This window comes from Christensenella intestinihominis (assembly GCF_001678845.1).
GTDB lineage: Bacteria > Bacillota > Clostridia > Christensenellales > Christensenellaceae > Christensenella > Christensenella intestinihominis.
Window position 1 is genome coordinate 403,701 of the sequence record NZ_MAIQ01000002.1, and the last position, 55,766, is coordinate 459,466.

Sequence of the window (55,766 nt, forward strand, 5' to 3'; positions counted from 1 at the left end):
TCCAGCAGGGTGTTTCCGATTCCCTGCAAATTTGTTTCCACATCCGTTTTTTCAGCGGGGCGCACCATGCTTCCCCCGTCCATGAAAAAGTCCTGGTTTTTGCCCAGGCCCGCGTAACCGATGTTGCAGGTGAGCACGCGCACATGCCCGTCCGGGAGTTTTCCGGACGTTCCCGTGACGGCCACCTCTTCCACCGGCCCGGGCTTATATTCCGTTACGGTCAGGAAAATGAGCAGGACCGCGATCAGGGCCACGATCACCGCAAGAATAATGCCGATTACACGCAGGACACGTTTTGCTTTTGTCACTTGAAACCCACCCCTTTTCATTGCGCCCCGGACAGGGCGCGGAAAGCCGAATCCCTACGGCCGCCGCTGCGGGCAAAAGCCCTTGCTTCGGGCGTATCGTTTGGTGTGCCGTATGCTAACCCCAGTATACCATAAAATGCAAAAGGTTTTTTCAATTTTTCACAGGCACAATCCGCAACGAATTCAATGTGATATTATATGTATTCCAATTGATTCCGGTATCATTTCCATTTATAATAATGCTATCAGTATTAAAAAAAGGGTGGTAAATTATTATGAAACTTCAGGTAGCGTTTGACTGCAACTGCAATACGCAAATTATTTGCGACTGCGTGGACCGTATCTCCGGATATATCGATTTTATCGAGGTGGGCACGCCCCTCATCATTGAAAAGGGGCTCCTTACCATACAGGAGCTTCGGCCGCGGTATCCGCATCTTAAAATCCTGGCCGACCTCAAAATTATGGATGGCGGCTTTTACGAGGCGAACGCCGCGTTTGAAGCGGGCGCGGACATTGTGACGGCGCTTGCCGCCGCGGAGGACGCGACGCTTAAAGGGGCAATCGACGCTGCGGCAAAGCACGGCGGTGAAATTATGGTCGACATGATCGCGTACCCCGATCTTCCCCGGCGCATCGGTGAATTGGGTGCCATGGGCGCGGATTATATTTGCCTGCATACCGCCAAGGATACGCAGGCAAGCGGCAAGGATTTTTCCACGTTCATGCGCGAAATGAAGGGCTTTGTGAAATATGCGAAGCTTGCGCTTGCAGGCGGCATCAACCCCGCGAACATCGAAAGCTATACGTCCATGGACCCGGACGTTATTATTATCGGCGAGGGCATTACCGGGGCGTCCGACCCGGCGGAGGCCGCGCGCATTGTACGCGAAAAAATGGATGCGCACCAGGCTTAAGGCAGCCGCACCCGGCGGGAATACATAAGGACGCCGTACGGCCGTTTTTTGCGGCAGGAGACCTTTTATTTTTTCCTGTCAAAAGGGGCGGCCTGTGGTATACTGGGAAAAAACGAACTTTGGGGAGGAATTATTATGAAAAGCTTTGTTGCGGATATACCGGAAAAAATTGTGTTCGGCGCAGGTTGCGTGGACACGGTTGGGAAATATGCAAAACAACTCGGCAAACGCGCCGCTGTGGTTGCCGGGAAAGGCGTGCGCCCGGAAAAAACGGCGCTGCTGGACAAAATACAGGCGCTGCTGAAAGAGCAGGGCGTGGAATCCTTCGTATTCGCCAAAATCAATGAAAATCCGCTGATGTCCGTGGTGGACGAGGGCGCGGATTTCGCGCGTGCGAACAAGTGTGATTTTGTCATCGGCGTGGGCGGGGGCAGCTCGCTCGATTCGGCAAAGATTATCGCCATGCTGTGCGCATCGGGCGGCAGCGTGCGCGACTATGTGCTGGATGGGAAATATGCCGGGAAAACCGCGGAGGAAATTAAAACGCTGCCCATGATTGCCGTTACGACCACGGCGGGCACCGGCAGCGAAGCAACCCCGTGGGCGGTGGTGACCGATCCGGAAACGGGAAAGAAACCGGGGTTTGGCTGGTCGCCCGTGATGTATCCCGCTATTTCCATCGTGGACCCCGAGCTTACGCTTTCCATGCCAAAAAGCGTTACCGCCAATACGGGAATCGACGTGTTTTTCCATGCATATGAATCGTATGTTTCCACCATTGCCAACGATTTCACGGACCTTTTCGCGGTACGGGCGATGGAGTTGGTTGCGGAGAACCTCAAAAAATGCCTCGACAACCCGCAGGATATCGAGGCGCGCAGCGCAATGTCTTTTGCCAACACAATCGCGGGACCCGCAATCAGCATTTCGGGAACGCACATTATCCACGGCATGGGCCACAGCATCAGCGGCCACTATAACACCCCGCACGGCCTTGCCCTTTCCTCCATCGCGGTGGCGGTGACGGAATACACCTGGAAAAGCGATATTAAAAAATTCGCGAAGGTGGCGGTGATTATGGGCGCGGACCCCGCGCAGGATGAGGAAACCCTCGCAAAAAACTGCGGAAAAACCATGAAGGGCTTCCTCGCGCAGTTCGGGCAGGACGTTTCCCTCTCTTCCTTCGGCGTAACCGAAGATATGCTGCCCACAATGGCGGCGGATTCGTTTGAAGCAATGGGCGGCAACATGAACGTATGCCCCGTGCCGGTCACGGTGGAGGATGTAATTAACATTTATAAGGCGTCGATGTAAAAAGGGACGCGGACGCGGCGGGAGGAACCTCCCGCCGTATTTTTTTGTGCGGAAGGTTTTCCGTTTTCCGGCGGGTGCGGGTTTGTATTGTAAAAACGGCTTTTTCATATTATAATGAAGTCTATTCGATTTTTAGGAGAACGTTGCATTGGACATTTTATCATTTATCCTGCTCGGCGTGAGCCTTTCGATGGATGCGCTTGCGGTTTCGGTGTCCACGGGCATTTGCGTGCCCGACCTCAAAAAGCGCGAGGCCGTTAAAATCGCCCTGTATTTCGGTGGTTTCCAGGCGCTTATGCCCACGCTCGGCTGGCTGCTCGGCATTTCGGTCATCGATTATATCCGGGCGTTCGACCACTGGATCGCCTTTGGCCTTCTGGCGTTTATCGGCATTAAGATGGTGGTGGACGCCGTACGCGGCAAGGAAGAAAAGCAGGCGTGCGATGTGCGCGACAACATGCTTTCTCATAAAACATTATTTTTTATGGCCGTCGCCACGAGCATCGACGCGCTTGCCGTGGGGGTAAGCCTCGCCATCGTGAAAGCCAATATTGCCGCAGGGGCGGCGGTTATCGGCGTTACCACCTTCCTGATAAGCTTTGCGGGGGCGGTCGCGGGGAAACGCCTTGGCAGCACCTTTGAGAAAAAAGCCATGATCGTCGGCGGGCTGGTCCTCGTAGCCATCGGTACAAAAATCCTCATCGAGCATTTAACGGGAGTATGAGCGGCCTGTATGCGGCCGTTTTTTATTGGAAACAGCACTTTAGGCAATTATTAAAAATTAATTAATTCATGTGAAACTCATTGACAGTCACTTGACCACGTGATATGATGGGGCCATAACCGGGCGGCGGAAAGGAACGGCGCGCCCGGGGGTTTTGTTGGAGGGAAAAGAAATGCTCAAAATCAAACATTTTACCAAGAGCTACAAAGGCGGAACAAAGGCGGTCGACGACCTGTCGCTCACCGTGGAAGACGGGGATATCTACGGTTTCATCGGGCACAACGGCGCGGGCAAAACCACGACGATCAAGGCGGTGGTCGGGATTATGGATTTTGACAGCGGCGAAATTGAAATTGACGGCATGTCCATCAAGGAACATCCCATCGAATGCAAACGGATTACCGCATATATCCCGGACAATCCGGACCTGTACGACAGCATGACGGGCATCCAGTACCTCAACTTCATCGGCGATATTTTCACGATCCCGAAGGCGGAGCGCGAGGCGTTGATTAAGCAGTATGCCGATCTTTTCGAGATTACGGCGAACCTCGGCGACCTTATTTCGTCGTATTCGCACGGCATGAAGCAAAAGCTGGCGCTGATTTCCGCGCTGATCCACAAACCGAAGCTGCTGGTGCTGGACGAGCCGTTCGTGGGGCTCGACCCGAAGGCGGCGCACACGGTCAAGCAGCTGATGCACGAAATGTGCGAAAACGGCAGCGCGATTTTCTTTTCCACGCATGTGCTTGAGGTGGCGGAAAAGCTGTGTAATAAGATTGCCATCATCAAGGGCGGGAAGCTGCTGCGCGCGGGGAATCTTGAGGAAGTCAAGGGCGACGAAAGCCTGGAAGACGTATTTTTGGAGTTAATCGATGAATAATCTTGGTTTATTACTGAAAACATATATGCGTACCTCGTTCGGCTTCAACAAGGCGAGGTATACGCACGAAAAGCGTTCCAAATCCACAGGCATGACGGTCTTGCTGGTCTTTTGCTATATCATGATTATATTTGCCGTATTCGGCATGAGCATGGGCATGATGGCGAGCCTGCAGCCTTTGGGCGCGGAATATATTGTGCTTAACATCATGATGATGGCCGCGTCCGTCATGGTGCTGTTTACCACGATCTACAAGGTGAACGGCACGCTGTTCGGGTTCCGCGATTACGATTTGCAGATGGCGCTTCCCATTAAGACAAGCACGCTGATTGCAAGCCGCGTTCTGATCCTGTATTTTTTGAACATCCTCTTCGTTTTGGGTGTGATGGTGCCGGCGGGCGTGGCCTACGCGATTATTGCACAGCCGGCCGCGGCGTTTTACCCGTTCTTTATCATAACGCTGTTCGCGATTCCCATGCTGCCCATTATTATTGCGACGGTGATCGGTACGCTGATTGCCATGGCGGCTTCCCGCTTCAAACGCAAAAACGGCATGAGCGTGATCCTGACGGTGGTGGCATTTGTGGCGTTTATGGTCGTGTGGCTTGGATTCTGGACCAACTCCGGCGACATCATGATGAATTTCGCGGATGTGGGCGGCATGGTCAACAACGTGCTCACAAGCATTTATCCGATGACCGCGCTTTACGGTAACGCCGTCGGCGGCTTCGACATCCTTGCGCTGGTCCTGTTCCTTGTAATCTCCTTCGGCGCGTTCGCGGTGTTTACGGCGGTGGTGGCCAAGCTGTTCAAAAAGCTCAACACGTCCATCACGACGACCCGTGCGGCGGCGAACTATAAAATGACGGAGCTCAAGGAAACGTCGCCGAAAAAAGCGCTGTTCAAAAAGGAAATGAAACGGTACTTCTCTTCCTCGCAGTACGTACTCAATACGGCGGTGGGGCCGCTGCTCCTGGTGGTGGTGTCCGTTATCCTGCTGGTTTCGGGCGTGGACGGGTTCGGGGTATATTCCGATATTCCCGGGTTCGCGCACCTGTTGTCGGCGGCCGCGCCCCTCGGCATCGCGTTCTTCATTGTTATCGCGAGCACGACGGCATCGGCCATTTCCCTCGAGGGGAAAAACCTCTGGATTGTGAAATCGCTTCCGGTGGATACGCGCCTGATCTTAAAGGCCAAGCTGAACGTAGCGCTGACGATTTATATTCCCACGGTCATCGTCTGCGGGACGCTCTTTAACCTTGCGCTTTCGCCCGACCCGCTGTTTATTGTGCTGATGTATGCGCTTCCGCTCGCGTACAGTTATTTTTCCGCCCTGTTCGGGCTGAAATCAAACCTTGGCAGCCCGAATTTCGACTGGACGAACGAGGTGACGGTTGTCAAGCAGAGCAAGCCCGTGCTTGTAACCATGCTGGTGGGGATGCTGCTCTCCATTGTCCCGGCGATCCTTGCGGTATTTGTCGGCACATGGGTGGTGCTCGTTGCGTTTGTGCTTGTGACTATCCTGGATATTGTGCTTTACCGCGATCTCATGACCAGGGGCGTTGCACAGTTCGAGAGCTTTTAAGATACAAGCTTATGCGGGATACGGGGATCGTTATCAAACGATCCCCGTTTTTTTCTTCCGGCGCACCGTGTGTGTGGCTCACGGCAAAAGGCGCGGGGCTCCCCACAGGCCGCATCGCGCGGCGCGTTTATATTGACGCAGGGGCGCGCAGGCGGTACACTGGAACCAGAACGAACGCACCGGAGGAATCTCATGAAAAAAGCAGGAATCATTGGCGGGATGGGGCCCGTATCTACGCTCGACTATTACAGTGGAATCGTGGACGGGTATCGTACCGCAAAAAATGACGGCAGCTATCCCGCCCTTACGCTCGAGAGCGTGGACATGACGGAAATGCTTGGATTTGTGGCCCAGGAGGCGTGGAGCCCCCTTGTTTCCATGCTGCTTGCCGCCGTGCGCAACCTGAAAAGCGCGGGCGCGGAATTTGCGGCCATCGCTTCCAATACCCCGCACATTGTATTCCGCTCGCTCGAGGAAAAGTCTCCCCTGCCCCTTGTGAGTATTGTGGAGGCGACCTGCCGCCACGCCGCGGACGCCGGATGCGCGCGGGTCATTATACTGGGTACGAAATTCACCATGACAAGCGGCCTTTATACGGAAATGTTCCCGCAGTACGGAATCGAGGCGCTGATTCCCGACTGGGAAGGCCGGGAGTTCGTACACAGCATCATTTTTCCAAAGCTTGAGGAAGGGGTAATCGACCCGGAGGACAAGGAAGATTTGATTGAATTTACGGAGGAGCTGATCCGCAATTCGCATGCCGATGCGGTTGTGCTCGGCTGTACGGAGCTTCCGCTGATCATTCGTCCGGGCGACCTTTCGGTCCCCGCGCTCGACACGGCCCAAATCCATATCGCGGCCATTGTGCGGGAGATGCTTAAATAACCGCTTCCCGGTACGGCGATTTTACATGCTTAGGCTGGCGGCAATGCGCCTGAAGCAACAAGCGGGAAGCGCGTGGGCCTGCCCCCCGCACCCGGGGCGATCCTTCATCAGGAAAACCAATATCCGGCGAGGTAAACGATGTATTTTGGAGATATGGGCGGCAACCTTGATATAATGCTGCAAACAGGGCTTTGGGGGCTGCTTTTGGCCGCGCCGTCGTATGCCCTGATATGGCTCCTGACCCGCAAACGGTTTCCCGCCAGGGCCGGGGCGCACGCGCTGCGTTACCTCTTTTTGGTTTACCTCGTTTGCGTGGGGATGCTGACCCTTGTCCCCAGCGGGTTTGACATGCAGGGCGGCGTGAACCTCGTTCCGTTTTCGGGCATTGCAGACGCCCTTCTTACCACATCGGAGGTTGCGTTACAGCTTATTTTCCTTAACATACTGATGTTTGTGCCCATGGGGGTGTTCCTGCCGTGGGTATTTCCCAAGGTGGACAGGCTTTACAAGGCGGTTCTCATCTCCTTTGGCGCGACGCTTATCATCGAGGTGTTGCAGGTAGTCCTGCCGGGCGGCCGGGCGTTCGACATTGACGACATCATACTAAACACCCTGGGCGGGGCCATCGGATATTCGCTCTTTGCCCTTATTTCCTTATTTGCAAAAAAGAAAGCATACCCTTTGCGCGAAAAAATTGCGTGGGCCGCCGTGTTGGCGGTAATCCCCGTGGTGCTGGCCTGCGCAGCCGCCGCGGAAAACGGGCGGGAATTCAAATATGGGTTTTCCTATACCCTCATGACGCCGGAGGAGGCCGAGTTTGTGGGGCGGGAGGAATATCCCCGGACGGCCATGACCTATTTGCGCGCCGCATCCCAGGAGGACCGTATGACGGAGCTTGCCGGAAAACTCGCCCTCGGGGGACAGCCCCGAAAGGATGGGGCGCATTTGGTTCTCGCGGCCGCGGGCGGGGAATCCCTGACCGTATTTCCGGACGGGGACTGGATGCTCCACCTGCGCAACCCGGGCGGATTTCCGCCCCGTGGAACAGACGGTGAAATTGCCGCGCAAGCGGAGGCGTTCCTGCGGGAACGCGGCTTGTGGACAGACGGCCTTTCCGGGGCGGAGGTACAGGATTCGCTCGGCGTGAACACAGACGGCTCGGAGCGTGTGAGCGGCAAACATGTTTCTTTCCGCGCGCCGGAAAACAATCCCGCATTCTCGGGCGGGATTGATGTGATGCTTGACAGCGATGGAATTTACGAGGTTTATTCCGGCCTGTACCAATACGCGCCCTACCGCGAGGCGGAGCTGGCGCCGCCGGACGAGGCGCTTGCGGAAATCTTGAAAACGCACCGGTGTTATGTGGCCGTTGAATTTGATACGGTTACCACGCACCCGCAAAAGGCCGTTTTAAACAGTGCCGAACTGGTTTACGATTGGGGTATGTCCGCCGCCGGTCAAAACCTGCCCGTATGGAAGCTTTCAGGAACATTTTACGATCACGGCAGGCAGGCGCGGGGATATATCATGGCTCCCGCCATTCGCGGGTAGAAAGAAGGAAGCGCTATGTTAAAGGAACTGGATTTAAAAGCATGCCTGCCGAAGGAAGAATATGAACCGCTGATGGAGGAGCTGAAGCCCCGGCTGGTGACGCTCCAACAGGAAATTATCAGGGAGAAAATTCCCGTCATAATCATGTTTGAGGGGCTTTCCGCCGCAGGCAAGGGAGAGATCACCAATTTCCTGATCCTGAACTTCGACGCGCGCGGTTTTACCGTATACAACACGCGCCCGCCGGAGCCCTCCGAGCTGCGCCTGCCGTGGCTCGCGCGGTTTATGGAAAAAATCCCTTCCTATGGACGCATGGCAATTTTCGACCGTGCATGGTACAGCGCCCTCCCCATCGGGGCGCAGTCAAAAAAAGAACTGAAACAGCGCCTCCGGGAAGTGAACACATTTGAGCGCCAGCTTGCGGACGACGGTTACCTGATCCTGAAATATTTTTTGTACATCGGGAAAAAGGAACAGAAAAAACGCCTCGAGGCCTTGCGGAAGGTTAAAAATACGGCATGGCGGGTGACCGGCGGGGATTTTAAAAACCTGAAGCGCCACGGCGAGATTACGGATTTTTCCGAGACGCTGATCGAAAAGACCGATACGCCGTATGCGCCCTGGCATGTGGTCGCCGCAACGGATAAGCGGTATGTGCGGGGCGCGGTGTTCTCTTCCATTGTGGAGGGCCTTGAAAAAGCGCTCGCCCGGAAGCGGGAAAAGGTGCGCGGGGAAGCCTTCGCGCCAAAGGTCAATCCGCATATTCGCCCGCTTCCCCACGGTACCATCGGGCAGCTGGAGCTTAATAAAAGCGTGAAAGAAGCGGAATACCGCGAACGCCTTGCCGAATGCCAAAATCGGCTTTTTAGGCTGCAGAACAAATTATACCTTAAAAAAATCCCTGTGATCGTAGCCTACGAGGGCAACGACGCCGCCGGGAAGGGCGGCAACATCAAGCGCGTGGCCGCCGCCCTGGACGCGCGCGGATATGCGGTTACGCCTATAGCCGCGCCTTCGCCGGACGAGCTGAACCATCAATACCTGTGGCGGTTTTGGCGCGCGCTGCCCCGCACCGGACATTTTGCGATCTTTGACCGCACATGGTATGGCCGTGTGCTGGTGGAACGCGTGGAGGGCCTTACGCCCATCGCGCGGATTAACCAGGCATACAATGAAATCAATGAATTTGAAGCCCTGCTGGCAAGGTGGGGCGCGGTCATTTTCAAATTCTGGCTGGCCATCGACAAGGACGAACAGCTGAGGCGTTTTGAAGACAGGCAAAACACACCCGAAAAGCAATGGAAAATCACGGAGGAGGATTGGCGTAACCGCGGCAAATGGGACGCGTATACGCAGGCTGTGGACGACATGTTCCGCTATACGAATACCGATTACGCGCCGTGGACGGCTGTGGAATCGAACTGCAAATATTATGCGCGCTTAAAGACGCTGGAAACGATGATTGAAACCCTGAAAAACCGGTTATAAATAGGCATCGCCGCAGGGCGTATGCGCAGGTACGGGCCGCGGCGCGGCCCGTTTTTGATGAAGGGATGGAATATTTTTCCGCCGTGTGGAACGGATTTTCACATGATGGAACGCGTTATCCTTTTGTTTGAAACGTATTTACTGCCATTTTAGGAACATGGTATCATGAAAGCGCTTATTTATGTTGCCACTTCCACGTCAAACCCTGAACCGGGAGAAAGCTATGGCCAAAAGAAAACTCCGTCTATTCGACGCCATCCTGGCGGCAGTATGCGTCGTGCTTACCATCGACGCGGTGGCGCCCGCGGCGGCGATCGGCAACTCGCAGTATTTCTGGTGGATTCTTTTATTGCTTGGTTTCTTTGTGCCTTACGGCCTTGTGAACGCCGAGCTCGGCACCACATATGAAGATGAAGGCGGCCTGTGCGACTGGGTGAAACGAGCGTTCGGCATCCGCACCGGGTCGCGGGCGGCGTTTTATTACTGGATTAATTTTCCGATCTGGATTACTTCTACGCTTGTGATGTTTACGCAGGTATTTACGGCGACGACGGGAATTTCCGTCCCGCCGCTGACCGGACTCGCCGTCCAGCTGGCCATCGTATGGCTGGTGGTCCTGCTGTCCAATTACCACATCAGCGAAAGCAAATGGCTGGTAAACATCGGTGCCCTGATTAAAGCCGGGTTGATCCTGATCCTCGGCGGCCTCGGGGTGTACGCAGCCGTGACGCGCGGAGTCGCCAACCCGGCGGATTCCTTCGCGGATTTCCTGCCAAACGCGGCGGGGCTCCCTTTTATTTCCATCATTATTTTCAATTTTATCGGCTTTGAAGTCGTGACCACCTATGCGGGCGATATGCAGAACCCCAAAAAGGAGCTGCCGCGCGCCATCATCTGGGGCGGAATCCTGATTACCGCGTTTTACCTGTTTGCAACCTTTGGCATCGGGGTGGCCATTCCCACGGCCGAGCTTTCCAAGGCAAGCGGCTTTATCGACAGCCTGCGCATCCTCGCCGGGTCTTCGGGCGGAATCCTGATCCTTACATGCGGTTTCCTGTTCCTCTTCACGCTTATCACGAACATGCTTACGTGGTCGCTCGGGGTGAACTATGTGACCCAGCACGCCGCGCAATACGGCACCCTGCCCCATTTCCTTGCATCCAAGAGCAAAAAGGAAGGTATGCCGCTGGGCGCGAACCTCACGAACGGCGTGGTGATTTCCGTACTCCTGATTACTGCCGCCGTAATGGAAGTGACCGGGAGCGGCACGGACGTATTCTGGATGTTTTTCGCGCTTAACGTGGACCTTTTGCTCGCATGCTATCTATTTCTGTTTCCCTCTTTTTGGCGGCTGCGCAAGGTGGACCCGGACCGCGAGCGTCCTTACCGCGTGAAAGGCGGGAAAGCACGTATTTTCCTCGTTGCCGCGGTTCCGTTCGCGCTGCTGTGCATGACGCTGTTTTTCACCTTCTTTGAAGAAGCGCCGGATGGAACAAATATGGTCAACGTTCCCTTGATTATCGGCGTCGCCTGCGCGGTCGCCGTGGGGGAGGTTGTCGCGGCGCACAGCGTAAAAAAGCACAAAGCGGCGCTTGCGGCGCAGGAAAGCGCCGGGAAGGCACAGACCTGACCCGCAGATTCACACACGGTAAAACGGCGGCTGTGAAAATCATAGCCGCCGTTTTTTGTTTCCGCCGCTATCATTTCGCCGCCCGCCTGCGCTTCCTTTTCCCGCCCGGGCTTTTATTTTGCGACCGCCGGTTTTTCCCGCATAAGCGTTTCAATATTGTTTTCCTTCCCGTAGACATCGCGGATGGTAAAATGCCGGAGGTCCTCCGCCTCTTTTTCGTGGATATGCTTCATGAATTGGTTGAAGGGGTCCTTCGCCAGTTCTTCCCGCTCTTTTTCCCTGTCTGCGGAACGGTTATATTCGAACAGCTCGAGTACGTCGTACAGACTGACGTCTTCCTGTGTTGCTTTCAGTCGGTAGCCGCCTTTGCAGCCTTGTTCCGAGACCAATATTCCCGCACGTTTCATTTCGTTCATTACCTTCAGGCAATACTGATAAGAAATTCCCACGTTTTCCACAATTTCCCCCGCAGTGGTCAACGAATTTCCGTTTTGTGTGATATAGCCCAGTATTTTCGCCGCGTAAATTGTAGTAATCTTCATTGTCTCGCTCCTCATTTTTTATTCACATTGTCTTTTGTTGTGCATGTTTTCAAAATTATATTTTATGTTTAATATGCGCATTGTCTTTTTATTATTGACTATTCACTTTATATAAACTATAATTCAATCGTAATTTATCGCACCGTCATGAATAATGCTTTTATTTCCCGGTACTGTTTTTATCGCACTGTCTTTTGTTCGACGAATCTGCCCATTTCCCGCAAATTTCGGGGAACCCGCCTGCTTTATTGCGATAATACGCATTACTGCATACCGAAAAATTCACTCTAAATGATACTTTTCGAGAATAATATACCATTCGGGCATAGTATTGTCAATTATCGGCGGGAAAATCCTGCGAATATTTCAAATAAACCCTGGAAAAAGGCGGCCGGATTAAAACCCGGCCCCACGGAATATGCAAAAATCCCGCGTGAATCACGCGGGATTTATTTTGTTAATGCGTATTATCGCAACAGGACGGGTATGGTTTCCATATCTGTTTTTCTTTTACCGGCAGTTTCCCCATCGTAACACGTTTTCCTTTTCCCCGCAACCCGGCGGGCCGTTTTATGCTATAATGGGCGTATGGAGATTGTAACTACAAAATTAAACAGCGATTGCGGGGCATGCAGCGGCCTGTGCTGCGCGGCCCTCTTTTTTGCGAAAGCGGACGGCTTTCCCGAGGACAAAAACATGGGAACGCCGTGCGTGAACCTGCAAAGGGATTTCCGCTGCGCCGTGCACGGCAGCCTCGCGGAACGCGGCCTCCACGGCTGCATGGCGTACGACTGTTTTGGCGCGGGACAAAAGGTGACGGCGCTGTTTGGCGGCGATACCTGGCGGAACCGGCCTTCCCGCGCGGGAGAAATCTTTGAAGCGTTCCTCACGGTGCGAATGATGAACCAGATGCTCTGGTACCTGTGCGAAGCCTGGAGGATCGAGCCGTCGGCAGAAATACGCGCTTTGATCGCGGAAAATGAAGAAGCGGCGCGCGGGCCGGAGGTGGCGGCCTTTGATGTTTACGGCTACAAGGCGCGTGTGGACCGGGTTTTGAAGCGGATTACCGGAGAAGTACGGAAAACCGCGAACGGGAAACGCGCGGACGCGGACTGCATTGGCAAGAGCTTCCGCGGCCGGAATTTATATGGAACGGATTTCAGCATGTCGCTGCTCATTGCCGCGGATTTCGAAGGCTGCGCCCTTGGGAAAGCAAATTTTTTGGGCGCGGATATGCGCGGCGCGAACATCAGGGGCGCGGATTTAAGCCAAAGCCTTTTCCTCACGCAAATACAGGTGAACGCGGCGGACGGCGACCACGCCACAAAACTGCCGCCCGGGCTCTCCGTGCCCACAGGCTGGGCAGGCGCATCCCCCGCATACCGATAAAAATGCCGGAAACCATTCCGGCATTTTTATTTCCATCCAACTATTATAAATAAATTATTCCGCTTTCGCTTTGGCCGCCGCCTCGTCGACGCATGCGTCATCCGGCAGGATCGATGTGCAGTGGGGGCAGCGCGTTGCATCGTCCGCAATTTCCGTCCTGCAATACGGGCACAGGCGGGCCGCCTTTTCTTCCGGCTCCGGCTCCGGCTTCTTCAGGTGGATGCTGTTGAGCGCTTTAATCATTATGAAGATGACCAAGGCGATCAGCAGGAAGCTGATGACCGCGTTGAGGAAATTCCCCACCATGATTTTGGAATCCCCAAACAGCGGAATATACCAGTCCGAGAAATTGAGGCCGCCCGTCAGGAGCGTGATAACCGGCATGATAATATCGCTCACCAGCGAATTGACGATCGCCGTGAACGCAGTACCAATGATTACGCCGACCGCGAGGTCCATCACGCTTCCGCGCGAGATAAATTCCTTAAATTCCTGTATGAATCCCTTTTTCTTCTTTTCCGCCATATTTCTTCTCCTTTATATTATTTTTATTCTATCGTACGTAGTTTCTTTCCCGCCGTTCCAGCGGTACTTTTCCAAATCCACATATCCTTCCGCGCTTACGCGCACGCCCTCCGCTTCGAGCAGGCCTCTCTGCGCGTCCGTCCCGCCGAAGGCAGGCGCCGGGGCGAGCCGTCCTTCCCGGTTTACCACGCGGTGGCATGGAATTCCGCCGCAGTCGGGACTCGTATGCAGCGCGCAGCCCACAATACGCGCCGCGCGGGGATTGCCCGCCAGCCGCGCGATTTGCCCATAGGTCGCGACCTTTCCCCGCGGTATCCTGCTTACCATTGTATACACAGTCTCGAAAAAATTCAAACCATTATATCCCTTTCGCCGGTTTACTTCATTATACCCCAAAAGAACGGTTTACAAAAGCGCGGGACGGGGTATCTTTATTAAAACAACCGGGAAAGAGGGTGTAAGGCCATGGCGAAACACGTAAAGATGATGGTGCTTGACGGGTGCCCGCACTGCAGACACGCATTTGAATTGATGGACGAGCTGAAGAAAGAGCATCCCGAATATAACCAGGTAGATATTGAAGTGATTGAAGAAAACCGCGAGGCCGGAAAGACGCAGGGGTACGATTATTGGTATGTCCCTACCTTCTTTGTGGGCGACGAGAAGGTTCACGAGGGAGTTCCCACCAAGGAAAAGATCGAGCGTGTGTTCACCGAGGCCTTGAAGTGATCCGCATGCGCCGCCTTCTGCGGCACGATCCCGTTTCATTCAATATTTCGTGACAGCAAAGGCTTTCCCGGCATGGGAAAGGCCTTTTTTTTTAATGTTAGAAAAAGCCCTTGTGGTTATGTAAAAAGCATCAGCTTTCATGAAATATTCTTATGGGGTGAACGGTTATGAATTTAAAAATCAGTGTGTTTTTCCGCGGGATTCCTCTTATTATGGGCGCGATCTGCCTCGGCTTTGGCCTTTATGTCCGGGAGATGGGGATTGGCGACGGTTATGTGATTGCGGGCAACGTACTCATTTCGCTGACGGCGATCTGCATTGCGCTGTTTTCCACCGCGGCGACGATTATCCGGCAGATTATCAAACGCTTCAACCGCGCCGACCGTATTTTTTATCCTCTGCTCGGCTATGCGGCGGGGATTTTTACGGCGTGCTGCGGCATCGCACTCTTTACATCCGGCGGCACGTCTGCGGATTACGTATCCGGGAACGTCGCGTTCGGGGTCGGGCTGATTGCCTGCTGCGTGGCGACGGTCGCCGTCTCTTCGGGTAAATTCTCAATGATTCCCCAAAATTCCGCAAAGCTTACGGACGGACAGCCCGTTTCCGGCGGATACTCCAAGGGAACCTACGGCGTATATTTCGCCGTGCCCGTCGTTTGCGCGGCCATCGCGCTCGTGCGCGGGGCGATCCTTCTTTCGGGCGACACCACGCCCGATTTCGTGGCGGGGCATGTTATGGTCGGACTTGGCCTCGTATGCGCGAGCCTCATTGCCCTTGTGGCGACGATACTCCGGCAGATTGAAAACCAATTCGGCAGCCGCGAGCGCTGGAAATGGAGCGTTATGGTGGCCGTACTCGGCACCGTATGCATTGTGTGGGGCATCCTTATTATGAACCCCTACAGCGCGGCGGCCGTCGCCCCCGGGTTTGTGCTCATCGGCCTCGGGCTCATCTGCTACAGCATTTCGAGCAAGGTGCTGCTGCTCGCATCCGTATGGCGGCGGGACGCGCCCCTCGGGAAGCGCATTCCCCTGATTCCCGTGATGACCGCGCTTTCCTGCCTGTTCCTCGCGGGGTTCCTTTTTGAAGCGTCGTATGCGAACACCAATTTCTTTGTTCCCGCCCACATTATGGTGGGGCTGGGCGCGGTCTGCTTCACACTCTTTGCCATCGTTTCGATCCTCGAATCGGGCACAACGAAATCCCCGGCGTGATTTTTGCACCGTCCTGTGTTAAAATATGGATATCAGGAGTGTATGGGCATGCGTTATATAATCGACCGGTTTGAAGATGATATGGCCGCCGTTGAGCTTGGGGACGGCAGCATGGTTTCCCTGCCCAGGGCCGCCCTGCCCCCCGAGGCCCGGGAAGGCGACGTGGTTTCCGTATCCGTCGATTCCCATGAAACGGCGCGGCGCAAAGGCGAACTGAAAAGCAGGGTGGAAAAATTATTCCGGCAGGGACAAACGAACGAATAGCAGGCAAGGCCCGCGTACCGCGGGCTTTTTTTATGCCGGAATTTTCTATTTGCTTTTTCGGGAGCGAGATGTATAATATTATAGGTTGATAGCAAGGGTGAACCGGCCTTGGGCCGTTCGATAAATTTTTAATTTGGAAGTGGACTTATGGACTATAAATATTTGCTTGACCTGGCGCTTATCCTGCTCAGCACCAAACTGCTCGGGCTCGTGACCCGAAAGTTTAAAATGCCGCAGGTTGTGGGCGCATTGCTCGCGGGTATCATCCTCGGCCCCGCCTGTCTCGGAATTATCGACAACACAAATTTCATCAAGGCGCTTTCCGAAATCGGCGTAATCGTATTGATGTTCTCCGCGGGTATGGAATCCGACATCCACCAGCTTAAAAAGGCGGGCAAGGCTTCGTTTATCATTGCGGCGCTCGGCGTGGCGGTGCCCCTTGTCGTCGGCTTTGCGGTTGCGGGCGTGTTTAACAACCCTTCCGTAATCCAGACCGACCTTGACACCAACCGCTTTTTGCAGAACGTATTCATCGGCGTTATCCTTACGGCAACGTCCGTCAGCATTACGGTGGAAACCCTGAAGGAAATGGGCAAGCTGAACAGCCAGGTCGGCATTACGATCCTCGGCGCCGCGGTAATCGACGATATCCTCGGCATTATCGCCCTCACGGTGATTACCAGCCTTGCCGACCCGTCTGTGGCGGTGGGGATTGTGCTCCTTAAGATCGTCGGCTTTTTCGCGTTCGCCATCGGGGTCGGGTTCGTTACCTACCTCGCTTTCAAAAAATGGTCCGACCGGCATATCGACGACCACCGCCGTTTTGTGGTGATGGCGTTTGTGATCTGCCTGCTGATGTCCTTTTGCGCGGAGGAATGGTTCGGCGTCGCGGATATTACGGGCGCGTTCATCGCGGGCCTGATTCTTTCCAACACCAGCCACGCGAAATATATGGCGTCGCGGTTCGAGACGCTGTCCTATACGCTGCTTTCGCCCATCTTCTTCGCGAGCGTGGGCCTGTCCGTGGTGCTTACGGATATGAGTATGATGATCGTGATATTTGCGCTTGTGCTGCTCGGCGTCGCGATCATCACCAAAATCGTGGGCTGCGGGCTGGGCGCGAAAATCGCGGGTTTTAACAACAAGGAATCCATGCAAATCGGCTGCGGCATGGTGTCGCGCGGCGAGGTTGCGCTGATTGTGGCCAACAAGGGCGCGGCCGTGGGCCTGATGTCGCCGATCCTTTTTGGCCCGGTAGTCATCGTGGTTGTGGTAACGACGATTCTCTCCCCCATCCTTTTAAAGCTTTCCTTCGGGAAAAAGAAGAAAAAAGGCGGCGGCGCGGGAATTGAAGACCCTGTCCTTTCCCCGCCCAAACCGGCAGGCGAGGCGCAGAGCCAATAATGTGATCTTTCGCCCTTCGGCCATGCTGCCGGAGGGCTTTTTTTTCACGGAAATTTAACAAACCCGGCTCTGCCGCCCGCTTTACATTGGTGTTTCAGTCGTTTATACTGGACAGTAAATAATACGTTATGCAGAGGGTATTTTTTGATGAAGCGTCGGCACATCCATATTAAAAGCATAGCCGCAGCGGTGCTGATGATTGCGGTTGTTGTTTTTTCCGCATGCAGCGGCGCGCCGGGCGCGCATGCTTCCGGAAGCCAGACAGCCGAAGAAGCTGCCTCTGCCGGGCAGCCGCAGCAGGATACCCGCAGCAGCGAGCCGTCCGTACTGGTTCCCGAAGCGCCGGGCACGCAGGTGATCGGCGCGGACAGTGCCGTAATCGATATATCGAACGTATCCCGCGGCTATGTCTGCGCGATGTATACGGGGGACGGCGAAAAGGTAAAGTTCCAGATTTCCTGCGGCGAGGCGACCTATAATTACGACCTTTGCGCGGGCCGGCAGGAGGCGTTTCCCTTGAACTGCGGGGACGGTTCCTATAAATTCTCCATCCTCAGGAACACGGAGGGGGACCAATATGTGGCTGTGTGTGCGGGAACGGCGGACGTGGCGCTGGAAAACGAATTCCTTCCTTACCTTTACCCCAGCCAATATGTGGATTTCACGCCGGAAAGCGCGGCGGTGGCGCAAGGGGAGAGCCTTGCGCAGGGGGCGGCGGACGACCTCGACGTTGTTGCGCGGGTATATGACTACGTGATTGACAACATTGCCTATGACGGCGGCAAGGCAAACGCCGTGGCAAATGAAACCGGCTACCTGCCGGATATTGACGAAACCCTCCACACCAAAAAGGGAATTTGTTTCGATTATGCTTCCCTGATGACGGCCATGCTCCGTTCGCAGCGCATCCCGACCCGCCTTGTGGTCGGCTATGTGACCACGGGCGGCGAGGAAATTTACCACGCATGGATCAGCGTATATACCGAGGGCACGGGCTGGATCGACAATATTATTTATTTCGACGGGACGGACTGGGTGCGCATGGACCCTACGCTTGTGGCGTCGAGCGGGCAAAAGGAAAACTATACGGGCGAAGGCGACCAATATAACGCGATGTATTACTACTGAGGCGAGCCTGTCGCCGCCTTTAAAGAAGCTTGGAATAGAACCGGGAGGAACGGTTATGGCAGGAAGCGGAAAACTGACAAACGGAGAGATCACTGTTTTTTGTGAACAGCTCGCCTATACGCTGAAAGCGGGAATTTCCCTCGAGGAAGGGCTCCTTGTCATCGGCGAAGACCTCGGAGACGCCGAAGGTTCGCGGATCATCGGGGAACTGACGGAGGCGGTGGGCGAGGGCGGCACGCTTGCGGGCGCGCTGCGCGCATCCGGGAAATTCCCCCATTATATGGTGCAGATGGTAGAAATCGGCGAGGCCTCGGGCAGGCTCGAGCAGGTGCTTTCTTCCCTCTCCGCCTATTACGAGCGGCAGGAAGCCCTTGCGCGGAGCATTAAAAGCTCCGTTACCTATCCGCTTATCATGATCGTTATGATGGTTGCCGTAATCCTTGTGATCGTCACCCAGGTGCTTCCCGTATTCCAGGAGGTTTTTCGCGGCCTTGGGAGCGAAATGTCGGGGTTTGTGCAGGGGCTCCTGCAATTTGGAAACGCGGTAAGCCGGTATGCGGCGGTGATTATTATCGTGATCGCGGCGCTTGCGGCCGCGCTGCTTTTCCTGCGCGCATCGAAGCGCGGCAGGGCTTTCCTTTCCTCCGTCCGTGCACGGATGTTTAAAAAAACGTCCGCCGCCGTTGCTTCGGGCAGGTTTGCCTCCGCGATGGCGATGATGCTTGGCAGCGGGATGGATGTGGACGAGGCGCTCGCCATGACCGGGGAGCTGACCGGGGACGAACGGACGCGCGGCAAAATTGCCCTGATGAAACAAAAGATGGAGGCGGGCATGGGATTTGCGGACGCCGTCCGGGAGGCGGGCATGTTTTCCGGCCTGTATGGGAAAATGATCTCTGTGGGGTTTAAAACCGGGACGCTTGACAGCGTTATGGACCGCATCGCCGACCGCTATGAGGAAGAGGCCTCACGGCGGATGAACGCGGTTGTCTCCGCGCTCGAGCCGACGCTCGTCGCGGTCCTGTCCGTTATCGTAGGGCTGATCCTGCTGGCGGTGATGCTGCCGCTCGCGGGCGTGATGTCCGCAATCGGATAAGGGGTGGATGTGATGCGCAATGTGTTTACAGCCGGGCGGGAAAAAAGCGCCGTGCCGTGGAAAATAATTGTTCCCGTGCTGTGCTTCCTCGCGGTGGTCCTGATTGTATTGGCCGGGATCGCAAACATATCGCAGGCCACGCGCGCGCAGGGGCGGGAAACCGCGGAAGAGGCGGTGCGCCGGGCGGCCGTGCAGTGTTACGCAATCGAGGGGCGTTACCCGCGGGACATCGCCTATCTCGAAGCGCATTATGGCCTTATCCTGGATACGGATCAATATTCGTACCACTTAAGGCCCGTCGGCGATAACCTGATGCCTGAAATTTTCGTGTTTTCGCCGGAAGGATAAGCCGGGAAAAAGAGTTTGGAGGGAAACCGGATGGATCGAAAACAGCATACCATTGATATCGTGTTCGCGCTTTCCCTTTTCTGCGTATTCGCGGTGCTGTCTCTCTTTGTCGTGGTGCTGGGCGCGAACGTATATAAAAGCATCTCGACCGAAATGGCGGCGGGCTACCATATGCGCAGCTCCCTCGTATACCTCACGGAAAAGGTGCGGCAGACAGGCGGCGCGGATGAATTTTCCATTACCGGGGTGGACGGCGGCGACGCGCTGGTGCTTCCTTCTTCCGTAAACGGAACGGATTATGAAACCTGGATTTTTGTAAGCGGCGGGAAGCTGATGGAGGCAACCGTCGAAGCGGGTACGGAGGTAAGCGCGGCCTATGGCCAGCCGATCATGGAGCTTGCCGCGCTGCGCCTTACGAAGGATGGAAACCTCCTGCGGATTGGGGTCACGGACACGCTCGGCAACGAATTTGAAAGCGCGGTATACCAAAGGGCCGCGGCGGGGCGGTGATAATGACGGAAAGATCGAAGGGCAGGCTGTTCCTGCTGGAAATTATCATTATTATACTGTTTTTTTCCATTGCGGCCGCCGTGTGCATGAATATGTTTGCCAAGGCAAAAAGGCTCAGCAACGAGGGGGCGGAGCTTTCCGCATCCGTCATGCTTGTGCAGGAAGCTGCGGAAACCTTCCGCGCGACGGGGGAAATCCCCGGAAGCGAGCTCTTTTACGGCGCGGATTTTGAGCCAGTGGACAACGCGGAAGCGGCGGTGTATGTACTGAAAACCACAGCTTCGGAAAAGGACGGGCTGCTGTCGGCTCACATTTCGGTAGAAAAGGACAATACGGCGCTTTTTTCCGTAGATACGGCGCGCTATGGAGGAACCGCCTATGAAGGATAGAGGGGCGCAGGGCGTCCATGTGGGCATTGGTATTGGCGGCGTTTCGATTCTCGCGGTGTTTGTGATCCTTTGCCTGACCGCGTTTGCCGCCCTGGCCCTTACATCGGCGCAGGCGGACCGTACGTTTGCGGAAAAAACGGCGCAGGCTGCACGCGCCTATTATGCCGCTGATACGGCGGCGGAGCAGCGGCTGGCAGCGCTGGCGGAGGCCGCGGGGGCGCCCGGCTTTGAAGCCGTTCTTGAAGGCGGCGGATATACGGCGGAGGCCGTGGACGGCGGGATTTTGGTCAGCTTTACGGAGCCTGTGGACGACACGCGGGAGCTTCATGTGCAGGTGCTGTTCGGGCTTGGTCCGGACGGGGCGCCCACCGGGAAGTGGGAGCGCGTCCTCTGGCGGACGCAGGCGCTGCCTTATCCTGAAGAAACGCAGGCGGCAAATTTATTGTCTGCAAATTAAAACAGACGCCGGGTCGGGGGCTTCTCCGATCCGGCAGCGGAGGAATATGGAAACAATGAAAGCGGAACAGTTGCTCAAAACGGCGGCCGAGCGGCAGGCCTCGGATATATTTATCATTGCGGGGATGCCGCCCGCGCTGAAGATAAACGGCCGCATTGTGCGTTATGGGGAGGAGCTTTTGCGGCCGGAGGACACGGACCTTGTGATCCGGGAGCTGTATGCCCTTGGCGCACGCGAACCGAAAAATATGTTTGAACACGGGGACGACGATTTTTCCTTTTCCCTTGCGGGCATATCGCGTTACCGCGTGAGCATATACCGCCAGCGCGGTTCCCTTGCGGCTGTTGTGCGCGTGATTGCGTTCAGCCTGCCCGACCCGCGCGAGCTTGGAATCCCGGAAAGCGTCCTTTCCCTTGGCGGTATGCCCAAGGGCCTCGTCCTTGTAACAGGCCCTGCGGGCAGCGGAAAATCGACGACGCTTGCGTGCATCATCGACCGGATCAACAGGACGCGCAACAGCCATGTGATTACGCTCGAGGACCCGATCGAGTACCTGCACCGCCACAGGGAAAGCATCATCAGCCAGCGGGAGATCGCAACCGACACGGAAAGCTATGCGGTTGCCCTGCGCGCCGCGCTCCGGCAGGCGCCGGATGTGATTCTGCTCGGTGAGATGCGCGACCACGAAACAATCAGCGTGGCCATGACGGCCGCCGAAACCGGGCACCTTGTGATTTCAACGCTGCATACGATGGGCGCGGGAAACACAATCGACCGGATTATCGACGCGTTCCCTTCCGGCCAGCAGGGGCAGATCAGGACGCAGCTGGCAATGGTGCTCCAGGCGACCATTTCCCAGCAGCTTGTGCCTTCCATTGCCGGCAATATTGTGCCCGCATTTGAAATTGTGCGGTGTAATACGGCCATCCGCAACATGATCCGCGAGGCGAAAACCCACCAGATTGAAACGGCAATCGCTTCCTCGGCGGCCGAGGGGATGGTCACCATGGACGCGAGCCTTTTGAAAATGTGCGCGGACGGCGTTATCAGCGCGGAAACGGCAATTGCCCACAGCTTATCGCCCGACGTGGTAAAACGGAAGTTACAGCGGTAACAGGCCGGATACAGGAGGAAATTTTGGTTTTGAAAGAACTATCCGTAAAAATGTTCGGAGGATTTGAAATATCCTACGACGGAAAAGTTATCATCCCCAGGGATGCGCGCAACAGCAAGGTTTTGCAGCTTTTCCAATATTTGCTTTTCCGCCGCGGAAGCATGATTCCCCAGGACGACCTGATCGAGGTCCTTTTATGCGGCGAGGAGTGCGCGAACCCGGCTTCCGTGCTGAAAAACATCGTATACCGGCTGCGCAAGCTGCTCGAGGAGCGCGGCGTACCGCGGGATTGCATCCTCCACGCCAAGAATTCCTATGGCTTTTCGGAGGAAACGCCGTGCCGGATCGACACCGTGGAATATGAGGAAATTGTGCAAAAGCTGAACGCCGGCGGGCCGGAGGACGGGAAAGAAAAGCTGGCGCTGTGCCTGCGGGCGATAGACCTTTACGGGGAAGGATTCCTGCCCCATTCTTCCGGGGAGCCGTGGGCAATGGGCGCGTTTGTAAGATATGAAGGAATGTACTGCGACCTTTTCCGCACGGCCTATTCCCTTGTGCGGGAACAGGAAGCATACGACAGGTTCATTGCCAGCCTGAAAAAGGCAACCTCACTGTATCCCTATGAGGAGGACCTCACGCTGATATACATTGACTGCCTGTATGAAGCGAAGCGCGTGCAGGACGCCCTTGAAGCGTATGACGCGGCGGCCACCCTGATGCTCGACGACCTTGGCCTCAAGCCTTCGGAGCGGATGCAGGCGCTGCACGGCAAGATTACGGGAGGCATGCAGGAGATTGCGTCTTCCGTTTTGGATGTACGCAGCAAGATTGCCGAAGACGGCGCTTCGGGGGCGCTTTCCTGCAACCTCGAGGTGTTTACCAAAATATACCGGTTTGTGGTGCGGCATATGGAGCGCAGCGGCCAGTCCGTATTCCTGATGCTGTGCACGCTTTCAAGCCTTGACGGGGCCCCGCTCGAGAGCGGCGAACAGACCCGGAAAACGGTAGAACAATTCTACGCCGCGGCGGGCGCGTCCCTCCGCAGGAGCGACGTATACGCGCGGTACAGCCCTTCCCAGTTTGTGTTGATGCTGATGGAGATCAAACAGGAAAATTGCAGCATCGTGGCGGACCGCCTGCGTTATTTTTTCTACCGCAACGCGAAAATGAACCGCACGCGGCTCACCTGCAAAAGCATTTCCGCCGCGGACATGGACATGATGATGGAGGATTCCTCCGCCGGAAAATGGTAAAAATTACGGCCCGGAAATCCGGGCCGTTTTTTATATCCTGAAAACCGCCGGGCGGTTACAGGTCGAACGCCTCGAACGATTTCACGGACCTGCGGTATGCGGCCGCGGTGAGCAGCGCCCACAGCGCCGCGCCGATTGCGAGGACGGCAGCCTGGTAAGGAAGGTTTTGCGCGCCCGGCGCGTTCAGGTAATGTTCCACAAAGGGCACCGCAAAGCGGCTTGCTTCCACAAACAGCATACAAACCGAAAACGCGATGCAGCCAAGGAGAAACGGCACGCCCACCTTGTTGGGATTTTTGTAATATTTCGTAAAAAATACAAGGTTAAACAGCCCGAGCATCAGGAACGCAAAGCCAAAAAACGCGGCGTTCACATTCATTCCCGCCTCGTTTGGCCCGGAATACACGGCGCTCCTCAGCAGCGCAAAGGGAACGGCGGCTGCGAATTGAAGCAGCTCGATCAACACCACCAATAGAAAACGCGCCGCTACGATTCCACGTTTTTCGGCCGGGAGCAGCATCGTATAATAGATATCCTTATTCTCCCGCCCTGACATGCAGATAAAAAACACGCCGAGGCAGGTATAGAAGAAAATGATAAAATAAGGATAGCTCGGGATCATGAGCATGGACGAGAGGCATAAAAAAAGGATTGCCGCCGGATGCATCGCGAGCATCAGTTCTTTGTAAATCAGGTCTTTCATGTCCGCTTACTCCTTTTCCATATGGACCATGATTTCTTCAAGGTCCGCATCGGTTATTTCCGCATCCAGGGCAGCTATGTCGTCCGCGCGCACAAGCGCCGTGTGGCCGGTGCGCTCACGCTTCACGCCGACCAGCCGCGGGTCGTGCGGGACACCGCCCGAAAAACGCGCTACCTTATATTCCGCAAGGAAGGCGTCGAGGCCCTCTTCCGCCAATATTTCCCCGTTTTTGATATAGATGATATTATCCGCGCATTTTTCAAGGTCCGTAGTGATGTGCGTGGAAAATAGCAGCGTAATGTCTTCATTTTGCACAAGGTCCATGAAAATATCCAGCAGTTCGTCGCGCGAAACCGGGTCGAGCCCGCTTGTGGGTTCGTCGAACAGCAACAGCTTTGCGTGGTGCGAAAGCGCGAGCGCGAGGGAATATTTTACCTTCATACCCTCGGAAAGCTGCTTCGGCGTTTTCCGTTCGTCAAGGCCGAAAAGCTCCATATAGCGCCGGTAGGCCGCGTCATCCCATTCATGGTAAAAGCGCCTCGTTACGTCCGTGATCGTCTTAAGCTTTTTCATGGGATAATAGTCGATTCCGCCCGAAACAAAGCCGAGCTTCTGTTTTATTTCAAGCTCGTGGGGCGCAAACTCCCGCCCGAAAAAACGGATTTCCCCGCCGTCCGGGTGCACAAAGTTTAAAAGCGATTTCAGGGTGGTTGTTTTCCCCGCGCCGTTACGACCGATGAACCCCGTAATTTCGCCTTCCCGGAGATCGAACGATACATTTTTGAGGGCAAAGCCCTCATATTTTTTGCATAGGTTTTTAACAGATAATACGGTCATTTCAATTCCCTTCCGGTTCCTCCGGCTTTTCCTGCGCATTGAACACTTCCCTGGCAAAATCCAGGTAGGCGTCGTTTTTCACGATGGCAATGCCCTGCTTCACATCCGCGAGCAGCAGCAGCGTCTCGCCCGGATCGATATGGAACATGTCGCGCACCTCTTTGGGGATCACAACCTGCCCTTTCGACCCGACCTTAATGGTTCCCATATACTTGTCTTTCATGATTTCCCTCCGTTCCGAAAATTCATACTTTTCTTTTTTGTTACATAAATCATACTTTTCATACTAATCATACTTCATTCCATAACACCTGTCAATAAAAAACGGCGCGGCAAAAATATTTCCGGGCAACAAAAAAACAGCCGGAGCATTCCGGCTGTTTTTTGTATTCCCTGTCACTCCTTGCAACTTTCAATGAACTGTTCGGGCAGCATCGTGCGTTCCGCCACCTCGCGGACCGTCATGCCTTCGTCCAGGAAGCGCCTGCACACCACGCACATGTTTTCGCCCACCTCGATGATATGATGGTCCGGATCGTAAAAGCGCACGGCGCGCTGGCCCCAGCCGTGCTCCTGCACCGGATGCACATACTCGATATCCCGGCGGGTTTCAAGCCGCTTCAGGAAGGCGTCGAGGTCGTCCTCATCAAAATACATTTCCGCATTGTTGCCGCCGAACGAAATTTCGTCCCCGGTTTTGTGGATAAAGGCCTCCCACGATTCTTTCGTTTGCAGGGAAAGGCCCCCTGTCAATGTGATATTGGCCCCAAAGTCTGAGATGACGCCCAGGCCGAGCACCTCCCGGTAAAACGTGCGGGAGCGTTCAAGATTCGTTACAACAAGCAAAGGACCGGCAAATTTCATAAAAACCTCCTGTGGGCGTTTTGCCCGATTTTTTATAAGAGCCACTATTATGGCCAGTATACCAAACGGCTTATCCTTCCGGAAGCCCCCGTTCTATTTCCAGGGGACTTTTTGCGGGCGGCGCGGCCTGGCGGCGCAGCACATCCTTATCCACAGCGAATTCCGTCATGTTCTCCCAGTAACGCTTCGGCATCTGCGTCATGCGGCAGCGCGGATTTTCGCGTCCGGGGACGGCGATTGTGTTGTAAAACATACGCCACAGCGCGCGGAACCTGAGTTCCTCCTCGTCCGGGTCCGGCATCGTAAAGCGCTCGACCGAAAAGATTTGCGTTTTGCCGTGCTCGTACACCAGCACGTCTCCATGCGTTTTATCGTAAATCAGGAAATTTTCGTCCGGGTACCGTCCGCGGAAATGCGGCGCTAAGATGGGCAGCACATAATTTTTCGGCGTGATCTGCGTGACAAGGGCTTTATCGTAAATGGAGAAACGGATAAAGCCCGTTAAAAGATGGGCTTCGCCCGTCAGGTGCTTAACCGCCTTCATGAGGGTGTTCACCACGTCGTCCGCAAGCATACGCATCACTTTGGGGCCGTATTCATAGCCCATGCGCAAAAACAGCACGATGTATTTTTCCTTTTCCGGCAGGCAGGTAAGGAACGCCTTCCGCACAAAATCCAGCGCCTCCGCCCCCATTTTCCGGGGAATGGAGACGAGCACCCGCCGCGCATGCGCAGGGTTTGTCTCTACCGTGCGCGTCCCGAACATCGTCGTCTGGAAACGGTCGGGGCCGCAGACCCCGTCCGGCACCTCGCGGCGGGCAACGCTTTCAAACACGCAGCACAAGAGGCCGTCAAAGCTGCCGTCATATTGATAAACCATATCGTCCTCCACGTCGTCGCCCGCCTTTTCTGTTCGCTTCCCGGCCTATGCCGGAAGCCCACGATCCGGGCGGCTCCTCCTTTGCCCCACGCGCTCACCGCGCTCCGCTTGTTCAAGTGCGCCGGTGCCCCGTTATCAGGTAATAAGTGAAAAGCAATCGTGATTGTATTGGCTTCGTCAATACATACAATCCATGCGCGTCAGCGTATCCCGCACTTATTCCTTATTCCCTGTTATCTTTTATGCTCTTTGGCTTCCCTGCCGCTTCGCGGTATTGCTCCGGTATGCCGACCATATTCCGCTACATTTGCCCGGTCAGGCACTTCTGCAGTTCACCGGCGAGCGCCGCAGGCGGTTCAAAAAAGGAAACCTGCTTGCTGCCGTCCGCGGAATACCCGCTCTGCCGGTACATGGAAAGCGTCTTTTGGGACATCATCGACTGCAGCACCTCCTCCTGCGAAAACCGGACGCCGGACTCCATCCTTCCCCGGCAGGTAATGAAATATTTCGCGCGTTTCAGCACCACGCCGAGCTTTTTGAGCCCTTCAAAGGTAAGCGCGCACGTGCGCCGCGCGGAAAGGATGCGCCGCGCGCTCGTGACGCCGATGCCCGGTACGCGCAGGAGCTCTTCGTAGGACGCGCGGTTTACTTCCAATGGAAAATAATCCATATGGTAAAGCGCCCAGTTGCATTTTGGATCGATAAACGGATTGAAGGTCTGGTGCTCTTCGTCAAGGATTTCATTGGCCGTAAAATGGTAATAGCGCAGCAGCCAGTCGGCCTGGTACAGCCGGTGTTCGCGCAGCAGCGGCGGCTTGGTGTCGATGGCGGGCAGCAGCGAATGCTCCACAACCGGGATATAGGCCGAATAGAACACGCGCTTAAGCTGGTATTTTTTGTACAGCCCTTCCGCGAGGTTTAAAATATGGAAATCCGTCTCGGGCGACGCGCCGATAATCATTTGCGTGCTTTGCCCGGCGGGCGCGAACCGCGGCGCATGCTTATACAGCGCAAGCTCCTGCGTATTCTGGCGCTTCCGGTCGCGGATGAAGCCCATGGGGTTCAGCACCGCCTCCTTGGTTTTATCCGGGCAGAGGAGCTTTAGGCTGTTTTGCGACGGCATTTCAATGTTCACGCTCATCCGGTCGGCAAGCAGGCCGAGCCGGGTCAGGAGGACATCCGAAGCGCCGGGAATCGCTTTTGCATGGATATACCCGGAAAAATGGTATTCCTGCCGCAGGATACGCAGGGACTCGATCATCAGTTCACACGTATAATCCGGGCTGCGCACCACGCCCGAACTTAAAAAAAGGCCTTCAATATAGTTGCGGCGGTAAAAATGCATGGTTAGGTCCGCAAGCTCGCGCGGGGAAAACATCGTGCGCCTTACGTCGTTTGACTTGCGGTTTACACAGTATTTGCAGTCAAAAATACAATAGTTCGTCAGCAGCACCTTTAAAAGCGAAACACACCGTCCGTCCGCCGCGAAGCTGTGGCAGCAGCCGCCCGAGGTGGCGCTTCCCGTCTGCCCGCGTTTTGCAATGCGGTCCACCCCGCTCGAGGTGCAGGCAACGTCGTATTTTGCCGAATCGGTCAGTATTTCAAGCTTTGCAAACAGGTCCATACCCCGCCTCCTGTCCTTTATTATAATCTATCGTAACACAGGGAGGCTACAACCGGCGGTAAATCCATCCATTAAAATATGGAAACCGCCGTTTTTTTATTGCCGCTTCCACAATATTTTTATTTTTCGGAATAGGTTCCTTATATCGGGTTATCTATATACAAACACAAAACAAAGCAAAGGAGGAATCTGTTATGCAATATAAAGTAATCGTAAGGGACCGCGAAACCGGCGAGGAAAAATACATCGAGGGCCTTGGCAGGGCGGACGCGGAAAAGGAAGCGTCAGCCCAGGCAAGGAACGCCGGTAAGCTGGTTTATATCAGCTGGGTTGACGGAGGCCGCAGCGGCTACCTGAACCGCGACGGCGAAACGGAGGATTGCCCGGGCGAGCCCTGGTAATCCCGATATACAAAAGTTTTCTTTTTTTACAAGGCAGCCTATGGCTGCCTTGTTGTTTCCCCGGGAAGCCGCCTTTTGCCCGCGGGTTCCTGCCTCTTTATATCCGGCCGGGAGAAAATTGGAAAAGGACCGGTTGGCCGGTCCTTTTCCGGCAGTATTCCCCCCCTGCCCTGTTTTTATGATAGCACAGGCTGGCCCGGATTGTCCCGCCGTGTTTCGGACACCTGCCCGACATTTACCCCCTGCGCGCATCCTCTATCCGGTGCAGCAGCCGTTTTTTCAGGCGTTGGGTCTGGCGCTCGGAATACCCGATCATCTCCGCAATATCCGTTACGGAATTCTGGCCGATATACCTCAGCCTGATATATTCATGTTCATCACCGTTCAGTTCCGCGGCGCTGATCCACCGCTGCAATTCGTCAAATTCGGTATAAAGCCCTCCAAGCACATCCGCCGCTTTCGCAATACGCGCATCATAAATATCCACCATTTTTTGTACAATCCGGTATACCGGGTCGCCGCACGTCTTCATTTTCTGGCTTTCCCCTTCCAGCTTCGGCGCCCGCAGGAGGCTGTCCATACAGGCATATTTTTCAGCGGTCAGTTCCCGTATGTTTTTCCTGCATTCATCGATTTGGCGGTTCAGGCTGCCATACCGGTATAACATTTTTTCCGTTTCTTCCATTGCTTCCTCCTTTCAGCGCCGCCTTGCGTCCTCGAAATAAGCGACCAGACGTTCGCATTCCCGGATTTCCCGGTCATAATAATCGAGCACATCCTCTTTGAGGTCGATACAAAGGCCGCCCAGTTCCTCAATGTCCCGCCGTTCATCCTCGAGCATGCACAGCCGTTCTTCCACTTCTTCCTGCCGCGCGCATATCTCTCGGGGATATTCTTCCCCTGCCGCCATATAATTCCTGATATAGGGCGCGTCTGCGATCCTCATTTGAAGCCCCCCTCCCTTCGTATGCTGCGGGACGGCCTTTTCTTCCTCCGCCCCCGGTTCGCAATTTTAACGAATGATAAATCCAGCTCCGGTTTCTTCTTTTTCATGCTGCCCTCCAAATATTAGTTGAATTAATATTAGTTTACTTAATATTAACGCTGCCAATTAAATTTGTCAATACAAAAAATTAGCTTTACTAATATTTATTTTGTTGAAAAAGCGCGCTAAATTCAGTAAAATTAGAATATCAATAAAACTAATATAAATATTTCTAATATTCGAGGTATTCCCCCATGAATCGAATCAAGGAATTGCGTACGGGCAAGGGTATGAAGCAAACCGACCTTGCCAGGCAGCTTGGCGTAACGCAGGGCGCGTTATCCGGCTGGGAAAATGAAAACTATGAACCGGACATCAAGGCCCTCAAGAAGATGTCTGAAATTTTTGGCGTTTCCGTGGATTATATCCTGTGCCTGACGGACGAACCGGCGTCCGGGAACGGCGCGGATGAAACGCTTGTCGCGCTTTCCGCACCCAAGGGCTATGAACGCCTTACCGAGGACGAGCGCAGGGAAATCGAGGAAATCATCGCAATTTACAACAAGCGCAGGGATTCTTAAAAAATCTCTTCCAAAACGACATAGAGCGACACCAGAAGGTATTCCCCCCTGTTATAATAAATATGCGGCATGATGCAGCGGGCATAAAATATGCCTTACGTTTTTTAAAGGGTGGAACCATACGATGCTAAGCGATATTTTGGAAGAAGAACTCATGAAAAATAATATTTCCCTCGAGACCTATACGTTCCGCAGCGATTTTAACGCGCTTACCGTCGGAAAAACTATTTTGCTCAGTGATAGTCTCGATAATACGGCGAAACGGAACGCCGTCACCGCGCACGAGCTTGGCCACCAGTATACCTGTGCCATCAATCTCCTTGAGGCGGAGCCCCATATTCAAAATAAATATGAATATATGGCCGACCGCTGGGCGGCGCAGAAGGTCATGCCGCGGGAAAGGCTGCTCGACGGGTTTAAACGCGGCCTGCGTACCGTCCAGGAATTTTGCGATTTCCTTGAAATTGACGAGCTTTTTTTTCGCCGCGGCCTTGCGGTCTATTCCAAAATGTATGGTATCTCCCATACCTACCAGGGCTACGTATTCCATTTCGATCCTTTTGACATCCGTAATTTATAGGATTACCGCCTTGTAGTTGACAATTAAAAACATTATAATATAGGTATAGTATTGTATTTATGATTATGCCTGCCCGTGATTGCAGGCATTATAACGGCGTCCCTTTATGAAGGCTTTCTACCGGGATTTATGATGACAACGAAACTGCTGCAAAGAAAAACAAACCGACTGTTCCTTTTGCTGCTTGCCGTGTGCATGGTGTTTTCAGCCTGCCCGGCGCACGCGCAGGCCCTTTCCACGGAGGAGCGCGTCGTCCGTGTGGCTTATCCGCTCCAACCGGGAGTCACCGATATTGACGAGCATGGGAATTACACCGGTTATACCTATGAATACCTCGAAGAAATCGCGCAGTACACCGGCTGGAATTACGAATTTATACAGCTGCCCGGCACATTGGACGAAAACCTTTCCACTATGATGGAAATGGTGAAAAACGGAGAGGTCGACCTCATGGGGGCGATGGTCTATTCCGATGAGCTGGGAAAGCAGTTCGACTATGCCACATATAGCTATGGTTCGGGGGAAACCGTGCTCCAGACGCTCTACGACAGCCCGCTGGATACCACCATCAATTCCCAGGTGCAGCAAACCTTCCGGATTGCCGTGCTGGGCGAAGGCAGTGTGCGCGAACGCGAGCTGGAAAGCTTTTGCGAGATCAACCTGATTACCCCCGAGTATGTGCGCTGCGCGACCGAGGAAGGGCAGATGCAGGCGCTTCGGGACGGCCGGGCGGATATGATGCTCAATGCCAGCATGAACTATATGGACGGCGTGCGCACCGTCGCGCGTTTTGCGCCGAAGCCTTTCTATTTTGTTACCGCAAAGGGCAACGACACCGGCCTTATGGAGGAACTCAACGCCGCAATCCTCAGCATCGAGCAGGCCGATCCCGCCTTTCCCACAAAGCTGTATGAGAAATATTTCTCCCCGCCCAACGATACGCTGTATTTATCCGAATCGGAAACGGCCTACGTGGAAAATGCGGGAACGCTGAAGGTGGGGGCGCTTACCGGGCAGCCGCCCTACCAATACCAGGATGAAAACGGCCGCTTAACGGGAATTTCGATCGACCTGCTTACTTACATTTCCGAACATACGGGGCTGCGGTTTGAATTCATAACGGCGGCTTCCCTGGAAGAATTATATGAGCTTGCCCGGGCGGGAAAAATCGACATGATGGCCGGAATTCCTTACGATTACGATTTTGCGCGGGAACACGACGTTTCCATGGCGCAGCCTTACATTTCTTCGCAATACCTGATTATGATGAACGAGACCGCCAGCGAGGAATCGATCCGGGGCAAACGGCTCGCCCTGCTTTCCTCCAGCACCTACCGCGGCGAGTTCGTCGGCCAGGTTGTGCCCTTTGAAACCATCTCCGACTGTATCCATGCCGTCGTGGGCGGAAAAGCGGATTATACCTATGTGGATGCCTATACGGCCCAGTATTATACAAATTTGCCCCAATATAAAAATTTAAAACTTGTTCCCCAGACCTACGATCCGCGCAGGGTTTGCTTCGGCGTGGTCAAGCCGGGCAGCAGAGACCTTCTCTCCATCCTGAACAAGATAAACACAACGATTTCGGAAGTGGATATGCAGTCCATTATCAACCAGAATATTACCAAAAAACCGCCTTCCTCCCTCGGGGATTTCGTATTGGAATATCCGGTGGAATCCATGACGGTGATCCTTATCGTCGCCATTGCGATTATTGCGATTTTGCTTATCTTCCTGCGCCAGCGCGCAAAGATGAACAAAAAGAATGCGCTCGAACTGAAAAAGCATTTCCGGGTTTACGCGCTGATGAACGAATATTTCTTTGAATACAATTACAGCACGGACGTCATGATTGTTTCCACTCCGCCCAAGGAGACGGAAAAACAGCCGGACCTGCTTGAATTCGATTTTAAAAAACCGGTCGGGGAGAGAGAGGACGAACGCCGCGCCTTCCTCGGGATCATCCGTTCCGGCAAAGACGGAATCCACGAAGCCAGGCTTTTGTGTATCGACGACCGGCGGCATTGGCTGCGCATCGCCCTTGAAACCGTGTATGACAACGATACCCCCGCTTATGCGATCGGGAAAATCAATATCATCGACGAGGAGGTGCGGGAGAAGGAAACGCTCCTTGAAAAATCCCAGCATGACAGCCTGACGCATATTTATAACGCGGAAACAAGCTTCACCCTCGCGAAGGAGGCGCTGGAAAGCCTTAAGGGCGGGGAAACGGGCGCGCTTCTCCTCATCGATATCGACCGTTTCAAATCAATCAACGATACCTACGGACACCTGCAGGGGGACGAGATGCTGCGCCGCACCGCCAACCTCCTGCAAAGCAGCTTCCGGGAAGAGGATATCGTCGGCAGGCCGGGCGGCGACGAGTTCATGGTTTATATGAAAAGCGTCAGGGATTCCGGCGTCCTCGCGGATAAATGCGCCTACCTGTGCGCGAAAGCGCATGAAATTTTCGTGGCGCCGGAAAGGCATCTTACGTTCAGTATCGGCGCCGTCATTGCCGTACCCGGCACCAATTACGACGAGCTATACCGGCTGGCAGACCACGCCCTGTACCAGGCAAAGGAGCAGGGCCGCGATTCTTTCCGGCTGGCCGGGCTTGCGGAATAGCTTTTCCCGAAAACAAAAAGAGGCCGCTTCCATAGCTGGAAGCGGCTCTTTTGATCCTTGTTTCAGCACCGGGCAAATACGTTTGGCTGGATATCTTTCAGGTCCTCCGCCATCGACGCAATTTCCTGCGGCGTATAAATCCTCAGCTTTTCGATTCCCACCGGGCGGTAAAGCTGCAGCGCATAGAGGGGCAGCCTGCCGACCGCTTCCGCCATCCCGCGCAGTTCTTCCCTGCCGATTTGCGGAATCATCGTGGTACGCAGCTCCCATTCGGCATCCGAGGCCCGCAGCAGCCCAAGCGTTTCCAGAAAACCATCCGCCTGCGCGCCGCAAATCTCCGGGTAACGGGCAAGCGGCGCTTTATAATCCATCGCCACATAATCCACAAGGCCGCCTGACAGCAATCCGTCCACCACGCCGGGATTGCTTCCGTTGGTATCGAGCTTTACATCATAGCCAAGTTCCTTCACCGCGCGCGCAAACCCTAAAAGGTCTTTTTGCAGGGTGGGTTCCCCGCCCGAAATCACGACCCCGTCGAGCAGCCCCGCGCGCTTTTCAAGGAAACGCATGACCTCGCCGTTATCTTCAAAATCGGTGGCGGTCAGCAGGCCGCGGTTGTGGCAGAAGCCGCAGTCGTAATTACAGCCCGCCGTAAATACCACGGCCGCAAGGCGGTGCGGAAAATCGATGGTCGCCGTTTTCAGCAGTCCTGCAATATTCAAACACTGCTCTCCTTAATCTGGTATTTGACGCGCTCGTCATATTCCTTCTTTTTGCCCTTGTGGAAGTTCTGCACCGGGCGCAGGTAGCCGACCACGCGGCTCCACACCTCCGTATCCTTCCCGCATTCCGGGCAGGAAAACTGCTCGCCGTCAAGATAGCCGTGCTCCTGGCAGATGGAGAATGTGGGCGTAAGCGAGATGTACGGCAGCTTATAGTTGGTGAACACCTTGCGGATCAGGTTCTTTGCCACCTCTACATCGGAAATACGCTCGCCGAGGTACAGGTGCAGCACCGTGCCGCCCGTATAAAGGCTTTGCAACTCGTCCTGCAAATCCATCGTTTCAAAAATATCGTCCGTAAAGCCGACCGGAAGCTGCGTGGAATTGGTGTAATAGGGCACATCCTCGTCTCCCGCGCAGATGATATCCGGGTACTTTTTCTTGTCGAGTTCCGCAAGGCGGTAGCTCGTGCCTTCCGCCGGCGTTGCCTCGAGGTTATAGAAATGCCCCGTCTCTTCCTGAATCTCCGTCATCAGGTCGCGCATATAGTTCATAATGGAAACCGCGAATTCCTGTCCTTTTCCGGTTGTGAGGTCGGTGCCGTCGCCGTAGAAATTCAAAAGCGCTTCGTTCATGCCAAGGATGCCGATCGTATTGAAGTGGTTGAACCAATACTGGCCGGTGCGCATTTTCACATTGCGCAGGTAGTGCGCCGAAAACGGATACAGCCCCCGCTCCGTCTGGTGCTCGATTATTTTACGCTTGATTTCAAGGCTGTTCTTTGCCAGCATCACCATCTGCCACAGGCGCGCCTTGAATTCCCCTTCTGTTTTGGAAAGGTATCCGATGCGCGGCAGGTTGATTGTCACCACGCCGATCGACCCCGTCATGGGGTTGGAGCCAAAAAGGCCGCCCCCGCGCTTGCGAAGCTGCTTGGTGTCGAGCCGCAGGCGGCAGCACATGGAAAGCGCGTCTTCCGGCGAGAGGTCGGAATTGATATAGTTGGAGAAATACGGGATGCCGTATTTACACGTGATTTCCATAAATTTATTGACCACCGGGCTGTCCCAGTCAAAATCGTTGGTCACGTTGATGGTCGGGATGGGGAAGGTGAATACGCGCCCGTGCGCGTCGCCCTCGAGCATAACCTCGCAGAAGCACTCGTTAAAGAGGTTCATTTCCTCCTGGAACTCGCCGTATGTCTCGCGCCGGACCTTTCCGCCCACGATTACGGCCTCGTCCTTTAAGGTGCGCGGGACGATAATATCAAACGTCAGGTTCGAGAACGGGCACTGGAAGCCCACGCGCGTAGGCACGTTGATGTTGAAGATAAACTCCTGCAGCGCCTGTTTGACCTCTTTTTTGGTCATGTTGTCATAGCGGATAAAGGGTGCGCAATAGGTGTCGATCGACGACCATGCCTGCGCGCCCGCAGTCTCGCCCTGCGTGGTGAAGGTGGAATTGACCACCTGCCCCAGGAAGGAACGCAGATGGTTGGCCGGGGAAGATTCCACCTTTCCGGGCACGCCGCCAAAGCCGTCCGAAAGGAGCTGTTTCAAATCCCAGCCCGCGCAGTAGGGGCCGAAGAACCCGAGGTCGTGGATGTGGAACGCGCCGCTTGTGTGCGCCTCACGGACCTCCTGCGGGTATACCTCGTGCAGCCAATATTGCTTGGTAAACGTTTCACGCACATAATTATTCATACCGTTGATCGATTTCTGCGTGTTGGCATTTTCCTTGATCTGCCAGTCCTTATCGTCGAGGTAATCGGAAAACATATCGATTGTCGCGCCGATCAGGGCGTTGCTTTCCCTTGCCGCGCGGCGTTTTTCACGATACAGGATGTAGGCCTTCGCGGTTTTTGCATGTCCGCGTTCAATCAGCACCTTCTCCACGAGGTCCTGGATTTCCTCTACGCCTGCGGTATCCGCTTTCAGGCGCAGGTTAGCGAGGTCGACGACCTCCTCCGAGAGCTTTTGCGCCGTATCAAAATCATCCCCGCCCACAGCGGTGACGGCATTGAAAATGGCCCACGTGATTTTTTCCTTCTGGAAGTTCTCTGTTTTTCCGTTTCTTTTCCTGATTTGCGTAATCATTGATGGTTCTCCTTCTCCGGATAAAAGTTCATTTGACAAGCAGTATTGCGTCAATTGCCGTGCAAAAAAGCGGGCGCGTATTCATACGCGCCGGAATACAGGCCTTATGCTACCGATACCGATGGAAAAGACCGGGCCTAGGGATGCCATACTCCGTGGCGCTGTCGTTCCGGGCAGATATTCTGGCTCAAGCCTCAAACGCTTCGCACGCCTTCCCAGGGCTTCCCCCAGTGGCATTTGTGCGCCGCTCGGCTTTTACAGCGGCGGGACCGCGCAGGATTTCCACCTGACTTCCCTTGCCCAAAACACAAGATACTGTGTTCAAATATTTTTAAGATACGTATATATTGTATTGCTCAACCGGCAGAAAGTCAACCTAAATTTATCCGGATTTTCCCGTCCAATAAAAAAACGCCCAACAGAGCGTTTTTCATTCATTCAATTTGCATTTCCGCCTTCACGGGAGGAACAGCCTTGCTTCCTTTTCCGTCTTTGTAAGTTCTTTTTCCAGCTTGCGGGCCACCACGCCATATATGGGGCCGCCCACTTTCCGCGCCTGCGCGGGACACGCTTTCACACACGCAAGGCAGCGGATACACTTGGCCGCGTCCGTTTCCCGCGGCTTTTCCTGCGCAATCGCCCCCGCCGGGCATTCGCGTGCGCACACGCCGCATCCGGTGCATTTTTTGCTTCCCTTCGGCGTAAACGGCGCAACCTCAAACGTACGGTAGGGCCGGTTCCCCGGGACGGAGACCTTCCGCTCCCCCTTTTTCGCCATCGCAAGCTTAAGGCCCCTTCCGAATTTTTTCGCAAGCTTCAAATCTTCCGCATCCGGCCGGCCCCCGGCGATTTTTTCCGAAAAAGTGTGCTGGGCGATAAACGCTCCCGCACCCGCGCAGTAGAAGCCCTGCTTTTCGCACAAATCGGAAAGCTCCAGAAGCGCGTCGTCGAATTCGCGGTTGCCATAAACCGCCACAAGCACTGCGGGCGTATGGTTCCCATGCAGCCCACGCAGCATTTCATCCGGCAGCTGCGGAACCCTGCCGTAATAAACGGGCACTCCGACCACTACAAGGTCTTCCGCTGAAAATTCGTGCTCCTGCCCCCGCGCTTCCCTGTTTGCCAGGTCGATTTCTTCAAATTTTTCCGCGAGGCCCCGCGCCACCGCGCATACATATTGTTTCGTTCCCCCGGTGGGGCTGAAATAAATTGCCGTTACATTTCCCATTGCCTTCACTCCTTGCCGGACGGGCGCCGTCCCGCTTCCGTTTTTCCGCCCATTCTCCGCTTCATCTGCCGCAGTTCGTCTGCCCCGCACTTTCCGCTGCACTCCCCGTCCCGCTCCATCTGCGCTTCATCGCGCGCCCAGATGTCCATAAGGCTAAGCTTTGGATGGGCGCGGAGTTCCGGTTTTACATCCAGCATGGCCTCCACGCTGCTGCGAACATAAAGCGGCAAATCGAATGTGCCGTTGTGCATGCACCACATAAACAGGGTGCTTACAAATGTCTGGTGGATAATCATGCAAAGCGTTTTCGGATCGGAGGAATTCCTGATTTCGCCCGCTGCCTGGCCTTTTTCAATGATGCCGGCCTGCATTTTCATATGCTCGTTCCTGCGCCGCCCACCGCGGAACGTTCCCACGTCGTGGTTGATATTTTTGATAAAAAGCTGCCGGGAAATTTCGGTTCCGGATTCGCTTATACGGTCTAAAAAAGGTTTATAAGAGAGCCAGAGCTGTTCCACATGGTTTTTCGCGTTCAGCATCTGCACAAAATATTCTGTGCTGAGGTCATAGGGAACTTCGTAATAGTCCTTCAAAAGCTCGTCCTTGGATTTGAAATAATAGTAGAAGGTATGCTTGTTTACGCCGCTTTGTTCACAGATTTCATTGATCGTCACATTTTCAAAGCCGCGTTCCTGGAACAGCTTCAGCCCGATTTCCTTAATCCTTGTTTTGGTATCTTTGCTCGCCATTTTGATTACTTCTTTCACAAGATTCTAAAACGAGATTATCACATTTATGCAACCGCGTCAATATTTTTAATAAACTTATTGACATTTTTATGCAACCGCGGTATCATAAACGAACGGAAGTATCGGGAAGAATCGCCGCAGGTTTCCTGTGGCAGGAAACGGCTCTATATTAAGAAAGGAAAGACAACATTTTATGAGGCGCATCATCAAGTATATGAAGCCCTATGCCGCGCTTGTGCTGGCGGCGATCCTGCTCCTCTTCGGGCAGGCATACTGCGATTTATCGCTGCCGAACTATATGTCCAAAATTGTGGACACAGGCATCCAGCAGGGCGGGATAGAAAACGCGGTTCCCACCGCTGTGAGCGAAGGTACAATGAATACGCTCCTCCACTTCATGGACGAAAGCCAGCAATCCATGGTGCGGGAAAATTACACGCTGATCACGAAGGACAGCGCCGGTTACGACGCTTACCTGAAGGATTATCCCGCGCTCGCGGATGAAAACGTGTACGTGGAAAACAAGATGGACGACGAAACGAACGCATCCCTTAACACGGCGTTCTCCAAGGCATTTGCTTCAGTTTCGGCTGTGGACCAGATCGTGAACGCGTCAAAGGAAGGTTCGGATACCCTCGCGCTCGATAAACAGCAGAATGAGGACGGCTCCGAGAAAACCGCGCAGATTCCCGAGGGACTTCTGAAATTTATAGGCTATTATGCACAACAGCCTGAGGGAACGGAATTTTTTACCGCGCTTAACGCCTATCCGGATTCACAGAGCGTATACAGCGCGCTGTCCGGCCTTCTGGATGAAAAGCTCGGCAGTATGGACGCGAGCCTTATGACACAGACGGCCGTTCCGGCGGTCAAGCAGGAATACCAGGCCCTCGGCCTCGACACCACCGCCATCCAGCAGAATTATATCTGGCGGAACGGCGGGTTCATGCTTCTTTTGGCGCTCGGTTCCGCGGCCTGCACGGTTGTCGTGGGCCTGTTCGCGGCCAGGATCGGCGCGGGCATGGCGCGGGACCTCAGGGAAAAGACGTTTACCAAGGTGGAGAACTTCTCTAACGTGGAATTCGATAAATTCTCTACCGCATCGCTGATTACACGCAATACGAACGACGTGACCCAAATCCAGATGGTAATCATCCTGATGATCCGCATGGTGATCTATGCGCCGATCATGGGTGTGGGCGGCGTTATTATGGCGCTTAACAAGAGCGTATCCATGTCGTGGATTATTGCGCTCGCGGTTATTGTCCTGCTGGGCTTTATCGGCTCGATTTTTGCAATCGTAATGCCCAGGTTCAAGAAAATGCAATCCCTTGTGGACCGGCTGAACCTTGTAATGCGCGAAAGCCTTTCGGGCATTATGGTCATCCGCGCGTTCAACACGCAGAAATTTGAACTGGACCGGTTCGACAACGCCAACAAGGATTTGACAAAGAACCAGCTTTTCGTGGGCAGGGCCATGGCCCTGATGATGCCCATCATGACAATTATCATGAACGGTATTTCCCTCCTGATTATTTGGGTGGGCGCAAACCAGATTGCCGCATCCTCTATGCAGGTGGGCGATATGATGGCGTTCATGCAGTATGCAATGCAGATTGTGATGGCGTTCCTGATGATGTCGATGATGTTCATCATGCTGCCCCGCGCTTCCGTTTCCGCGCACCGTATCGCGGATGTGCTGGAGACGGAGCCGGAAATCCGCGACCCCAAGAACCCGAAGCATTTCAAGGACCCGAAGGGCCTGCTTGAATTCAAGGACGTATGCTTTGCGTATCCGGGTGCGGAGGATAACGTGCTGACCAATATCGATTTTACGGCAAAGCCCGGCCAGACCACGGCCTTCATCGGGCCGACGGGTTCCGGAAAATCCACCGTTGCAAACCTGATTCCCCGGTTTTACGACGTATCGTGCGGAAGCGTTACGATTGACGGGACGGACGTGCGCGAGGTGACGCGCCACGAGCTGCGCGACCAAGTCGGCTATGTGCCGCAGAAATCGATGCTGTTTTCGGGCACCATTGCCTCGAACCTGCGCCTTGGGGATGAAAGCGCGAGTGATGAAATGCTGAACACTGCCGCGGAAGAGGCGCAGGCGTCGGAATTTATCAACAAAAACGCGAACGGCCTCGACGCGGCAATCTCGCAGGGCGGCGCCAACGTGTCCGGCGGGCAGAAGCAGCGGCTTTCGATCGCGCGGGCGCTTGTGAAGGACCCCAACATTTATGTGTTTGACGACAGCTTTTCCGCGCTTGACTTCAAGACGGACGCAAAGCTGCGCGCGGCCATCCGTGAACAAACGAAGGATAAAACCGTGCTTATCATCGCGCAGCGCGTGGGCACGATTATGGATGCGGACCAGATCATCGTACTTGACGAAGGAAAAATCGTCGGCAAGGGTACGCATAAGGAATTGATGGAGTCCTGCGAGACCTACCGCGAAATTGCCCTTTCGCAGCTTTCGGAGGAGGAATTACAGTCATGAGTGAAAACACAACAAAACGGCCTCCGTCGGGGGCAAAACACGGACCCATGGGCCGGGGCGTGCCCATGACGGGCGCGAAGGCAAAGGATTTCAAGGGCTCTATGAGCCGTCTCCTGAGATATATCGGCAAATATAAGATTGCCGTAGTCGTCGTCTTTATCTTTGCGATTGCATCCGCCGTATTCTCAATCATCGGCCCGAAGCTGATGGGTAACGCGACGACCGTTCTCTTCGAGGGGGTCATGGGCCAGATCAGCGGGTCGGGCGACGGCATCGACTTTGTACGCATCAGCCAGATTCTTATCATGCTTGTCATCCTGTACGGCATCTCCGCTTTGTTCGGCTATATCCAGGGTTATATTATGACCGGGGTTTCCAACAAGGTGACCTACCGCCTCAGGAAGGATATCAGCGAGAAGGTCAACACCCTGCCGCTCTCTTATTTCGACCGGAACAGCCACGGCGACGTGCTGTCGCGCGTCACCAACGACGTGGACACCATCAGCCAGACGCTTAACCAGAGCCTCTCGCAGATCATCACGTCGATTACGATGGTGGTCGGCGTGGTCGTGATGATGTTCACCATCAACTGGATCATGACGCTGGTGGTGCTGTGCATCGTCCCGATTGCGCTGGTCCTCATTTTCCAGGTGGTAAAACGCTCGCAGAAATTTTTCAAACAGCAGCAGGATTACCTCGGCTCGGTCAACGGGCATGTGGAGGAAATGTTTGGCGGGCACAACGTAATCTCCGCCTATAACGGCGAAGAGGAAAGCATCGAAGTATTCCAGGGCGAAAACAAGAAGCTGTACGACGCCGCATGGAAGGCAAACTTCATGTCCGGCCTGATGCAGCCCATCATGGCGTTTATCGGCAACCTCGGCTATGTTGCGGTCTGCGTCCTCGGCGGCTGGTTCGCCGCGCAGGGCACGATTACGGTCGGTAATATCCAGTCTTTTGTGCAGTATGTGCGCAGCTTTACACAGCCGCTGTCCCAGCTTGCGAATATTTCCAATATCCTCCAGCAGACGGCAGCCGCGTCCGAGCGTGTGTTTGAATTCTTAAACGAGCCCGAGGAATCGCCGGATACAAGCAATCCCGTAGAGCTCGCCCATGTGGACGGCAATGTGGAATTCAAGGACGTGCACTTTGGCTATTCGCCGGATAAAATCATCATCGAGGACTTTTCGGCGAAGGTGAAGCCCGGCCAGAAAATTGCCATCGTCGGCCCGACCGGCGCGGGCAAGACCACCATGATTAAGCTGCTGATGCGCTTCTATGATCTGAACAGCGGCGAAATTCTGATCGACGGCCACAAATCGACAGATTTCACCCGTGCAGACCTGCGCCGCCACTTTGGCATGGTTCTCCAGGATACGTGGCTGTACAACGATACCATCATGGAGAACATCCGTTACGGCCGTATGGACGCCACCGACGAAGAGGTGATCGCCGCGGCAAAAGCCGCGCATGCGCACCACTTTATCAAGGCGCTGCCGCACGGGTACGAGATGGTGCTCAACGAGGACGCTTCCAATATCTCGCAGGGCCAGAAGCAGCTCCTGACCATTGCGCGGGCGATCCTTGCCGACCCGGATATGCTGATCCTCGACGAGGCCACAAGCTCGGTCGATACGCGCACCGAGGCGCTGATCCAAAAGGCGATGGACGCGCTGATGGAAGACCGCACCAGCTTTGTGATCGCGCACCGCCTCTCGACCATCAAAGACGCGGACCTGATCCTTGTGATGAAGGACGGCGACATCATCGAGCAGGGCACGCACGACGCGCTCCTTGCAAAAGGCGGTTTTTATGCGGACCTTTACAACAGCCAGTTCGCCGTGCCGGTGGTGGAAGCATCGTAAAAAGACAATTCTTATGCAGGAGAAGGGCAATTGCCTTTCTCCTGTTTTTTTGCATCCGGACAAATGGTATAATGAAAAAAGGAAGGTGTTATGGAAGAGCGCCGCCCAAAAATTACGATTATTTACTGGGAGTTTATCATATGGCAATCGACAAAGTAAAAGAATATTTCAAGGCATATGGCCGGGAAGGCGATATCCTTGAATTCGCAACCTCCAGCGCAACGGTGGAGCTTGCCGCGCAGGCGGTGGGCACGCAGCCCGCGCGCATCGCAAAAACCCTCTCTTTCCGGGTGGACGAATGATGCGTGCTGGTAGTGTGCGCGGGCGACGCAAAGATCGACAATCCCAAATACCGCGCGCAGTTTGCGTGCAAGGCGCGGATGCTCTCCGCGGACGAGGTGGAAAAAATGACCGGGCACGGGATCGGCGGGGTGTGCCCGTTTGCCAACCCCAAGGGCGTAAGGACCTATCTCGATATTTCCCTCAAACGGTTTGACACCGTTTTTCCCGCGTGCGGGAGCGCAAATTCGGCCATCGAGCTTACCCCGGACGAGTTGTTCCAATATTCAAACGCTGTGGAATGGGTGGACGTATGCAAGGGCTGGCAGGAGTGAGCCCCCGACCGTTTCCCATACTTTAAAAAAAGAGGAGAATTGTGATGTTACTGGTTTGTTACCCGAAATGCGGCACCTGCAAAAAAGCGGAGGCATGGCTTAAGGAACGCGGCCTGGCTTATGATTACCGCGACATTAAAACGGAAAATCCGTCTGAGAGCGAATTGCGCGAGTGGTACAAAAAAAGCGGCCTGCCCTTAAAACGCTTTTTCAACACCAGCGGCCTCGCCTATAAAAGCATGAATTTGAAAGACAGGCTTCCTTCCATGACGGAAGACGAGCAGTTGGCGCTCCTTGCGACGGACGGCATGCTCGTGAAGCGGCCGATCCTGGCCGGACCGCACGGCGTGCTCGTCGGTTTTCGCGAGAAGGAATGGGACGCGGCGCTGTGACAGATATCCTGCGCTTTGAGCCGCCCTGCGCGGCGCTTCGGGAAGCCGCCCTTGAATACAGGCAGGAGCACCGCAATTGCGGGGAAAAGGAGCTGCACGGCAGCGCCCTCCTGGGCGAAATCGAGGACTATTCCGAGTGGCTTGCCCTATGCGGGAGAAACGCGGACGCCAAAACCGTTTCCCCGGATTGGGTGCAGTCGAGCACTTTTTTTGCCGTCCGTGAACGCGACGGGCGGATTGTCGGCATGGCCGATATCCGCCATGTATTGAACCGGTTTTTACGGACCTACGGCGGGCATGTTGGCTATGGGGTGCGGCCCTCCGAGCGCCATAAGGGATATGCCACGCAAATCCTTGGCATGGCGCTTGACGCCGCACGGGAAATTGGCCTTACGCGCGTGATGCTTTCCTGTTATGCGGATAACCTTGCCTCGCGCCGGACGATCCGCAAATGCGGCGGCAGGCTGGAACGTGAATTCGTATATGTGGACAAGCGAACCGTGGAGGTCTACTGGATCGAACTATAAGCCGTCCGCCGGATTCGCATTATTATAATAAATACTATCGTAAACTCTCTGCGCTTTCCGTCCAAGATCGTTCAAATTATAGTTTTCATCAAAACCTTTATACATTATTAGGTCGTCAATAACTCTCAAAACTTTTTTTATATCTTGCTCGGTGAAAATATCTTTTGCGTTTTCAAAATTCTCCATAATGAACTCTTTATCTTGTTTGCTGAATTGAATCATTTTCCAGACCTTTCTTCCGCTTTGCCATTCGGCCAAAATAATACTGATCCACATCAAAATCAAGGCCGTATGCCGCCCTCTCATCTTCCCGTAAATATTCACGAATGATAGTCTATGCTCCTTTTTCCTCCCCTATGTCCCTATTTAATTGTTGCAATAAATACTATCATAGACTCTCTGCGCTTCCCGTCCAAGATCGTTTAGGTTATAAAATTCGTCAAATCCCTCCCGGTCTATAAAAAGGTGTAACGCTTTTAAAATTGGCCGCCTATCAGTACTATTTAGCAATTCTTCCCAATTTTCAAAATTTTCTTTTATAAAATTAATCTGCTCCTGATTTAATCTTATCATTCCGATAATCTCCGTTCTAATTGCTTTTCCTAAAAAAGGGCAATAAATCAATTTCTGACTTTACATAAACTGCCCCTATGTCTTTATCATTATATACAATAATTTTTTTCCCATTATAATCGTAATATTGCAATAAGGATGAATCCACATCTTGAATCAGGTTTCCCTTTTGGATATTTGTTACATTTTTTTCTAATGCCTCGCACTGTTTATAAAAAACTCCTTCATTCGCTTGATTGCATATCGTATATTCAAACATAATTTCATTTCACTCCTAATATTGTATTAACAATTAAGGGCATACCACATAGTTTGGATATTGGTTATTCTTCATGATTTCTTAATGCCTCCATTAATCTGATAATATTTTCCGTAAATTCTTCCTTTTGTCTTATGTTTATTTAGTATTCATCGGCATTTCGGAAAATGATTTGTATATCATTTCCTACTTTCTTCCACAATGCAAACGTCATAAAATCATCCCACTGATCGCTGATTCCCTTTTGGGACATCCATTCTTTTTGAAATTCTGGTATGAATTCATTCGGAATCAGCCAACCGAACAAATCCTCTCCTTCCATTTCTTCCGTCTCAAAATCGCGGCCTTCCGCTGATTGTACGAAAAATTTCCCTTGTGCTACTTTTGCGGCATTTTGTACTTTTTCAAAAAAAATATCGAATTTATCCATAACGATCATTTCCCCTCATGAACTATAGAAGATATATCCTCGGCTATCTTCTACGAAATGATATATGTTTCCGTCTATTTTATGACATCCAACCGTTTTAGATATTGTCCCACAATTTTATTTGCTTGGCTTAACCGTCCCATTGGATAATCCATTAAGGTATGACTGTCTGTTCCAATGCTTACCTTAATACCATTGCAGTTCAGTTTTTTTAAAATATCTTTTACATCTTCTTTTTCATATTCATCAACATATCTGTAAAAATCATATGCTTCTCCAATATTCATCTCCCAAAACAGATTGTTTTTATTCATAAAAGCCACAGCATTTTCTGTTGGCGCTGTATGTGCCAGCCCTTTTCTACATTGTATCTTCCGAATATTATTTAATATATAAGAGACGTCCATATCATCCCTTACATTGTTATAATCTTCTATTAAAATATAGTCTAACTTATTTACTTTTTTAATCAAAGTGTCGTCCCACATTTGATTGAATGCAAAAATAGGGACTTCAAGTCCTTTTGCCAAACAAACCGCAGGGGCGTATATGTTGCCGAACTTATTAAGTTCGGCAACATATGTATCCAAATCATTCTCATTTAGCGCCTTTGTTTCCCCTGCCAAAAAATGGTCGCAAATTCCTATAACTCCAATTCCGCATTCCTTGGCGTGTTCCATAATTTCAGCAACACTATTTTCTCCATCCGACCAAAATGTATGGTTATGGAGGTCCATCATCTTATCCGACTTTTTCTTTTCAGTCATTCCAAAATTGGTCTTCATTTTGATTTAGTCATCTCTACCTAGCTTTTTGTCTCGTTCATCTATTCTCTTAAAGTAATATCGATCAACATCAAAATCAAGCCCATATGCTGCCCGCTCCTCTTCCGGCAACTCATCATGTATGATAGTTAGTACTTCCATATAGGCAAGTAGGCTCCCGAAATTGTCTAAAGAATGCTTTTCAAGCAATAATTCTTCCATCAAATCCTTAATTTCTTCAACTAAATCCAACACAAAATAATTCATTTCTCTTTTATTTATTCCAAAGCCCCTTTCCTGCAAGATTCCTTTCATAATAGACGCTTCCTGTGCGTTTCGCGTTGCGTCATATTTTCCATTATGCTTTCCGCCGTCTTTTGCGGTGATATTATATGCATTGTCGGTTATTATTATATCACCGTTATCGCCTGTTTTATACCATTCTTCATTGCCTTGCACCAGTTCCTGCAAGGAATAGCTGCAAACACGCATACAGAAAAAGGAGCATATCTATGCTCCTTTTTCCTCCCCTATGTCCCTACTTAATTGTTGCGATAAATACTATCATAGACTCTCTGCGCTTCCCGTCCAAGATCGTTCAGGTTATAAAATTTGTCAAATCCCTCTCGGTCTATAAAAAGGTGTAACTCCAGTAAAATTCGATTAACATCTTCTTCTTGAAGCAATTCTTCCCAATTTTCAAAATTTTCTTTGATGAATTTTTCATCTTGTTTGCTGAATTGAATCATTTTCCAGACCTTTCTTCCGCTTTGCCATTCGGCCAAAATAATACTGATCCACATCAAAATCAAGGCCGTATGCCGCCCTCTCATCTTCCCGCAAATATTCACGAATGATAGTCAGTACTTCCATGTAAGCAAGGATTTCTCCATACACAACTTCGTTTTCTTCTTCTTTCAGAAGGTCCTCTAGCCATTCCTTCACTTCGCTGATTAAATCCAGTGCTAATCCGTTCATTTTATTATCCCCCTTTCCCGTAAAATCCCTAGCATAATAGACGCTTCCTGTGCGTTTCGCAGTGCATCTTTTCTCCATTTTTCTAAAGACCATATTTGCTTATTCAGAGGCTTCTGGTTCCAATTTTCTATATACCGCTCAGGATGTGCAATTTTATCATGATGTAACTCTACTTGGTAAACATAGCTATTATAAGCCTTATTCACCTGATTATCCTTCCACTTCAAAGCATTAACATACTTTCCATTATGCTTTCCGCCGTCTTTTGCAGTGATATATGCATTGTCAGTTATTATTATATCACCGTTATCATTCGTTTTACGCACGAAATTTCCCCAGATTGTTTCCTGCGCCGCAAACGCACAACAAAAAAAGGAGCACATTGCTGTGCTCCTTGTTCCGCAGTTTTTTAACTATTCATTGTTCGCATTGTTGTAATAAATGCTATCATAGACCCTCTGCGCGTTCCGTCCGAAATCATTCAAATTATAGTTTTCATCAAAACCTTTATACATTATTAAATCATCAATCATCTCTAATATTTTATTTATATCTTGCTCGGTAAAAATATCTTCCACATTTTCAAAATTCTCCATAATGAACTCTTTATCTTGTTTGCTGAATTGAATCATTTTCTACTCTCCTTATTTGAAATATTTAGGATTACATTGTATCAACATTCCTGTGTCCGGATTAATTCTTACGATACAATTCTTTCCTTTATATATGACCGATTTTAGCCCATTACTACTAATTTGAACTTGACTAACAGAAACAGGATTTTTTAACGCCTCCAACGCGTCTTCTATCATAACGCCCCGGCGCATCCCAGATATCGGAATATCGTTCGCTGCCTGCTGGCCTATGATCCTGTCCACAAAGTGCGATACAAATCCCTTGATTTCTACTCCGTCTTTTGTTTGCTGTCCTACAATCGAAGCGTCTATCTGTCCGCTGGTATCTTTATACTGCTTATACCCCACCAACACTGATATATCTTCCTTGTCTACCGCCCGCATATATCCATCCATCAAATATGCTTCTTTCGGGTCAGTATAGCGCAATTCATTGTATTCGGCAAGGCTTTTCGGCGCTCCTTCCATATTATAGGCCTCAATCAGGCTTTGATACTCCGTCTCGCTGCTGATCTGGGTATACGGCTGATAGGTGTCCGACGAGATGCTTTCTGTGTAAACATCGTTCGTCCTCCCGCCTCCCGTCTTGTCAAACACCATTCCCGGCGTTCCGCTTTCCACGTCTCCCGCCGGGAACCTCGCGCCCTCCGGCGTCACGTATTCCATTCCGGGATTGTAGGCGCTTCCCTCCGGCGTTTGCGGCAGTTCTCCCGGATTCAGTCCGCGTTCCTTGGCGATGATTTCATTCGTTTCTCGCACGAAATTTTCCCAGATTGTTTCCTGCGCTTTTTTCAGCCTGCTGTTTTGGAACCGGTGCGTCATGATTGCCAGCGCCTGCGCCGCCGTCCCCTCGATTGCGCCGCCCGCCGCCGATGCCGCCATTTCCATCACCGGCTGCCGCACGAAAAATTCCATGTTTGCTTCCCGCGTCGCGGCTTCCTCGTTCAGGCCGTTTGCCATCAGCCCACTGCGGAACTGCTCGTAATAACTGTTTTCCCCCATCACATACATATCTGCCAGTGTCTGTGTATAGCTGCTCACAGCCGCTTCCGTCACTTCCAGCCCGGCCTGCTTCAGCATCCCCTTTGCGAACGCTATCCCACTTTCAGGCGCGCTTCCGGCAAGTTTATAAAATTCCTGCGCCGGGATTGCCGACATTGCCGCGTCCACCGTTCCGCTGATGGCTCCCGCCTGCATCATCTGGTCTACGTTCCCGCCACGTTTCCCCACGCTATACATCGTGTTTCCCGCCGTCTGCGCGCCGATCAGGGCCGGAGCCACCGCAGGCCCTGCCATCATCATCGGCAGGGTTTTCCCAATCCCGAGACCCATATCCACAATTGCAACCATCTCCGGGGATAATCCTTCCACCAGCGCGTCCCGCGTAATCTGTTCGTTGCGTTTCAGGTTCCCCGAAACGCCGTACATATTCACGTTGCGGTATTCCCCTGTCACCGCATTCTGGATTTTTTGGCCGATGGTCTCGCCCACCATCCCAAAGGCCCCGGCAATACCGCTCATTATGTTGCTTCCCGCTTCATAGGCGCGCATAATTCCGCTGTCGTTCTCCGCCATGAATGCCGCCCGGTTTTCTGCAATAAAGTCGCTCTTCCGTTTGTCAAGGTCGCGCTCGAGCAGCTTGTAAAATTTATCGGCCTCCTCGGGCGCGCCGATGCCGTAATAGTAATTGATGATATCCCGTTCGCCCTCCGTCATAAACGCTTCCTTGCGGATAAACGCCCCTGCCAGCAGGTCGCCCCCGTCCACCATCGCCACCATTTTCTGCTGCTCCGGCGTTCCGTTCTGCGCAAGATTATTGAGAAGGTTATCGTCGCTATAGGCCTGTTCATATTTGTTGTCTTCCGCCTTCTGCCCGGCCTCCACGATTGCGTCGAACCGTCCGGGGTTTTCCTGCGCATGGGAAATTTCCCGCTCGATATCCTCCAGCTTGAATATGTCGTTCGCCTGCGTTTTTGGGCCCTTATGTTATTGACCTTCGTCTGCCTTGCCTGGTTTCCGGCCACCAGTTCGTTATATTTGTTTCCTGCGGAAATTGCATTTTCTATCACATCCCGCCCTGCTTCCGTTTTCAGCGCCTCTTCCGGGAGGTTCCCATATAACGCCATCACCTCCTGCTGGTTCCTGTACATCTCGTCGTTTTCATCATAAAATTTCTGGTCCGCTTGCGTCTGTCCGGCGTTTATGGCTTCGTCATAGCTTTTGTTGACTTCATCGCGGAATGCTTGCGTCTCGTCGCTGGTTACCGTCTGTAGTCCCGTGCCCAGCCGGTTCGTGTAGTCCGCCCAATCCTTCGTCTTCCGGCCCTGCGCGGCTCTCGCCGTCATATCCGCAAGCGCCTTTGTCTGGTCGGGAACCGCGAACGGGGCGGGCGCGGGCTGCCATGCCGAAACCCCGCCTCCCGCGTTGCTCCCTTGCCAGCCCGCCGCCAGCTTCTCTTCGGGAGTCAGCCGCGAAAACGCCGCGATACTTTCCGCAGACCCGGGCGCGTATTGGGTCACTCTCCCCGCATCCACGGGCAAAAATGCGCCTGTACTTTGCTTCTTCGGCGTTCCCCCGCTGCCGTCCGGCCGCCATGCGCTCCCCGAATTTTTGATGCTCCCCGCCGTCACACGCGCTCCGCCCGTGCTTTGCTTCTTCGCCGTTTCCCCGCTTCCGTTCGGCCGCCGTGCGCTCCCCGAATTTTTGATATTTCCCGCTGTTACGCGCACTCCGCCCGTGCTTTGCTTCTTCGCCGTTTCCCCGCTTCCGTTCGGCCGCCATGCGCTCCCCGAATTTTTGATATTCCCCGCCGTCACGCGCGCTCCGCCCGTGCTTTGCTTTCTTTGTGCGGCGGCCTTTTTTTCTTCCTCCTCCTTCGTCTTTTTCCTGTCTTTCCCCCTGGTATAGCTTGTCATTTTATCCTCCTTCGGCTTTGTGGTTTTGCCATATACCCGCCTTTCGGCGCTCATTGAAGCAACAAAAAAGAGCACGGTTTCCCGTACTCTCTTCACTTCTTCCACATTAGCATTATATCAGAAAAACACGGCCATTTGCATGACATCCTCCCGACATCTTTTTACCATGCCCGGTTATCCCCGACGATTCCGCGCAACAAAAAAACGCCGGAACAAATGCAGCTCCGGCGGTTTTTTCAATTGCTATTTTATCCCGCGGATCGATTCCCTTCCCATATAGGGCTGCAAGGCCAGCGGCACCTTGATGCTGCCGTCCGCCTGCTGGTAATTTTCCATGATCGCCGCAACCGTACGCCCTACGGCGAGCCCGCTGCCGTTGAGGGTATGCACATATTTCAGCGAACCGTCGCCGTCGCGGAAGCGGATATTCGCGCGCCGCGCCTGGAAATCCTCAAAATTCGAGCAGGACGAAATCTCCACATACCGGCCATAGCTCGGCATCCACACCTCGATGTCGTACGTCTTTGCGGATGAAAATCCGAGGTCGCCGCCGCACAGCAGCACCACGCGGTATGGAATCTGCAAAATCTGGAGGATGCTTTCCGCGTTTGCCACCAGCTTTTCCAGTTCAAGGTAGGAGTCTTCCGGGCGTGTAAATTTCACAAGCTCCACCTTGTTGAACTGGTGCAGGCGTATGAGGCCTTTCGTGTCCCTCCCCGCACTGCCCGCTTCCGCGCGGAAGCACGGCGTATATGCGCAGCGGTAAATGGGAAGCTCTTCCCCGTCGATAATGGATTCGCGGTACATATTCGTCACCGGCACCTCCGCCGTCGGGATCAGGTACAGGTCCGTATCCTCAATATGATACATATCCTCCGCGAATTTCGGAAGCTGGCCCGTGCCCTCCATGGACTTCTGATTCGCCACAAACGGCGGGATGACTTCCGTATATCCGTTTTGCTCGGTGTGCGTATTCAGCATGAAGTTCATGACCACGCGTTCAAGGCGCGCGCCAAGCCCTTTATAAAACACAAAGCGGCTGCCCGCAACCTTCGCCCCGATCTCCGGGTCCAGGATGCCGAGGTCATGCCCCAGGTCCCAGTGGGCCTTCGGCTCAAAATCAAATTTGGTCGGTTCGAGGAATTTACGGATTTCCTGATTGTCGCTGTCGTCCGTGCCTGCCGGAACGCTTGCGTCCGGGCGGTTCGGAATCGCCATCATCAGCTGGTTCAGGCGGGCCGACATAATTTGCAGCTCCGCGTCATAATCCTTGATCTGCGAGGCGAGAACCTTCATTTCCATCATAACGCCCGCGACGTCCTCGCCTTTTTTCTTCATCACGGGAATTTCCTTGGAAATCCTGTTGCGCTTTGCCTTCAGCTCTTCCACCTTTGTCATCATTGCGCGGCGTTCCTCGTCGAGCTTCATCACCGCATCAAGCTCGATCTGTTTTCCCCGCTTTTTGAGCGCGTCCGCAACCGTCTTGAAGTTGTCGCGCAATACCCTTAAATCCAGCATAGTAAAAACCTCTTATCCATTCATAATTATTCAATATCGCAGCAGGAATGCGCCATGCCCGCATGCGCGTACTTACATTTTGTTCGGCGCTTTAATCCCCAGCAGCTTAAGCCCCGTTTTCAGCGTATCCTTCACCGCGCGGGTCAGCGCCACGCGCGCATTGGTCTGCGCCGCATTATCGTCAATGATCCTGTATTCATAATAATACTTGTTAAACGCCTGGGCAAGGTCCAGAAGGTAGCGCGTTACATAGAACGGCTCGTTTTTCTCGCTTGCCGCCACAATCGTCTGCGGGAACGCCGCGAGCAGCTTCAGCACCGCAAACGCATCGTCGTTTTCCAGCACCGAAAGGTCCGCGTCCGCGCCCGTATCCTGGTGCCGCGCAAGTACCGACGCGCAGCGCGTATGCGTATACTGCACATACGGGCCTGTTTCCCCGTCATAATTCAGCACCCGGTCAAACGAGAACGTAATGTCCTTGATCCGGCTTTGCGAGAGTGTGGAAAAGATTACCGCGCCGATGCCGATATCGGAGGCCACCTGCTCCTTGTCCGCGAGGCCGGGGTTCTTTTCCTCGATTACTGCCAGCGTCTTTTCCACCGCTTTTTTCAGCACATCCTCAAGCAGTACGATTTTGCCCTTGCGGGTAGACATCGTCCCGTCCTCGAGCGACACCATGCCGAACGCCACATGCTCGCAGCCCGAAGCCCATTCATGGCCCATTTTCTTAAGCACCGCGAACAGCTGCTTGAAATGCAGGTTCTGCTGGTACGCCACCACGTACAGGTTTTTATAAAAATCATACGTTTTCTTGCGGTATTCCGCCGCCGCCAGGTCGCGCGTCGCATACAGCGTCGTTCCGTCCGATTTCAGGATGATCGCCGGGGGCAGGCCTTCCTCGTCGAGGCGCACCACCCACGCTCCTTCGCTTTGCTCAAGCAGCTTTTTCCCGCGCAGCTCATCCAACACAGCCGGGATTTTATCATTGTAAAAGCTTTCGCCCGCAAAGCTGTCAAACTGCACGTCCAGAAGCGCATATACACGCTTTGCCTCGCGCAGGGTAAGTTCCTTGAACCACCCGAAAATACGCAGCGCTTCTTCGTCGCCGTCCTCGATCTTCTTGAACCACGCGCGTCCCTGTTCGTTGAGGCTTTCGTCTTTTTCGGCTTCCTCATGGAAGCGCACATACAGCTTGAGCATCGCGGACACGGAATCCCTGTTGATCTCGTCGTCGTTTCCCCACATTTTATATGCCGCGATCAATTTGCCGAACTGGGTGCCCCAATCGCCAAGGTGGTTCACGCCCACCACATTATATCCAAGATATTTATAAATTTTATATAAGGCGCTGCCAATCGCCGTACTCGAAAGATGGCCGATATGGAACGGCTTTGCGATATTGACGGAAGAATAATCGATTACCACCGTTTTGCCGGCGCCGATTTCCGACCGGCCCCAGTTTTCGCCTGCCGCACCAAGCGCGTCAAGCACGCTTTCCGCATAAAACTTCCTGTCATAAAAAAAATTAAGGTAGCCGCCCGCCACTTCCACACGCTCTACAAAATCCGGCGCTTCAATTTTTTCCGCAAGCTCCTGCGCAATCACCGGCGGCACCTTGCGCAGCTCTTTCGCCAGCTTAAAGCACGGCAATGCCGCGTCGCCCATCTTCGGGTCGGGCGGCGTTTCGATCATTTCCGCGACCTGTCCCGCGGGAAGCTCCGCCGCTTTTGCAATTGTTTCCGCGAGTGCGGTTTTCAAATCCATTCCCATTCCTCCGGTTCATTTCACAGTAACTTTAAATATACCATAAAAAGAAGGCCTTGTAAACAAGCCGATACCGCACGGTTGACGCATTCCGGCACATCTGGAGGCACCTAAAATCATGTCAATGTTTAACAAATCGAGAAACAAAAAAACCGCATTTCTGCGGTTCATTTGCTTGTTGATGCTTATTTTCTTTTCAGATTAACTACCCCGTCAACTTCCATTGTATCGCCTTTTAAGACAAACGTAACATCCTGACCTTTCCTCGTCACTATCACATTATCGCCATCTACTTTATATGTGAGCGCTTCAGCTTCACTATCCGTAGCGTACTTGAATTCCGCCGTTCCATCGTCGTTGAATTTCATATATCCTCCGTCAGCAACTGTCCCGTCAGCTTGAACAAGACTCCATTCTCCAACGACTCCATTGTCACTGCTTCCTGAGCATGCAATCATAGAAAGCGCTAAACAAACCAGTAACCCGAAAACAATAATCTTTTTCAAATTCTTCATAAGCACACCGCCTTTAAAATTTTAATTATACCTTACCAGTTTTATCAAATATTATCAAGTATTTTGATATATTTTACCACAAAGTAAAAACGTCACCCTTGCGGTAACGCTCTCGTCAATTCTTTACAGTATCAGTATATATTTGAAAGGGTATCGTTTGGCACCATAAAGACGCGGTTTTATCAATGCGCGCATTATGCTATAATGAGCAAAGATTTACGAATGCTAAGGGGGCATCTATGAAGCTTGGACTGAAACGTTTTCTATTTTTAGTGCCGTTCCTCGCGGCGGCGATTGTATTTTTGGTGCTTTCCGCAAAATGAAGCGTATTTTCCCTGTGCTGCTTGCGGCCTGCTGTCTTTTCGCGTTTACTTCCTGCGCCCCCGCGCTCAAAACCAGTGAAATTTTCGCGATGGACACCTTTATTATCCAGACGGTTTACACGGATGACGACAACGTAATCCGGCAAAATAACGAAATTACCCGCAGGCTCGAGGACGAGATGTCGCGCACCATCGCGACGAGCGACGTTTGCAGGCTGAATGCCGCGCCCGGGCAGGATGTGGAGGTTTCGGACGAAACGGCAAAGGTGCTGGCCGTTTCGCTCGATGCGGCGGCAGATACCGGCGGGGCGTTTTCGCCCGCGCTCGGCAGCGTCATTGCCGCGTGGGGCTTCGGCACGGAGGATATGCACGTCCCGGACGAAGAAGCGCTTTCCTCCGCGCTCGCAGCGGCGGATTACCGTACGGTGACGCTTGAGGGAAACACCGTCAATACGGGCGGGGCGATGATCGACCTTGGCGGGGCGGTCAAGGGCTATGCGCTTGACAAAGCCGCCGGGAACCTGAAGGCGGGCGGGGTGGAATCCGCCATTATCTCTTTCGGCGGAAGTATTTACGCCCTTGGAAAAAAGCCGGACGGAACCAGCTACAAAATTGGCATCCGCGACCCGGAGGGCGGCGAAAACGATTATATGGCGACCATTG

Annotated in this window: 61 protein-coding genes, 1 pseudogene and 1 riboswitch (2 of these 63 cut by a window edge); of the genes and pseudogenes, 32 read left to right on the plus strand and 30 right to left on the minus strand. The window is 53.3% G+C overall.

Annotated features, from left to right (window positions below):
• Window positions 1-308, minus strand: the 5' portion of a protein-coding gene (locus tag BBD38_RS04555; protein WP_235829096.1) for an endonuclease/exonuclease/phosphatase family protein. The gene continues 742 nt to the left of window position 1, outside the view; 308 of the gene's 1,050 nt are visible here — the first part of the coding sequence; its start codon is at window positions 306-308; its stop codon lies off the left edge, out of view.
• Between the two features lie 275 nt (window positions 309-583).
• Between BBD38_RS04555 and hxlA the strand changes: the two genes are divergently transcribed.
• The 9 genes from hxlA (at window position 584) to BBD38_RS04600 (ending at window position 11,285) form a co-directional block, all read left to right on the plus strand.
• Complete coding sequence (gene hxlA, locus BBD38_RS04560; protein ID WP_066685086.1) at window positions 584-1,225, plus strand: 3-hexulose-6-phosphate synthase; 642 nt, start codon at window positions 584-586, stop codon at window positions 1,223-1,225.
• 135 nt (window positions 1,226-1,360) lie between these two features.
• Window positions 1,361-2,539 carry an iron-containing alcohol dehydrogenase gene (locus BBD38_RS04565; protein WP_066685420.1) on the plus strand — a complete coding sequence of 393 codons (1,179 nt, stop codon included), beginning with the start codon at window positions 1,361-1,363 and terminating at the stop codon, window positions 2,537-2,539.
• A gap of 148 nt (window positions 2,540-2,687) precedes the next feature.
• Complete coding sequence (locus BBD38_RS04570) at window positions 2,688-3,263, plus strand: manganese efflux pump MntP (RefSeq protein WP_207644631.1); 576 nt, start codon at window positions 2,688-2,690, stop codon at window positions 3,261-3,263.
• 172 nt (window positions 3,264-3,435) lie between these two features.
• The gene (locus BBD38_RS04575) at window positions 3,436-4,146 is read left to right on the plus strand and encodes an ABC transporter ATP-binding protein (protein ID WP_066685089.1); all 711 of its coding nucleotides are present in this window, start codon (window positions 3,436-3,438) and stop codon (window positions 4,144-4,146) included.
• Window positions 4,139-5,731, plus strand: a complete 1,593-nt coding sequence (locus BBD38_RS04580; protein WP_066685092.1) for a putative ABC transporter permease subunit — start codon at window positions 4,139-4,141, stop codon at window positions 5,729-5,731. Before BBD38_RS04575 ends, BBD38_RS04580 begins: the two co-directional genes overlap by 8 nt.
• Window positions 5,732-5,923: 192 nt before the next feature.
• Window positions 5,924-6,616 (plus strand): aspartate/glutamate racemase family protein, encoded by a 693-nt coding sequence (locus BBD38_RS04585; protein WP_066685094.1) that lies wholly within the window; start codon window positions 5,924-5,926, stop codon window positions 6,614-6,616.
• Between the two features lie 138 nt (window positions 6,617-6,754).
• Entirely contained in the window at window positions 6,755-8,167 is a 1,413-nt protein-coding gene (locus BBD38_RS04590) for a VanZ family protein (protein WP_066685096.1), read from the plus strand.
• Window positions 8,168-8,182: 15 nt separating this feature from the next.
• Window positions 8,183-9,655 (plus strand): polyphosphate:AMP phosphotransferase, encoded by a 1,473-nt coding sequence (gene pap, locus BBD38_RS04595; RefSeq protein ID WP_066685099.1) that lies wholly within the window; start codon window positions 8,183-8,185, stop codon window positions 9,653-9,655.
• Between the two features lie 223 nt (window positions 9,656-9,878).
• Window positions 9,879-11,285, plus strand: coding sequence for an APC family permease (locus tag BBD38_RS04600; RefSeq protein WP_066685102.1), 1,407 nt, complete (start codon window positions 9,879-9,881; stop codon window positions 11,283-11,285).
• A gap of 113 nt (window positions 11,286-11,398) precedes the next feature.
• On the opposite strand, the gene BBD38_RS04605 is transcribed toward BBD38_RS04600, so the two are convergent.
• The gene (locus BBD38_RS04605; protein ID WP_066685110.1) at window positions 11,399-11,827 is read right to left on the minus strand and encodes an RrF2 family transcriptional regulator; all 429 of its coding nucleotides are present in this window, start codon (window positions 11,825-11,827) and stop codon (window positions 11,399-11,401) included.
• A gap of 588 nt (window positions 11,828-12,415) precedes the next feature.
• On the opposite strand from BBD38_RS04605, the gene BBD38_RS04610 reads away from it, so the two are divergent.
• The gene (locus tag BBD38_RS04610) at window positions 12,416-13,216 is read left to right on the plus strand and encodes a pentapeptide repeat-containing protein (protein ID WP_066685113.1); all 801 of its coding nucleotides are present in this window, start codon (window positions 12,416-12,418) and stop codon (window positions 13,214-13,216) included.
• 54 nt (window positions 13,217-13,270) lie between these two features.
• Here the strand turns inward: BBD38_RS04610 and mscL are convergent, their stop codons facing one another.
• Both mscL and BBD38_RS04620 read right to left on the minus strand, forming a co-directional pair.
• Window positions 13,271-13,741, minus strand: a complete 471-nt coding sequence (gene mscL / locus BBD38_RS04615; protein WP_066685116.1) for a large conductance mechanosensitive channel protein MscL — start codon at window positions 13,739-13,741, stop codon at window positions 13,271-13,273.
• 12 nt (window positions 13,742-13,753) lie between these two features.
• Window positions 13,754-14,095, minus strand: a complete 342-nt coding sequence (locus tag BBD38_RS04620) for an MGMT family protein (protein WP_082989487.1) — start codon at window positions 14,093-14,095, stop codon at window positions 13,754-13,756.
• A gap of 111 nt (window positions 14,096-14,206) precedes the next feature.
• Here BBD38_RS04620 and BBD38_RS04625 point away from each other — a divergent pair, with 111 nt between their 5' ends.
• The 12 genes from BBD38_RS04625 to BBD38_RS04680 all read left to right on the plus strand — a co-directional run bounded on the left by BBD38_RS04625 (window position 14,207) and on the right by BBD38_RS04680 (window position 23,650).
• On the plus strand, window positions 14,207-14,470 hold the full coding sequence (locus tag BBD38_RS04625) for a glutaredoxin family protein (protein ID WP_066685119.1): 264 nt from the start codon (window positions 14,207-14,209) through the stop codon (window positions 14,468-14,470).
• Window positions 14,471-14,637: 167 nt separating this feature from the next.
• The gene (locus BBD38_RS04630) at window positions 14,638-15,687 is read left to right on the plus strand and encodes a DUF2776 family protein (RefSeq protein WP_066685121.1); all 1,050 of its coding nucleotides are present in this window, start codon (window positions 14,638-14,640) and stop codon (window positions 15,685-15,687) included.
• A gap of 48 nt (window positions 15,688-15,735) precedes the next feature.
• A complete protein-coding gene (locus BBD38_RS04635; protein ID WP_082989488.1) occupies window positions 15,736-15,951 on the plus strand; it encodes a DUF3006 domain-containing protein in 216 nt (71 codons plus the stop codon).
• A gap of 147 nt (window positions 15,952-16,098) precedes the next feature.
• Window positions 16,099-17,355: a cation:proton antiporter gene (locus BBD38_RS04640; RefSeq protein ID WP_066685126.1), complete on the plus strand. Its 1,257-nt coding sequence runs from the start codon at window positions 16,099-16,101 to the stop codon at window positions 17,353-17,355.
• Window positions 17,356-17,502: 147 nt separating this feature from the next.
• Entirely contained in the window at window positions 17,503-18,483 is a 981-nt protein-coding gene (locus tag BBD38_RS04645) for a transglutaminase-like domain-containing protein (RefSeq protein WP_066685129.1), read from the plus strand.
• A 55-nt stretch (window positions 18,484-18,538) separates the two neighbouring features.
• A complete protein-coding gene (locus BBD38_RS04650) occupies window positions 18,539-19,579 on the plus strand; it encodes a type II secretion system F family protein (protein WP_066685132.1) in 1,041 nt (346 codons plus the stop codon).
• A gap of 12 nt (window positions 19,580-19,591) precedes the next feature.
• Window positions 19,592-19,927 (plus strand): hypothetical protein, encoded by a 336-nt coding sequence (locus tag BBD38_RS04655; RefSeq protein WP_066685136.1) that lies wholly within the window; start codon window positions 19,592-19,594, stop codon window positions 19,925-19,927.
• 30 nt (window positions 19,928-19,957) lie between these two features.
• Window positions 19,958-20,437 (plus strand): DUF4860 domain-containing protein, encoded by a 480-nt coding sequence (locus tag BBD38_RS04660; RefSeq protein WP_066685139.1) that lies wholly within the window; start codon window positions 19,958-19,960, stop codon window positions 20,435-20,437.
• A 2-nt stretch (window positions 20,438-20,439) separates the two neighbouring features.
• Window positions 20,440-20,826 carry a hypothetical protein gene (locus BBD38_RS04665; RefSeq protein WP_066685142.1) on the plus strand — a complete coding sequence of 129 codons (387 nt, stop codon included), beginning with the start codon at window positions 20,440-20,442 and terminating at the stop codon, window positions 20,824-20,826.
• On the plus strand, window positions 20,816-21,283 hold the full coding sequence (locus tag BBD38_RS04670; protein WP_066685145.1) for a hypothetical protein: 468 nt from the start codon (window positions 20,816-20,818) through the stop codon (window positions 21,281-21,283). Before BBD38_RS04665 ends, BBD38_RS04670 begins: the two co-directional genes overlap by 11 nt.
• A 55-nt stretch (window positions 21,284-21,338) precedes the next feature.
• Entirely contained in the window at window positions 21,339-22,397 is a 1,059-nt protein-coding gene (locus tag BBD38_RS04675) for a type IV pilus twitching motility protein PilT (protein ID WP_066685426.1), read from the plus strand.
• 29 nt (window positions 22,398-22,426) lie between these two features.
• Window positions 22,427-23,650, plus strand: a complete 1,224-nt coding sequence (locus BBD38_RS04680) for an AfsR/SARP family transcriptional regulator (protein ID WP_147568082.1) — start codon at window positions 22,427-22,429, stop codon at window positions 23,648-23,650.
• A gap of 55 nt (window positions 23,651-23,705) precedes the next feature.
• Here the strand turns inward: BBD38_RS04680 and BBD38_RS04685 are convergent, their stop codons facing one another.
• The 6 genes from BBD38_RS04685 to BBD38_RS04710 all read right to left on the minus strand — a co-directional run bounded on the left by BBD38_RS04685 (window position 23,706) and on the right by BBD38_RS04710 (window position 28,558).
• Window positions 23,706-24,353 carry an ABC-2 transporter permease gene (locus BBD38_RS04685; protein WP_066685151.1) on the minus strand — a complete coding sequence of 216 codons (648 nt, stop codon included), beginning with the start codon at window positions 24,351-24,353 and terminating at the stop codon, window positions 23,706-23,708.
• Window positions 24,354-24,359: 6 nt separating this feature from the next.
• Window positions 24,360-25,190: an ABC transporter ATP-binding protein gene (locus BBD38_RS04690; RefSeq protein ID WP_066685154.1), complete on the minus strand. Its 831-nt coding sequence runs from the start codon at window positions 25,188-25,190 to the stop codon at window positions 24,360-24,362.
• Between the two features lies 1 nt (window position 25,191).
• Complete coding sequence (locus tag BBD38_RS04695) at window positions 25,192-25,413, minus strand: AbrB/MazE/SpoVT family DNA-binding domain-containing protein (protein ID WP_066685157.1); 222 nt, start codon at window positions 25,411-25,413, stop codon at window positions 25,192-25,194.
• A gap of 173 nt (window positions 25,414-25,586) precedes the next feature.
• A complete protein-coding gene (locus tag BBD38_RS04700; RefSeq protein ID WP_066685159.1) occupies window positions 25,587-26,054 on the minus strand; it encodes a VOC family protein in 468 nt (155 codons plus the stop codon).
• 70 nt (window positions 26,055-26,124) lie between these two features.
• On the minus strand, window positions 26,125-26,934 hold the full coding sequence (locus tag BBD38_RS04705) for a TIGR03915 family putative DNA repair protein (protein WP_066685161.1): 810 nt from the start codon (window positions 26,932-26,934) through the stop codon (window positions 26,125-26,127).
• A 301-nt stretch (window positions 26,935-27,235) separates the two neighbouring features.
• Window positions 27,236-28,558 (minus strand): putative DNA modification/repair radical SAM protein, encoded by a 1,323-nt coding sequence (locus BBD38_RS04710; RefSeq protein WP_066685163.1) that lies wholly within the window; start codon window positions 28,556-28,558, stop codon window positions 27,236-27,238.
• A gap of 194 nt (window positions 28,559-28,752) precedes the next feature.
• Between BBD38_RS04710 and BBD38_RS04715 the strand changes: the two genes are divergently transcribed.
• Window positions 28,753-28,959 carry a hypothetical protein gene (locus BBD38_RS04715; RefSeq protein ID WP_066685169.1) on the plus strand — a complete coding sequence of 69 codons (207 nt, stop codon included), beginning with the start codon at window positions 28,753-28,755 and terminating at the stop codon, window positions 28,957-28,959.
• A 235-nt stretch (window positions 28,960-29,194) separates the two neighbouring features.
• Here the strand turns inward: BBD38_RS04715 and BBD38_RS04720 are convergent, their stop codons facing one another.
• Together BBD38_RS04720 and BBD38_RS04725 are read right to left on the minus strand one after the other, a co-directional pair.
• Window positions 29,195-29,644: a hypothetical protein gene (locus tag BBD38_RS04720; RefSeq protein ID WP_066685174.1), complete on the minus strand. Its 450-nt coding sequence runs from the start codon at window positions 29,642-29,644 to the stop codon at window positions 29,195-29,197.
• 12 nt (window positions 29,645-29,656) lie between these two features.
• Complete coding sequence (locus BBD38_RS04725) at window positions 29,657-29,905, minus strand: hypothetical protein (RefSeq protein WP_066685177.1); 249 nt, start codon at window positions 29,903-29,905, stop codon at window positions 29,657-29,659.
• Window positions 29,906-30,198: 293 nt separating this feature from the next.
• Between BBD38_RS04725 and BBD38_RS04730 the strand changes: the two genes are divergently transcribed.
• The 3 genes from BBD38_RS04730 to BBD38_RS04740 all read left to right on the plus strand — a co-directional run bounded on the left by BBD38_RS04730 (window position 30,199) and on the right by BBD38_RS04740 (window position 33,733).
• Entirely contained in the window at window positions 30,199-30,525 is a 327-nt protein-coding gene (locus BBD38_RS04730; RefSeq protein WP_066685178.1) for a helix-turn-helix transcriptional regulator, read from the plus strand.
• 124 nt (window positions 30,526-30,649) lie between these two features.
• Window positions 30,650-31,105 carry an ImmA/IrrE family metallo-endopeptidase gene (locus BBD38_RS04735; RefSeq protein ID WP_147568083.1) on the plus strand — a complete coding sequence of 152 codons (456 nt, stop codon included), beginning with the start codon at window positions 30,650-30,652 and terminating at the stop codon, window positions 31,103-31,105.
• A gap of 129 nt (window positions 31,106-31,234) precedes the next feature.
• A complete protein-coding gene (locus tag BBD38_RS04740; RefSeq protein ID WP_082989489.1) occupies window positions 31,235-33,733 on the plus strand; it encodes a transporter substrate-binding domain-containing diguanylate cyclase in 2,499 nt (832 codons plus the stop codon).
• Window positions 33,734-33,795: 62 nt separating this feature from the next.
• Here the strand turns inward: BBD38_RS04740 and BBD38_RS04745 are convergent, their stop codons facing one another.
• From BBD38_RS04745 to BBD38_RS04760, 4 genes are all read right to left on the minus strand, one after another.
• Window positions 33,796-34,455: an anaerobic ribonucleoside-triphosphate reductase activating protein gene (locus BBD38_RS04745; RefSeq protein WP_066685190.1), complete on the minus strand. Its 660-nt coding sequence runs from the start codon at window positions 34,453-34,455 to the stop codon at window positions 33,796-33,798.
• Entirely contained in the window at window positions 34,452-36,551 is a 2,100-nt protein-coding gene (locus BBD38_RS04750; protein WP_066685193.1) for a ribonucleoside triphosphate reductase, read from the minus strand. The genes BBD38_RS04745 and BBD38_RS04750 overlap by 4 nt, the downstream gene beginning before the upstream one ends.
• A 155-nt stretch (window positions 36,552-36,706) precedes the next feature.
• Window positions 36,707-36,870: riboswitch (cobalamin riboswitch) on the minus strand.
• Between the two features lie 138 nt (window positions 36,871-37,008).
• Entirely contained in the window at window positions 37,009-37,779 is a 771-nt protein-coding gene (locus tag BBD38_RS04755; protein WP_066685196.1) for a 4Fe-4S binding protein, read from the minus strand.
• A 5-nt stretch (window positions 37,780-37,784) separates the two neighbouring features.
• Window positions 37,785-38,546 carry a TetR/AcrR family transcriptional regulator gene (locus tag BBD38_RS04760; protein WP_235829097.1) on the minus strand — a complete coding sequence of 254 codons (762 nt, stop codon included), beginning with the start codon at window positions 38,544-38,546 and terminating at the stop codon, window positions 37,785-37,787.
• A gap of 175 nt (window positions 38,547-38,721) precedes the next feature.
• On the opposite strand from BBD38_RS04760, the gene BBD38_RS04765 reads away from it, so the two are divergent.
• The 5 genes and pseudogenes from BBD38_RS04765 to BBD38_RS04785 all read left to right on the plus strand — a co-directional run bounded on the left by BBD38_RS04765 (window position 38,722) and on the right by BBD38_RS04785 (window position 44,429).
• Window positions 38,722-41,031 carry an ABC transporter ATP-binding protein gene (locus BBD38_RS04765; RefSeq protein ID WP_066685202.1) on the plus strand — a complete coding sequence of 770 codons (2,310 nt, stop codon included), beginning with the start codon at window positions 38,722-38,724 and terminating at the stop codon, window positions 41,029-41,031.
• Window positions 41,028-42,896, plus strand: coding sequence for an ABC transporter ATP-binding protein (locus tag BBD38_RS04770; RefSeq protein WP_066685205.1), 1,869 nt, complete (start codon window positions 41,028-41,030; stop codon window positions 42,894-42,896). The genes BBD38_RS04765 and BBD38_RS04770 overlap by 4 nt, the downstream gene beginning before the upstream one ends.
• Window positions 42,897-43,036: 140 nt before the next feature.
• Window positions 43,037-43,510 (plus strand): annotated as a pseudogene (locus BBD38_RS04775) (YbaK/EbsC family protein).
• A 44-nt stretch (window positions 43,511-43,554) separates the two neighbouring features.
• Window positions 43,555-43,902: an arsenate reductase family protein gene (locus tag BBD38_RS04780; protein ID WP_066685208.1), complete on the plus strand. Its 348-nt coding sequence runs from the start codon at window positions 43,555-43,557 to the stop codon at window positions 43,900-43,902.
• Window positions 43,884-44,429 (plus strand): GNAT family N-acetyltransferase, encoded by a 546-nt coding sequence (locus tag BBD38_RS04785; protein ID WP_082989490.1) that lies wholly within the window; start codon window positions 43,884-43,886, stop codon window positions 44,427-44,429. The genes BBD38_RS04780 and BBD38_RS04785 overlap by 19 nt, the downstream gene beginning before the upstream one ends.
• Here BBD38_RS04785 and BBD38_RS04790 read toward each other — a convergent pair.
• The 14 genes from BBD38_RS04790 to BBD38_RS04860 all read right to left on the minus strand — a co-directional run bounded on the left by BBD38_RS04790 (window position 44,424) and on the right by BBD38_RS04860 (window position 54,780).
• On the minus strand, window positions 44,424-44,687 hold the full coding sequence (locus BBD38_RS04790; protein ID WP_172807758.1) for a hypothetical protein: 264 nt from the start codon (window positions 44,685-44,687) through the stop codon (window positions 44,424-44,426). The two genes, BBD38_RS04785 and BBD38_RS04790, sit on opposite strands and share 6 nt — an antisense overlap.
• Before the next feature lie 108 nt (window positions 44,688-44,795).
• Window positions 44,796-45,002 carry a hypothetical protein gene (locus tag BBD38_RS04795; RefSeq protein ID WP_066685211.1) on the minus strand — a complete coding sequence of 69 codons (207 nt, stop codon included), beginning with the start codon at window positions 45,000-45,002 and terminating at the stop codon, window positions 44,796-44,798.
• Window positions 45,003-45,018: 16 nt separating this feature from the next.
• Window positions 45,019-45,261 carry a hypothetical protein gene (locus tag BBD38_RS04800; protein ID WP_066685213.1) on the minus strand — a complete coding sequence of 81 codons (243 nt, stop codon included), beginning with the start codon at window positions 45,259-45,261 and terminating at the stop codon, window positions 45,019-45,021.
• Window positions 45,262-45,403: 142 nt separating this feature from the next.
• The gene (locus tag BBD38_RS04805; RefSeq protein WP_066685218.1) at window positions 45,404-45,691 is read right to left on the minus strand and encodes a hypothetical protein; all 288 of its coding nucleotides are present in this window, start codon (window positions 45,689-45,691) and stop codon (window positions 45,404-45,406) included.
• A 74-nt stretch (window positions 45,692-45,765) separates the two neighbouring features.
• Window positions 45,766-46,458: a PHP domain-containing protein gene (locus BBD38_RS04810; RefSeq protein ID WP_147568085.1), complete on the minus strand. Its 693-nt coding sequence runs from the start codon at window positions 46,456-46,458 to the stop codon at window positions 45,766-45,768.
• 24 nt (window positions 46,459-46,482) lie between these two features.
• Window positions 46,483-46,926, minus strand: a complete 444-nt coding sequence (locus tag BBD38_RS04815) for a hypothetical protein (protein ID WP_147568086.1) — start codon at window positions 46,924-46,926, stop codon at window positions 46,483-46,485.
• A 71-nt stretch (window positions 46,927-46,997) separates the two neighbouring features.
• On the minus strand, window positions 46,998-47,204 hold the full coding sequence (locus tag BBD38_RS04820) for a hypothetical protein (protein WP_066685226.1): 207 nt from the start codon (window positions 47,202-47,204) through the stop codon (window positions 46,998-47,000).
• The gene (locus tag BBD38_RS04825; RefSeq protein ID WP_066685229.1) at window positions 47,179-47,433 is read right to left on the minus strand and encodes a hypothetical protein; all 255 of its coding nucleotides are present in this window, start codon (window positions 47,431-47,433) and stop codon (window positions 47,179-47,181) included. Before BBD38_RS04825 ends, BBD38_RS04820 begins: the two co-directional genes overlap by 26 nt.
• Entirely contained in the window at window positions 47,430-47,759 is a 330-nt protein-coding gene (locus BBD38_RS04830) for a hypothetical protein (protein WP_147568087.1), read from the minus strand. Before BBD38_RS04830 ends, BBD38_RS04825 begins: the two co-directional genes overlap by 4 nt.
• A gap of 87 nt (window positions 47,760-47,846) precedes the next feature.
• Window positions 47,847-48,065 (minus strand): hypothetical protein, encoded by a 219-nt coding sequence (locus BBD38_RS04835; protein ID WP_066685235.1) that lies wholly within the window; start codon window positions 48,063-48,065, stop codon window positions 47,847-47,849.
• Between the two features lie 12 nt (window positions 48,066-48,077).
• Entirely contained in the window at window positions 48,078-49,952 is a 1,875-nt protein-coding gene (locus tag BBD38_RS04840) for a hypothetical protein (protein WP_172807759.1), read from the minus strand.
• 1,274 nt (window positions 49,953-51,226) lie between these two features.
• Window positions 51,227-52,501: a serine--tRNA ligase gene (serS, locus tag BBD38_RS04850; RefSeq protein WP_066685241.1), complete on the minus strand. Its 1,275-nt coding sequence runs from the start codon at window positions 52,499-52,501 to the stop codon at window positions 51,227-51,229.
• Between the two features lie 72 nt (window positions 52,502-52,573).
• Window positions 52,574-54,265 (minus strand): arginine--tRNA ligase, encoded by a 1,692-nt coding sequence (gene argS, locus BBD38_RS04855; protein ID WP_066685243.1) that lies wholly within the window; start codon window positions 54,263-54,265, stop codon window positions 52,574-52,576.
• A gap of 185 nt (window positions 54,266-54,450) precedes the next feature.
• The gene (locus BBD38_RS04860; protein WP_066685246.1) at window positions 54,451-54,780 is read right to left on the minus strand and encodes a lipocalin family protein; all 330 of its coding nucleotides are present in this window, start codon (window positions 54,778-54,780) and stop codon (window positions 54,451-54,453) included.
• A gap of 319 nt (window positions 54,781-55,099) precedes the next feature.
• Between BBD38_RS04860 and BBD38_RS04865 the strand changes: the two genes are divergently transcribed.
• A protein-coding gene (locus BBD38_RS04865; RefSeq protein WP_066685249.1) for an FAD:protein FMN transferase crosses the window boundary here: on the plus strand, window positions 55,100-55,766 show its 5' portion. The gene runs 332 nt beyond the window's last position; the window shows 667 of its 999 coding nt (coding positions 1-667); it begins with the start codon at window positions 55,100-55,102; its stop codon lies off the right edge, out of view.

What these genes read in the sequence shown, in the direction of transcription:
- BBD38_RS04640 (WP_066685126.1), top strand. Translation starts at nt 16,099, where the DNA reads ATGGACTATAAATATTTGCTTGACCTGGCGCTTATCCTGCTCAGCACC.
- BBD38_RS04655 (WP_066685136.1), top strand. Translation starts at nt 19,592, where the DNA reads ATGCGCAATGTGTTTACAGCCGGGCGGGAAAAAAGCGCCGTGCCGTGG.
- BBD38_RS04785 (WP_082989490.1), top strand. Translation starts at nt 43,884, where the DNA reads ATGGGACGCGGCGCTGTGACAGATATCCTGCGCTTTGAGCCGCCCTGC.
- BBD38_RS04575 (WP_066685089.1), top strand. Translation starts at nt 3,436, where the DNA reads ATGCTCAAAATCAAACATTTTACCAAGAGCTACAAAGGCGGAACAAAG.
- BBD38_RS04835 (WP_066685235.1), bottom strand. Translation starts at nt 48,065, where the DNA reads ATGATTCAATTCAGCAAACAAGATAAAGAGTTCATTATGGAGAATTTT.
- BBD38_RS04690 (WP_066685154.1), bottom strand. Translation starts at nt 25,190, where the DNA reads ATGACCGTATTATCTGTTAAAAACCTATGCAAAAAATATGAGGGCTTT.
- BBD38_RS04665 (WP_066685142.1), top strand. Translation starts at nt 20,440, where the DNA reads ATGACGGAAAGATCGAAGGGCAGGCTGTTCCTGCTGGAAATTATCATT.
- BBD38_RS04630 (WP_066685121.1), top strand. Translation starts at nt 14,638, where the DNA reads ATGAATTTAAAAATCAGTGTGTTTTTCCGCGGGATTCCTCTTATTATG.
- BBD38_RS04610 (WP_066685113.1), top strand. Translation starts at nt 12,416, where the DNA reads ATGGAGATTGTAACTACAAAATTAAACAGCGATTGCGGGGCATGCAGC.
- argS (WP_066685243.1), bottom strand. Translation starts at nt 54,265, where the DNA reads ATGGATTTGAAAACCGCACTCGCGGAAACAATTGCAAAAGCGGCGGAG.
- BBD38_RS04755 (WP_066685196.1), bottom strand. Translation starts at nt 37,779, where the DNA reads ATGGGAAATGTAACGGCAATTTATTTCAGCCCCACCGGGGGAACGAAA.
- BBD38_RS04770 (WP_066685205.1), top strand. Translation starts at nt 41,028, where the DNA reads ATGAGTGAAAACACAACAAAACGGCCTCCGTCGGGGGCAAAACACGGA.
- mscL (WP_066685116.1), bottom strand. Translation starts at nt 13,741, where the DNA reads ATGGCGGAAAAGAAGAAAAAGGGATTCATACAGGAATTTAAGGAATTT.
- BBD38_RS04720 (WP_066685174.1), bottom strand. Translation starts at nt 29,644, where the DNA reads ATGGAAGAAACGGAAAAAATGTTATACCGGTATGGCAGCCTGAACCGC.
- BBD38_RS04860 (WP_066685246.1), bottom strand. Translation starts at nt 54,780, where the DNA reads ATGAAGAATTTGAAAAAGATTATTGTTTTCGGGTTACTGGTTTGTTTA.
- BBD38_RS04675 (WP_066685426.1), top strand. Translation starts at nt 21,339, where the DNA reads ATGAAAGCGGAACAGTTGCTCAAAACGGCGGCCGAGCGGCAGGCCTCG.
- BBD38_RS04750 (WP_066685193.1), bottom strand. Translation starts at nt 36,551, where the DNA reads ATGATTACGCAAATCAGGAAAAGAAACGGAAAAACAGAGAACTTCCAG.
- BBD38_RS04565 (WP_066685420.1), top strand. Translation starts at nt 1,361, where the DNA reads ATGAAAAGCTTTGTTGCGGATATACCGGAAAAAATTGTGTTCGGCGCA.
- BBD38_RS04800 (WP_066685213.1), bottom strand. Translation starts at nt 45,261, where the DNA reads ATGTTTGAATATACGATATGCAATCAAGCGAATGAAGGAGTTTTTTAT.
- hxlA (WP_066685086.1), top strand. Translation starts at nt 584, where the DNA reads ATGAAACTTCAGGTAGCGTTTGACTGCAACTGCAATACGCAAATTATT.
- BBD38_RS04645 (WP_066685129.1), top strand. Translation starts at nt 17,503, where the DNA reads ATGAAGCGTCGGCACATCCATATTAAAAGCATAGCCGCAGCGGTGCTG.
- BBD38_RS04710 (WP_066685163.1), bottom strand. Translation starts at nt 28,558, where the DNA reads ATGGACCTGTTTGCAAAGCTTGAAATACTGACCGATTCGGCAAAATAC.
- BBD38_RS04735 (WP_147568083.1), top strand. Translation starts at nt 30,650, where the DNA reads ATGCTAAGCGATATTTTGGAAGAAGAACTCATGAAAAATAATATTTCC.
- BBD38_RS04650 (WP_066685132.1), top strand. Translation starts at nt 18,539, where the DNA reads ATGGCAGGAAGCGGAAAACTGACAAACGGAGAGATCACTGTTTTTTGT.
- BBD38_RS04765 (WP_066685202.1), top strand. Translation starts at nt 38,722, where the DNA reads ATGAGGCGCATCATCAAGTATATGAAGCCCTATGCCGCGCTTGTGCTG.
- BBD38_RS04685 (WP_066685151.1), bottom strand. Translation starts at nt 24,353, where the DNA reads ATGAAAGACCTGATTTACAAAGAACTGATGCTCGCGATGCATCCGGCG.
- BBD38_RS04670 (WP_066685145.1), top strand. Translation starts at nt 20,816, where the DNA reads ATGAAGGATAGAGGGGCGCAGGGCGTCCATGTGGGCATTGGTATTGGC.
- BBD38_RS04625 (WP_066685119.1), top strand. Translation starts at nt 14,207, where the DNA reads ATGGCGAAACACGTAAAGATGATGGTGCTTGACGGGTGCCCGCACTGC.
- BBD38_RS04780 (WP_066685208.1), top strand. Translation starts at nt 43,555, where the DNA reads ATGTTACTGGTTTGTTACCCGAAATGCGGCACCTGCAAAAAAGCGGAG.
- BBD38_RS04740 (WP_082989489.1), top strand. Translation starts at nt 31,235, where the DNA reads ATGATGACAACGAAACTGCTGCAAAGAAAAACAAACCGACTGTTCCTT.
- BBD38_RS04810 (WP_147568085.1), bottom strand. Translation starts at nt 46,458, where the DNA reads ATGACTGAAAAGAAAAAGTCGGATAAGATGATGGACCTCCATAACCAT.
- BBD38_RS04580 (WP_066685092.1), top strand. Translation starts at nt 4,139, where the DNA reads ATGAATAATCTTGGTTTATTACTGAAAACATATATGCGTACCTCGTTC.
- BBD38_RS04795 (WP_066685211.1), bottom strand. Translation starts at nt 45,002, where the DNA reads ATGATAAGATTAAATCAGGAGCAGATTAATTTTATAAAAGAAAATTTT.
- BBD38_RS04725 (WP_066685177.1), bottom strand. Translation starts at nt 29,905, where the DNA reads ATGAGGATCGCAGACGCGCCCTATATCAGGAATTATATGGCGGCAGGG.
- BBD38_RS04730 (WP_066685178.1), top strand. Translation starts at nt 30,199, where the DNA reads ATGAATCGAATCAAGGAATTGCGTACGGGCAAGGGTATGAAGCAAACC.
- BBD38_RS04715 (WP_066685169.1), top strand. Translation starts at nt 28,753, where the DNA reads ATGCAATATAAAGTAATCGTAAGGGACCGCGAAACCGGCGAGGAAAAA.
- BBD38_RS04585 (WP_066685094.1), top strand. Translation starts at nt 5,924, where the DNA reads ATGAAAAAAGCAGGAATCATTGGCGGGATGGGGCCCGTATCTACGCTC.
- BBD38_RS04695 (WP_066685157.1), bottom strand. Translation starts at nt 25,413, where the DNA reads ATGAAAGACAAGTATATGGGAACCATTAAGGTCGGGTCGAAAGGGCAG.
- BBD38_RS04700 (WP_066685159.1), bottom strand. Translation starts at nt 26,054, where the DNA reads ATGAAATTTGCCGGTCCTTTGCTTGTTGTAACGAATCTTGAACGCTCC.
- BBD38_RS04820 (WP_066685226.1), bottom strand. Translation starts at nt 47,204, where the DNA reads ATGATTCAATTCAGCAAACAAGATGAAAAATTCATCAAAGAAAATTTT.
- BBD38_RS04825 (WP_066685229.1), bottom strand. Translation starts at nt 47,433, where the DNA reads ATGAACGGATTAGCACTGGATTTAATCAGCGAAGTGAAGGAATGGCTA.
- BBD38_RS04660 (WP_066685139.1), top strand. Translation starts at nt 19,958, where the DNA reads ATGGATCGAAAACAGCATACCATTGATATCGTGTTCGCGCTTTCCCTT.
- BBD38_RS04590 (WP_066685096.1), top strand. Translation starts at nt 6,755, where the DNA reads ATGTATTTTGGAGATATGGGCGGCAACCTTGATATAATGCTGCAAACA.
- BBD38_RS04600 (WP_066685102.1), top strand. Translation starts at nt 9,879, where the DNA reads ATGGCCAAAAGAAAACTCCGTCTATTCGACGCCATCCTGGCGGCAGTA.
- BBD38_RS04805 (WP_066685218.1), bottom strand. Translation starts at nt 45,691, where the DNA reads ATGGATAAATTCGATATTTTTTTTGAAAAAGTACAAAATGCCGCAAAA.
- serS (WP_066685241.1), bottom strand. Translation starts at nt 52,501, where the DNA reads ATGCTGGATTTAAGGGTATTGCGCGACAACTTCAAGACGGTTGCGGAC.
- BBD38_RS04705 (WP_066685161.1), bottom strand. Translation starts at nt 26,934, where the DNA reads ATGGTTTATCAATATGACGGCAGCTTTGACGGCCTCTTGTGCTGCGTG.
- BBD38_RS04605 (WP_066685110.1), bottom strand. Translation starts at nt 11,827, where the DNA reads ATGAAGATTACTACAATTTACGCGGCGAAAATACTGGGCTATATCACA.
- BBD38_RS04635 (WP_082989488.1), top strand. Translation starts at nt 15,736, where the DNA reads ATGCGTTATATAATCGACCGGTTTGAAGATGATATGGCCGCCGTTGAG.
- pap (WP_066685099.1), top strand. Translation starts at nt 8,183, where the DNA reads ATGTTAAAGGAACTGGATTTAAAAGCATGCCTGCCGAAGGAAGAATAT.